Origin of the sequence: Campylobacter sp. MIT 12-8780, from assembly GCF_006864535.1 — a bacterium.
GTDB lineage: Bacteria > Campylobacterota > Campylobacteria > Campylobacterales > Campylobacteraceae > Campylobacter_D.
Genome location: NZ_QHLL01000001.1, coordinates 112856 through 170526 on the forward strand (window position 1 = coordinate 112856; position 57671 = coordinate 170526).

Below are 57671 nucleotides of genomic sequence, written 5' to 3' on the forward strand. Positions count from 1 at the left end.
ATTTTAAAGTATTTTTGGTATCATAACGCAAAAAATTAAGGAAAAAATGATGAATGTCAGGGCTGAGTATTTGAAATTTTTTGAGAGTAAGGGGCATAAGATAATCCCTTCAGCGCCCTTAGTGCCAGATGATGCAAGCTTGCTTTTTACTAATGCTGGTATGGTGCCTTTTAAGAGCATTTTTACAGGCGAAGTGCCTCGCCCTACTCCACCAAGAAATACAAGTTGTCAAACCTGCATAAGAGCTGGAGGCAAGCACAATGACTTAGACAATGTCGGCTACACAGCGCGTCATCATACTTTTTTTGAAATGCTTGGGAATTTTAGCTTTGGGGATTATTTTAAAAAAGAAGCCATTGCTTATGCTTGGGAGTTTGTAACTGAAGTGTTAAAACTTCCTAAAGATAGGCTTTATGTAACCGTGCATGAAAGCGATGATGAAGCCTATGAGCTTTGGCAAGAACATATTCAAAAAGAGCGAATTTATAAATTTGGCGATAAGGATAATTTCTGGCAAATGGGCGATACTGGACCTTGCGGACCTTGCAGTGAAATCTTTTATGATCAAGGGCAGGAGCATTTTAACTCAAGTGAAGATTATATGGGAGGCGATGGGGATCGCTTCCTTGAAATTTGGAACTTAGTTTTTATGCAGTATGAAAGAAGCAAGGACGGCAAGCTCTCGCCTTTACCAAAGCCTAGCATTGATACAGGCATGGGACTTGAAAGAGTTACAGCTATCAAAGAAGGTAAATTTAGCAATTTTGATAGCTCCTTGTTTATGCCTATCATAGAAGAAATCGCTAAACTTTGCGGAAAAGCTTATGTCTATGAAAGTGGGGCTAGCTATAGAGTTATAGCCGATCATATACGCTCAAGTGTGTTTTTACTTGCTCAAGGCACAAGCTTTGATAAAGAAGGCAGGGGTTATGTTTTAAGAAGGATAATGAGAAGGGCTTTAAGGCATGGATATTTGCTTGGGCTTAAAGAACCTTTTATGCATAAACTTGTTGATGTAGTTGTAAAACTCATGGGGGATCATTATACCTATCTTCAAGAAAAACAAGAGCTTGTTAAAGAACAAATCAAGCTTGAAGAAGAGCGTTTTTTAAGCACCATAGAAAATGGTATAGAAATGTTTAATGAAGAGCTTGCAAAAACTCAAGAAATCTTTAGCGGAGAAGTTGCCTTTAAGCTTTATGATACCTATGGTTTTCCACTTGATCTAACTGCTGATATGCTAAGAGAAAAAAATCTCAAGCTTGATGAGGCTGAGTTTGAAAGACTCATGAATGAGCAAAAGCAAAGAGCAAAGGCAAGCTGGAAAGGAAGCGGAGATAAGGCTGTAAATGGGGATTTCAAAGAGCTTTTAGAACAATTCAAAGAAAATGAATTTATAGGCTATACTGAAAGTGAAAGTAAGAGTAAGGTTTTAGCTTTGCTTGATGAGGATTTTAAACAAATTTCAGGGCTTAAAACAGGTATGGCTGGCTGGGTTATGCTTGATCGCACTCCATTTTATGCCACAAGTGGGGGACAGGTTGGAGATAGTGGCTTTTTGGGGGCTAGTAAGGTGCTTGATACTCAAAAATTCTTTGGCTTAAATTTAAGTAAAATTGAGGCTAAAGAAGAACTTGAAGTTGGCTTAAATATCAATGCAAAGATCGATAAAGAAAGAAGAGAACAGATCGCAAGACACCATTCAGCTACGCATTTACTTCATTATGCCTTGCGTAAAATTCTAGGCTCTCACATCGCTCAAGCTGGCTCACTTGTAGAGGCAAACAAACTCCGTTTTGATTTCACGCATGCTAAGGCTGTAAGCAAAGAAGAACTTGAAAAAATAGAAGAGCTTGTTAATGCGATGATTAATGAAGCAGATACGCAAAAAACAGAACTGATGAGCCTAGAAAAAGCCAAACAAAGTGGAGCTATAGCTTTATTTAACGAAAAATACCAAGATGAAGTAAGAGTTGTAAGTCTTGGTGCAAGCAAAGAGCTTTGCGGTGGCACTCATGTAAAAAGCACAGCTGAAATAGGAAGCTTTTATATCACTAAAGAAAGCGGAGTAAGTGCTGGAGTAAGGCGCATTGAAGCTGTGGTAAGCAAAGCAGCTTATGCTTGGGTAAAAAAGCAAACAAATGAGCTTGAAAATGCAAAAGAAGAGCTTAAAAACAATGATATACAAGCTGGTATCAAAAGGCTTAAAAACGAACTTTCAACCCTTAAAAATGAGCTTAAAAATGCAAGTAAAAATGAGCTTAGCTCACAAGATATCAAAGGTATAAAAATTTGCGTGCAAGCGGTGCAAAATGGCGACATAAAAGCTATGATTGATGATTTTAAAAACGCTCATGAAAAAGCTGTGATTTTACTCGCTCAAATCAAAGATGAAAAGCTTATCTTTGCTGCTGGAGTAAAAAACACAAATTTAAAAGCTGGCGAGCTTGTTAAATGTGCAGCTGTCGTAGCTGGGGGCAATGGAGGTGGCAGGGCTGATTTTGCTACTGCTGGAGGTAAAGACTTAAGCAAGCTTGATGAGGCTTTACAAGCTGGGCTTGAGCTCATCAAAAAAGAGCTTTAATGCTTTATCTTGCTTCAAGCTCAAGTTCAAGAGCAAGGCTTTTAAAGCAAAATGGCTTTGAGTTTTCACAGCTTCAAGTAAGCTTTGATGAAAGCAGTGTTGATAAAAACTTAAAGCCAGAAATTTATGTGCAAAAAGTGCTTGAGCTTAAAGAAAAGCTTTTCTTTAAAAGCAAAGAATTTAAGGCTTTAAAAGCTAACTTTGATGAAAAAAATGATAGCATAGTCTTTGCAGATAGTATAGTTAGCGTTGATGATATTATACTGACTAAGGCTCATAATGATGAAGAAGCCTTAGAAATGCTGAGCTTGCAAAATGCTAAAAAACTAAGTATTATCAGTGCTTTAAGCATTAGCTCACACAAAAAAATCACTGCTTTAAGCCTAGCAAAACTCACACTCGCTCCTTTTGAAGAAAAAGAACTTAGGGCTTTTATCGCTTCAAAAGCCTATCTTGGTAAGGCAGGTTGCGTGGAATGCGAGGGCTTTCATAAAAAATACATTCTTAAGCTTCAAGGCGAGCTAAGCACAGCCTTAGGGCTTGATATATCCATTTTAAAGGCGTATCTATGACGAAAATATTTAAATTTTTATTTTCTTTGGTTTTGCTTCTGGTTTTAGCAGGAGGCATTTATGTGTTTGTTTTGTTTTCAAATGCTGGAGTTGAAAACTACATTTTTAAAGACTTTAAGCCAAATTTAACCACGCAAATCTTTGATCGAAATGGCAAACTTATAGCCAATATCTTTGATAAAGAGCATCGCTTTTATGCAAATTATGATGAGCTTCCACCAAGACTGATTGAAGCCTTAGTAGCTATAGAAGATACGGCTTTTTTTGAGCATGATGGGGTAAATATAGACGCTATTGCTAGGGCTGTGATTAAGATGATACAAGCTGGACGAGCAGTTGAGGGAGCTTCAACGCTTACGCAACAGCTTATCAAAAATACCGAGCTTACTCCAGAAAAAACCATTACACGAAAGATTAAAGAAGCCTTGCTTGCATACAAGCTAGAAAATGAACTCAGCAAAGAACAAATCATCGAACGTTATTTAAATCATATCTTTTTTGGACATGGATATTATGGGGTTAAAACTGCTGCTAGAGGGTATTTTAGAAAAGAACTTGATAGCTTAAGCTTAAAAGAAATCGCTATACTTGTAGGCTTGCCAAAAGCCCCAAGCTCCTATGATCCAACAAGGAATTTAAATCTTTCTCTTTCAAGGGCAAATGCTGTAGTGCAAAGGATGTTTAACCTTGGCTGGATCAGCGAAGCTGAATACAAACAAGCCTTAGCCGAAGTGCCGACAATTTATGATGATACGCTCACTCAAAACGCAGCTCCTTATGTGGTTGATGAAGTGATTAAAAGGCTCAGCCCTACCCTGCCTGATCTTAAAAGTGCTGGTTATAACATAGAACTTAACATAGACTTAAACGTGCAAGAACTTGCTCAAAATGCTTTAAAATTTGGCTATGATGAGATAGTAAAACGCGATAAGGATGCAAATTTAAGCGTGTTAAATGGGGCTATGGTGGTGATGGATCATCAAAATGGCGATGTTTTAGCCCTTGTTGGTGGGGTTGATTACAATAAAAGTAATTTTAACAGAGCCACTCAAAGCTTAAGACAGCCCGGAAGCACCTTTAAACCTTTTGTATATCAAATCGCCATTGATCTAGGTTATAATCCTATGAGCGAGGTTGCTGACATCTCTCGTGTATTTGAAGGAGCAGATGGAGAAAAAGACTGGAAACCAAGCAATCTTGGCGGAAGCTTGCAAGGACTTGTTACGCTTAAAGATGCTCTAACGCGTTCAAGAAATCTTGCGACTATAAATTTAGCCCTTGATATAGGACTTGATGTGCTTTATCAAAGAATGCTTGCCTTTGGCTTTTCTGATAAAATTCCAGCTGATTTAAGCATAGTGCTTGGAAGTTTTGGAATTTCACCTTTAGATTTTGCTAAGTTTTATTCTATGTTTGGAAATTACGGCGTTATTGAAGAGCCTCTTATCATTAAAAATGTTAAAAACGCCAATGATGAGATCATTTTAAGCTTTGAAAGCAATGCTACAAAAGTCGCTGAGCCTGAACAAGTCTTTTTAACGCTTGATATGATGAAAAATGTTGTCAATCGCGGCACTGGTAGCAATGCTAGAGTAGCTGGCATAGAAGTAGCTGGAAAAACTGGCACGAGCAATGAAAGTATAGATACTTGGTTTGTAGGCATTACTCCAGAGATTGAAGCACTCATTTGGTACGGCAATGACAATAACAAACCACTTAAAAGGATAGAAGGTGGTGCAAGAACAGCTGCTCCTGTGTTTAAAGCTTTTCTAAGTGAGTATATCAAACTTTATCCACAAACAAAACGCGTATTTAGCGTGCCAGATAAGGTAAAAAAAGGTATGTATAACGGACAAAGTGAATACTACACACCCAAATCACCATTCCCGCAAAAAAGCATACATTCGCTTGGCGAAGATGAGATGCTCTTTTAAAGAGGATATTTTCTTATTGTAAAAGGCAAAAAGTAAGAAAAAAGCTGTAAGGTAGAAAAATGAAAAGGCAAGGAAGTTTAATCCTGCCTTATTACATGGGTTATTTACCCTTTACGATAGTTGTGTAAGTGCCATAAATTCCAAGTATGTTATTAACTTCATAATCCACACTTTGAATTTGAGTGATACCGCCATTTTTCGCTGCTGTCGCAACTGAGCAATCATCAATAGCCACCAAAGCCAAAATACTCTTGCAAGTTGCTCTTCCTTCCTTAGAAGCACCTACGCTTGAAGTCGCTTCAACTGGAAGCTTTGCGTTTGTAAAAGCCATACCAACAGGGTGAGTTGTCGCACAAGCTGTAAAGAAAGTCGCAGCTGTAGCTGCCACAAGTAAAGTCTTTTTCATAAGAAACCTTTCATAATTGATTTTTAAGTAGCTCTTTAAAAGCAACTTAAAGTGGTAAATATTACCTAAAAATAATTAATAAAGCAAAATATTTATGCTTTGTTCAAAAATTCAAAATCTATGTTGACAAAACACCATCCAAACCCGCCGAGAAAAAATTTACCTTTTTCAGCATTGCGAACAAGGCGAGTATTTCTTTAATCAAAAAATATCTTTGTTTTGTTTATTTTAAATTTATTTTCAAAACACTAAAAATAGATCAAATTTTTTAGTGTTTATATTTTCTAACTTAATTATTTTATCGCAAAAATACAGCACCTTCATCAAATTTATCAAAGACTTACTCCCAAGAGAGCTTACAAACCCATCTGTATTGATACGGCTTCCAAAATTCTTACCTCTTAAGAGTTCATCATATTGTATTTCTATCTTTGGCATTATAGTAAATTTATTGCATCACAAGGCATTTTTGAAATTTCAAGAAGTTTTTACTTGAGTGTTTTAAGGCACAAGCAAAAAGCCTATGCCTTAAGATTTTAAACCTTTTTAATCACTATACCCTTCTCATCAGCATCGATTAAAATTTTATCATCAAGACTAAGCTCATCACTCAGTATCATATCGCTTAATTTATCCTCTATAAGATCATAAATGGCTCTTTTTAAAGGACGTGCCCCAAAGTCAGGATCAAAGCCAGCTTGGGCTATGAAAAGGGCGGCATTTTCACTCAAGCTTGCTTCTATGCCCTTGCTTGCTAAAGAACTTTGCAAGTCTTTAAAGAGTAGTTTTACGATCTCAAAGGCTTCATCATTACCTAAAGCGTTAAAAGTGATGATATCATCAAGTCGGTTTAGAAATTCTGGCTTGAAAAACTTCCTTAATTCAGTTTTTACCGCACTTTCAAGCTCCTCGCCCTTTAAAGTCATAATGGCATTTGAGGCTATATTTGAAGTTAAAATGATAATGGTGTTTTTAAAATCCACGCTCACGCCCTTGCTATCAGTTGCCCTGCCATCATCAAGTATGCCCAAAAGCACATTGAAAACATCTTGATGAGCCTTTTCCACCTCATCAAATAAAAGCACGCTATAAGGCTTTCTACGCACGGCTTCAGTAAGCTCTCCGCCTTCTTCGTGTCCTACATAACCCGGAGGCGCGCCAAGTAGCCTTGAAACGCTGTGTTTTTCCATAAATTCACTCATATCAAAACGTATCATTGCCTTTTCATCATCAAACAAAAACTTAGCCAAAGCCTTAGCTGATTGAGTTTTGCCAACTCCTGTTGGACCTAAAAATAAAAAGCTTCCAATTGGCTTATTACTATCATTAAGCCCAGCTTTATTGCGTTTGATGGCTCTTGCTAGAGCTTTCATTGCCTTATCTTGTCCTATGACGCTTTGTTTTAAATGCTCTTCAACTTGTAGAAACTTTTGCTTTTCAGAAGTCAGCATTTTTTGCACGCTTATGCCTGTCCATTTACTTAAAATTCCAGCAACTAAATCTTCATCAACTTGATTTTTAAGCAAAACCCCAGCCTCGCTCATAGCGCGCCATTTTTCATCATAGTCTTTTACCTCTTTTTCAAGGGCTGGAATTTTGCCATATTCTAGCTCGGCTGCCTTTTGAAACTCGCCTTTAGCTTTAGCTAAACTTGCTTCATTTTTAAGAGTATCGATTTCCTTTTTCTTTTCACTGATGGCATTAAACACAGCCTTTTCATTTTCAAAACGTGAATTAAGCTCTTTTTGCTTTTCTTTGAGATTGGCTAGCTCTTTTTCTATCTCAGCAAGCCTTTTTTCATTTTTATCCTGCCCTTCCATTTTCAAGGCTTCATTTTCCACCTCTAAAGTTTCTATTTCTTTTCGCACTTTTCTTAAAGAGCTTGGCTCGCTTTCTATTTGCATTTTAAGTTCAGCTGCAGCCTCATCTATAAGATCAATAGCCTTATCAGGTAAAAAGCGATCTGCAATATAGCGCTTTGAAAGCTTTGCAGCCGCAACTAAAGCTGAATCGCTAATGCGGACATTATGATGAATTTCAAGCTTTTCTTTTATACCTCTAAGCATGGCTAAAGCTTCATTGACACTTGGCTCACTCACGCTAACTGGTTGAAATCTTCTTTGTAAGGCTGCGTCTTTTTCAAAATACTTGCGGTATTCTTTTAAAGTCGTTGCACCTATGGTGTGAAGCTCGCCTCTTGCAAGGGCTGGTTTTAAGATATTTGCAGCGTCCATACTGCCCTCACTTGCCCCAGCGCCTACTATGGTGTGAATTTCATCGATAAATAAAATGATATTTTCATTTTTAATCACCTCATTAACCACAGACTTCAGCCTATCTTCAAACTCGCCTCTATACTTTGCTCCAGCGATTAAAGCACTCATATCAAGGGCGATGAGCTTTTTATTTTGAAGGCTAGTTGGCACATCTTTTGAGATTATCCTTTGAGCTAAGGCTTCTACTATGGCAGTTTTGCCAACTCCGGGTTCTCCTAGTAAGATAGGATTATTTTTGGTTTTGCGTATGAGAATTTGCATGAGCCTTTCTATCTCTTCTTCACGTCCAATGACTGGGTCAAGCTTGCCCTCGCTTGCTTTTAAGGTAAGATCAATGCCAAATTTATTTAAGGCATCAAGGGTTTCATCGCTTGTTTTGCTCTCTATCTTTCGCCCTGCTCTTAAGCTTTCAAGCTCTTTTTTAAACTCGCTTAAAGCAAGAAATTTACTTAGAATTTCTTTAATAGGACTTGTCTCACTTGCATTAAAAAGCCAAGTATCAACAGCTAAATAACTATCCCCCCAAGCACTCATCAAGCCCTTAGCCTGCTCTAAAGAATTAATAAACTCACTTGAAAAACGCAAATTCTCACGATTTACATTAGAAGAAGTGGCTAAACTTGCTATCTTGCTTTTGATCTCAAGCTGCACGGCTTCTTTTGAGACATTCATTTTATTAAACACTTGATTTAAAAGACTGGTGCTATCAACACTCAAAGCCCAAAAAAGATGCAAAGGCACAACTTCAGTATTTTTAGCATGGATAGCCAAAGAAGCTGCACTTTCAACATTTGCCAACATAGAATCAGTTAAAAAATCTTGTAAATTTGCCATTTTTTACTCCTTTATATCATGAATTTCAAGCCAGATAAAAGACTTTGCAAATCCAGCCAAAAATTCAAACTTTATATAAAGTGCATTATATAACTTTAGTCTAGTTTTGTCAAGTTTTTTGAGTAAAAATTTTAAATTTTATGAAAAAATAAAAAATTAAATTTGAACTTTCATTTTTTTTGATATAATATTTTTTAAAAAAGCCTCTAATCAAAGCTAAGATAATAAGGAAAATCAATGTTTCACATAGTCTTTAATGCTGATGAAAATTATATAAAATATTGCGCTGTTTTAATGACAAGTATAATCAAAAACACTGATACTTCCAAGAAATTTAAAGATTTTTTTGATGAAGAAGCTTTAAATTCAGCTATGGGGGGGGGCACTGCACCGATAAAGAAAATTCAAATATAACTTATAAGCTCTTAAATTATGAAAATTTAAGTGAAGAGGAAAAAACTGAGGGCTATATTTTTCACATCTTAACAGACTTTATTTCAAATTCCACTAGAAAAAAACTTAATGAACTCCAAGACGAATTGAGTAAAATTTACCCATGCAAAATATGCATATACTTCATGAATAATGAAAAATTTAAAGATTGTGCTAGAGTTCATGCTGCAAAACATACTTCTGCAACTTATTATAAAATGGCAATATCTTCAACATTATCAAATGACATAAAAACTTGTCTTTATCTTGATATAGATATGCTTGTTATTGCAGATTTAAGAGAATTTTTTCATATTGACCTAAAAGATAACGCTATAGCTAGTGTTTTGGACTATAAAGGTTCAAATCATAATGTACTTACTGCAAAAAATCAAAATTTAGCAGACATGCCCCTAAACACAAATGAAAGTTATTTTAATACAGGAATGATGCTTCTTAATTTAGCATTTTGGAGAACAAATCAACTTGAAAAAAAATGCTTTTATTTATGCAAAAACTATATCCCAAGGTGGGCAGAACAATGTATCATTAACAAAGCTGCACAGGACAAAAACATAAAACTACCTCTAAAATTTAACTTTTTTGACTCAAATTTTCTTGAACTTGAAACTTTGGATGATAATAAATACAACAATAGAATTTTATATACAAAAAGCGAATATGAAAACTCTATGAAAAGTATTAAAGTTGTCCATTTTATATCCTATAAACCATGGAATACAATTTTTGATTCTCAATGGGATTTGAATTTAATGCAAGAAATCATATCTTTAGAACAATCATGGTGGAACACTGCCTTGACAACACCTATCTTCAAAGATGAGCTTCTTGGACTAAAATTTACACTTAAAGACAAAGAATTTCAAAATTATGTAAATCGCATCACACAACTTTTTATACAAAAACAAGGTGAAATTAAAGAGCTCCAAATTCAAATCTCAAATTTAAATCAAACCATTACTAAACTTGAAAATGAAAACAAAACCTTGCAAAATGAGATTATAAGTCTAAAACAAACAAAAGGAGCAGCTTTAAGAGTGCAAAATCAACTTGCCTATAAATTAGGAACTACTCTTATGTCATACTCAAAATCAAAATTTTTCTATCTTAATCCTAAATTTTATCTTACTTTGCTCAGTATCAAATCAAAGCATAAAAAGTCTAAAAAGGCTTATGAAAATTTAATCTTTTCAAATCCTAGTTTTAAACTACCCTTGCTTGAAACTTATGCTGATTATGATGAGGCTTTAAAGGTGCAGAACTTTTTTTCTTATAGACTTGGACTTGAATTTATAAAAGCGAGTAAAACTTGGTATAAGGGTGGATTGGTAAAATTTTATTTTAAAGCAAAGAAATTAAAAAAGGAGTTTAAAAAGAAAAAAGTGTAAAATACTAATGTATCTATTGCCTTATTTCTCGTAATAACTCGCAAACTTACTTCACAAAACTATCAATGGCTTTTTCAAGTTCTTCAACTCGCTTCATATCGCCTTCTTCTATGGCGTGGATTATGCAGTGGCTTAAGTGTTCTTTTAAGATAGCTTTGCCGGTATTATTGATCTCGCCTCTTACTGCGGCAAGTTGTATAAGCACTTCAGAGCAATCCTTGCCATTTTCTATCATCTTTTTAATACTTTCTAAATGCCCTATACTCTTGCTTAAGCGGTTAATCATCGCCCTATCATGCCCTTTAGAATGAGTATGCATTATGCTTGTCCTTAAAATTTAAAAGTTTTTAAAGTATTTTAGCTTAAAATCGCATTCTTTTTAAAGATATTTACGATTTTTTAAAGAAATTTGATTAAAATAAAGCTTTTGAATTTAAGAAAAAATGGGAGTTTATTTTGAAAATTAAAGCAGTTTTGATGAATATATTAGGCTTTGCAAGCACCTTGTTGATTTGTTTTTTTCTTGTAAGTCAAGCTGGTGCAAAGCCAAACGAGCCTTATAGCAAGGATCAAGTGCAAAAACGCCTTGATGCTTTAGAAAAATACACAAAAACCCTTGCCATAGTCGAGCAATACTATGTTGATGATGAAAATATCAGCGATTTGATCGACAAGTCCCTTTCTGGCTTGCTTTCTAATCTTGATGCGCACTCTTCTTTTCTCAACGAAAAGGACTTTCAAGACTTAAAAATCCAAACAAGTGGTGAATTTGGCGGACTTGGCATAAGCGTGGGTATGAAAGATGGGGTTTTAAGCGTTATCGCTCCGATTGAGGGCACACCAGCTGATAAGGCTGGTATAAAAGCTGGCGATGTGATTTTAAGGATAGATGGCGAAGCGACTTTGGGAATGAACCTTAATGACGCCGTTGATAAGATGCGAGGTAAGCCAAAAAGCACGATTAACATTACTATTTACCGAAAAGGTGGCGAAAAGCCTTTTGATATAAAGCTTACAAGAGAGATTATTAAGATAGAAAGCGTGTATTCAAAGCTTATTGAAAACGAGGACATACTCTATCTTAGAGTAACAAACTTTGATAAAAAAGTCAGCGAAGAAGCCAAAAAGCAAATCCAAAAAAATCCAAAAATCAAAGGTATAGTTCTTGATCTTAGAAACAACCCGGGCGGGCTTTTAGATCAAGCTGTTGGACTTACAAATTTATTTGTCGATAAAGGCGTGATTGTCTCACAAAAAGGCAAAAATGAAGCTGACAATAGAGAATACCCAGCCGATCCAAGACAAAAGCTTACTGATGTGCCTTTAGTTGTGCTTGTCAATGAAGGTAGTGCAAGTGCAAGCGAGATCGTAAGTGGAGCCTTGCAAGACTTAAAGCGAGCCATCATCATCGGCACAAACACTTTTGGCAAAGGTAGCGTGCAAAGCATTATCCCGCTAAGCAACACCCAAGCTTTGAGGCTAACGGTGGCAAGGTATTATCTTTCAAGTGGGCGCACTATACAAGCAGTGGGCGTTAAACCAGATATTGAGGTTCTAGCTGGTAAAGTCAATGTCGTTGATAATAATTTTAGCATTAAAGAAAGTGATTTAAAACTTCATCTTGAAAGTGAGCTTGAAAAAATTCAGCCAAATGAGAAAAAAACAAATTCAAAAACTGATAAAAATATCATCACTCAAGCTCAAATTTATGATGATGCACAGCTTAAATCAGCCGTTGATGCGATTAAAATCTTAAGTATTAAAGGATAAAATCATGCAAAAAAGAACCCTACTTTATGAAGGAAAAGGCAAAAAGCTTTACACAACAGATGATGAAAATGCTTTAATTAGCGAATTTAAAGATGATCTTACTGCTTTTAATGCTGAAAAAAAAGGTTCTGAACAAGGAAAAGGGGCATTAAATTGTCAAATTTCAACACAAATTTTTAAGCTTTTAGAAAGCAAAGGCATAAAAACTCATCTTATTAAAACCCTAAATGAAAGCGAACAACTCGTGCAAAAATGCCAAATCGTGCCTATAGAAGTCATAGTGCGTAATGTCGCTACTGGCTCACTTACAAAAAGACTTGGCATAAAAGACGGCACAAAACTGCCTTTTGCTTTGGTTGAGTTTTGTTTAAAAGATGATGCACTAGGCGATCCTTTTATCAATGATGAGCATTGCAAGCTTTTAAATTTAGTGCGTGATGAAAAAGATATAGAAAAGATCAAAGACATAGCAAGAAAAATCAATGCCATTTTGCTTGAGTTTTTTGATAGCAAAAACTTGCGTTTAATTGACTTTAAAATCGAGCTTGGTTATAATCCTGAGGGCGAACTTGTTTTAGCTGATGAAATCAGCCCTGATAGCTGTCGTTTTTGGGATAAAGCAACAAATGAAAAGCTTGATAAGGATCGTTTCCGTCAGGATTTAGGTAATGTCAAAATGGCGTATGAAGAAGTTTTAAAACGAATTTTAAGCTAGGAAATATCATGCAAATCATCATTAATATATCTTTAAAAAATGGAGTTTTAGACCCGCAAGGAAAGGCTGTTGAAAAGGCTTTGCACGCTTTGGGCTTTAATGGGGTTAGCGAGGTAAAAATCGCCAAGCAAATCAAACTTGAACTTGATCAAACAAACAAAGAAAAAGCCCTAGAAGAAGCCAAAAAAATGTGCGAGGAGCTTTTAGTCAATTGCGTTATTGAAGATTATGAGATCGTGTTATGAAAGTGGCTATACTTCAGTTTCCAGGGACTAATTGCGAGCATGATACAGCCTATGCTTTTGAGAAAATTGGTGCAAAAACGCAGATCATTTGGCATGAAAAAACTGACTTTGAGGCTGATTTAATCGTGCTTGCTGGGGGATTTTCTTATGGGGATTATCTAAGATCTGGAGCTATTGCGAAGTTTTCACCAGCCATTAAAACCTTGCAAGAGCATATTAAAAAAGGTGGTTTTGTTTTAGGAATTTGCAATGGTTTTCAAATTTTACTTGAACTTGGCGTTTTAAAAGGAGCGATGAAACATAATGAAAGCTTAAGCTTTGTTTCAAAAATGCAAAAACTCAAAATCATCTCAAATGATAATGCTTTTTTAAAAAACTTCCAAAAAGATGAGATTATCAGCCTGCCTATCGCACATGGAGAGGGAAATTTTTACGCTGATGATGATACCTTGCACTACCTTTATGACAAAGATATGGTGCTTTTAAAATATCTTGATAATCCAAACGGATCAAGAGATGATATAGCTGGAATTTGTGATGAGAAAAAACGCATATTTGCCCTTATGCCTCACCCTGAAAGAGCTTGTGAAGGCTTGCTTGGAAGTGAAGTTGGGCTGAAAATGTTTAAAGGCTTTATGTGATGAAAAAACTCCTTTTACTCTGTCTTGCTGTTTTTATAGCTTTTGCTGCTGGTCTTGATGATAAACAAAAACAAATTTATCAAAATATAGCCCCAAGCGATGAAATGGGTAATTACGAAGAAAATATCAAAGACACTTATATAGCGACAAGTTCTTTAGTCTTAAGTGCAAAAGAGTATAAAAAACAATATTTTGTAGGCGAGGTATTTAGCCTAGAACTCAGCGCTAAAACGACTGAAAATACTGAATTTGACTTTGAACTTTCTTTTAACAAAAACAAAGAACTTGTTTTTTTAAATCCAGAGGCAAAATGGCAAAAAAATGGCGATGAATACAACATAAAGCTTTATTTTGAAGCTCAAAACTCAAATGCAAAACTTGAAAGCATAGAAGTCGCGCTAAGTAGAAACAAAGAGGTTTTTCAGCGCTCAAGCCTACTTTTAGAGCCTTTAAATTTCAAACGCGTGAATGCTGATAAAAATTATTCGCAAATCGTAGCAAACGATCTTTCAGTAAAACGCACGCGAACAAGCTATTTTGATGATAAAAATCTAATGATGATTGTCGAGCTTCGGGGCGAAAATGCAAACTTAAACGATTTTCATCTTAAAGATGAAACGCTGATCGAGCAAAGGATAGACAATGTCAGGGGCGATTTTAACAGCTCGATTGCTTTTTACTCAGCCATTTTTGCACCAAATAAAAAAAGTCTTGATTTTTCATACTTTAACCTCAACACCCAAAAACTTGAGACGCTAAGCATAGCTGTTGAGTTAAGTGCTGATGAAAGCGTAAGCACGCAAAGTGATTTAAATCCCAAAAATAACGATCTTGTTTTTTACAAACAACTTGGGCTTTGGATCGTAGCTGGCTTATGTTTTGTGTTTTTTGTCTTTAAACGCTCATATATCGCTTTAGGCATTGCTATTTTAGTGCTTGCATTGAGTTTTTTTATCGGCACAGATACACAAACAGGTGTGGTAAAATCTGGTGCCAATGCTAAAATTCTACCAACTGCAAATTCAACTTATTTTCGAACAAGCAAACAAGATGAAAAAGTCGAAGTGCTTGCAAAAAGACAAAACTATATCAAAGTGCTTTTTGAAGATGGAGCTATAGGCTGGATAGATGAAAAAGATTTGCAAGAAAATTAAAGCCTTTTTGTATTTGTTTTTTTTCATCATAAGTGTTTTGGTGGTATTTATCTGCTTTTATACCACTTCTTCGCAAGATAAAATTTGGCGCATACGTAAAAATTGGGCAAAGTTGCAAGGTAAGGTTTTTGGCTTTGATTATGAGCTAGAGGGCAAATTTGATCCAAACGCTCAAATGATACTTATGAATCATCAATCAATGCTTGATATTATCGCTCTTGAGGCTTTATATCCAAGGAATTTGTGCTGGATCGCTAAAAAAGAACTTGGCGAGCTTCCTATCTTTAAAATTGCGATGAAAAAACCAAAACTTCTTTGCATAGATAGAAAAAATCCAAGAGATTTGGTGCGTATCTTAAAAGAAGCAAAAGAAAGACTGAGCGAAAATCGTGTTTTAGCCATCTTTCCAGAAGGCACTCGCTCAAAGACGCCAAAAATGCTTAAATTTCAAAGTGGAGCAAAGGTGCTAGCTGAAAAGCTAAGCCTAAAAGTCCAACCCATACTCATCGTTGATTCAGCCCTAATCCTTGATAGCAAAGCTTTTGCCCTAGGCAGTGGCACACTCAAACTCATCGCCCTACCCTGCGTAGATACAAGCGAGGCAAGCTGGCTTGAAAACACCAGAAAAAAAATGCAAACAAGGCTTGATGATGAAAGAGCTAAATGCTTTTAAGCCTTTTACTTCGTTATGAAGTTAGCTTGTTTTTTTCTTTTAAATTCTTTTTGCAAAGCCTTAGCCTTGAAAACAAAGGCTATAAATCCACCCTTATACCAATTTTTATAAGCTTTCATAAGCTCTGTGCCAAGCTGATAACTTAGACTCTGTTTTATACTCAAGGCTTGATTATAGTCTTTAAGCTCTTCTAATTTGATCTTAGCTGGGCTAAGCTCTGCTTTATGCTTTTCTTTGATATAGCTTAACACAAAGGGCAAACGCAAAATACCCAAAAAGCTTTTGTAGTTTAAGATAAAAGCTTGTCCAAGCTTAAAAGCAAGATGATTTTGCAATCTTTGCTTAGCACTTTGTTCTTCTTCTATATAAATAAACTCAAATGGTAAATCCTGCAAGCTAAGTCCTAGTTCTTTTGCCTCTTTTCTTGCTTTAGCGAGTTTTAAAGATAAATCAGCTTGCAAGTTTTTTATCTCTAAATTTTGTTTTTTGATATCTAAGTTTTGTTCTAATTCAGCTTTTGTTTTTTGAATCTCAGCTTGTAAGGCTGTAATTTTCTCGTTCAATGGGCGAGCCTTTAGGTTATCTGTACGTTCGCACCACTGTTCTATCAAAGTTTTATAAAATACCACATCAGGCACAAGATAAGAAAAATCATACTTTTCATCTTTTATAAGCTCTTCATCTGCCTTTAAAAGCTCAAATTCCCATTTTCCAGAATTATCAGCACATAAAAAGTCGATCAAATCCACATAATCAAGTACACTATAAGTATTATCACGCAAAGCTGTATGGCGACTTCGTTCACTCCATGCCTCATTTTTGGCATTAAATTCCACAAAACTTTGTTCATCGATAACAAACTTAAAATCTATGCTATTATTTTCATGGATAAGCCCAACAGCTTTAATAAGTCTTTGGGTTTTATTTTGCAAAATAAAACTTGAATAAGTTGTAAAAGCATTAGCATATCTTGTATGCTTATCTTGAGAAAAAGTCCGCACACAAATAGGCATAAAATTTTTAAATTCACTTGGAAAATAAAGCCTCACTCCAGCTTTTAATTTATACACCAGCTCATCTGCAAAAAAATCTTTCTTGTGTTCAGCTAAAAGCTTATCTTGACATATCATATCTTTTGCACTTAAAAGCTTAAAATTTGGATTTTCATGCAAATATTTATCTTGTTTTGGGAAGTGAAAATTGTCTATATTTTCAACGATATTTCGACCCAATTCTTGCATAATAGCATTAATTTCATGAAAAGGATCGATTTTATTCATATAAAAATCAAGCACATTTTTTTCTTTGTAAAAGCTATACATATCAATAAGATTAAAGCCATAATCAAAAGCAAGTTTGGCATAAGTTTTATTGGTAATTTTCACTCTATCATCATCTTTAAAAGGTAAGATTAAAATCAAAACCTTTCTCTGCAATTTATAAAGCTCTTGCATAAGCCAATATATGTTACGCACAGCATGATCTAGCGGGGTATGTGAGTTAGTATTGTCAATCAAATTGCTCTCTGCAATGATCAAATCAGCTTGCAACATAAGCTCTTTATGGCGGAATATATCAGAAATTTTAGCTATTGCATCCATTCCAGCTAAAGAAAAATTATAAAGCTCTAGCTCATCTTGTATAAAAGCAGATCGTATACCACCAACCCTTAAAAAATTACTTGATCCTAAAATCACAATTTTTTTCACTTAAAATCCTTTGTATATATCTTATCTTTTATAATGCACCTTCTAAGCTCTTGCTTTCTTGCCTCTATTTGTAAGCTCTAATTCATCTACAAATTCAAATTTGCTAGGGATTTTGTAATTTGCAAGCTTATCCTTACAAAAAGCTTTAATCCTAGCTCTAAGCTCACTTTTAGGAAGTTCTTTCAATCTTGAATGAAGCACAATTTTAGCCGTTACACTTTGTCCAGTAAGAGCATTACTTGCCCCATAAACAAGAACATCTTCTATACCTTCAAAGCTTAAAAGAATATCCTCAACCTCACTTGGCAAACATTTTTCTCCACCCACATTGATAAGTTCTTTGCTCCTGCCTATAATCTTGATAAATTCCTCCCCATCTTTATAAAAAAGCTCAACCAAATCCCCAGTAGCAAAATACCCATCTTCATCAAAAACAGAATTATCAGCATTTAAATAACCCAAACTTTGCGTTTGTGATTTTAAAAAAAGTTCACCATTAATGATTTTATAGTCCATATTTTCAAGCTTTATAGCATTTTCATAAGTTTTGCTTTGAGAAATTCCAACCTCACTTGTGCCAAAACTTTGGTGAAATTTTACCCCTTTAAATACCTTTTTAAGCCTTACAAGTAAAGAATCTGGCATTTTTTCAGTGCCATAACTTATCATTCTTAAAGAACTTAAATCAAACTCATCTTTAACCCCACTTAAAAGCATAAGATTGAGCAAACTTACTGAAGCAGGAAGTAGGGAAATCTTGTATTTTTCTATAGCTAAAGCTAGAGCTTTAATATCTTTTCTATTTTTAAGTGCTACTGCACAAGCTCCCATAGCTAAAGAATTTAAAAGGGTATTTAACCCACCTATATGATCAAACATCAAAAAAAGTAACACGCAAAGTTTTTTAGGTTTTTTATGCAAAAAACTAGCACAAAGCGTAGTTAAATTATGCACTATAACCTTTGGCTTGCCGGTTGTTCCACTTGAAAAGATGATTAAGCCAGCTTCATTTTTAAGTCTATCAAAAAGCTGATTTTTAGCTGAATTTTCTTCCTTAAAAGGCTTTAAAATGCCTTCTTTAAAGATATAATCACATTGAGCCTCACTTGCTTTAAGTATAAAGTCTTTATCTTCTTCATGTATTAAAGCAACAATTTTAGAACACTCTAAGCAAGCTAAAAGCATGGCTATACTTTGTTTATCAAAATTGCCTACTAAGGCTATATGCTTTACCTTAAGTGCTTGTAAGCTTTTAACAAAATCTTGTACCAAAGCCAAAAGCTCGTCATAACTTATAAACTCATCATCACATATTAAAGCGGTGTTTTCTTTAAAATCTAAAAGTTTTTGCAAAAAGGCATTTTTAAACTCAGCCATTTACGCCCCCTAAATAAAGCACCTGTCCTGTAATAAATTCGCTTTTTTCACTCATAAAAAACTCTATGACGTGAAGCACATCCTCATAAGTGCCAAATCTTTTAATAACTTGTTTTTCTAAAAGCTCATCAAGTTTATGATCTGGAACATTTTTAATTAAATCGGTTCGCACTGGTGTAGGTGCAAGGGCATTTACACTGATATGAAAAGGGGCTATTTCTTTAGCTAAAATTTGCGTAAATAAAGCTACGCTTGCCTTACTTGCTGCATACACAGCTTCACCTTCCAATCTTAAACCAACAGCAACCGTGCTAAAATTAATGATACGAAAAGCTAAAGGTGTAGCATTTTGCCTTAAATGATCTTTTTGAGCTAAACTCATCATCTTTGTAACCTCTCTACAAAGTAAAAAAGTGCCAAAGAAATTCGTATCAAAAACCCTTTTAGCTGTATCAAGCGGAGTGGTAAAAATATGATTCATAGCAGCTATACCAGCATTATTAATCAATATATCAATAGTTTTAAACTCGGTTTTAATAGCTCTTAACATTGCTTTTACAGCTTTTTCATCACTTATATCAAGCTCAAAATGCCTATAATTAGCATGTATAATGCTTGCCTTGCCTCTTGAACAACCACAAACTATAAAACCTTGTTCTAAAAAATACTCACTTAAAAATTTTCCTATGCCCTTTCGTGTCCCACTAATAAGAATAAGTTTTTTACTTGTTCTCATTAACACACTCCTCAATATAGCTTATAAGTGAGGCTATATCTTTAAAAGGAGAGTTTTTTGCACTCATTGCTCTATCATTTGCTAGGATAATATCCTTACCAAATTCCTCACTAATAAGCTCTTCTAATTCACTGATAAAGCCAACCAAGCCAAGTGAATCTAAATTACCTCCACTAGTATAAAGCAAAGTGTTTAAATTTGGCGCTTTTAAAGCTTCAATATCAAGCTCCACACCAAGATTGCTCACAGCATTAAAAACCAAATCTCTAATTTCTTGTGTTTGCATTGTTTTTCCTTTGTAGATTAAAATAATTAAAAGTTAAGAATGTAAAAAACGAGTAATAAAAAGAAATGAAGAAATGATAAAAATAAGGAAAAGTGCAAAAAAAATAAGATAAAGAAAAAACTAAATGCCCCCCCCCCTTAGACTAAAATTCATAAAAACTCCTAATTTATAGATATTTTAAAAAGCTGAATTTAAACATAAATTTTCTTATATAAAGCTTAAATCTCCTAAAACCCCACAAACCTAAACAATCATATCAACCTTTTTAAGCCCCATGATAGCATTGACATCATCAAGACTTGTTGAGTTTGTTTGTATCATCGTAGTGTTAAGTTCTTTGACTATGGTGCTTAGTTTTTCATAATCAAGCTTTGAAGCCTCGTTTGCTGAAAGTCCTAAAAATTTAGCAGATTTAAGCTTAAAACTTTGCACGAAATTTTCATAAAAAGACTTGAATTTACCCTCGTTAAACTCAAGATAAGTTGTGCCGTCCTCAGCCTTTCTCTCATCAAAAAGTTCTTGTGCTAAATTCATCTTCAAAAGGCTTTTCTCGGCTTCTTCTAATTCATCATATTTCACGCCTTTATCAAGCTTATCAAGCACATCTTTTATCTTTAAATCCAAAGTCTCAGTTCCGCCTGAAAAAAGCTTGATGATCTGCCTTAAGCTCACGAAAAGCTCATCTTCACTCTCGATCGTTTCATCGCCAAATTCAGCCTCAATCGCCCCACTTTCCTCATAAGTGATCTTGCCATCAAAATTTTTATCATTTTTTAAACTTCTATCAAGCTCAAGTCCTATAGTTTTAGAGCCGTATTCGCCGGTGTGAGTTGTGTTTTTAAAAGATTGCACATCCTCAAGAGCTAGGCTCATATAAGATTTGACTTCAAAGCTATTTAAAAACTCTTCTCCAAAGGCGTTTTTAAAGCCATTTAAAGTAAAACCACCCCTTGTATTTTCAAGCTCTGCTGTGCTAAAATAGCCATCTTTGTCCTTATCAGCAGCTAAATAACCCCTTGCATAAGCGATATCCGCATACCAACCAGCGATGAAATTTTCAGCCTTTCCGCTTAAGATATAAGAGCCATCATTTCTTCTTGTGAGTTCTTTTTGATCAAATTCTTGCCCCAGCCTTGAAAGACTTTCAGTGCTTAAAGCACTTCTTGTCAGCTTTTGAGTAATGGGATCGCGAAAATATATCGTTGTCATACCTCGCTCAGCGTCAAGAACTTTTTTATCAACTTTTTGCGTAAAAACCTTTTCATAGGCTTTTTTCTCTTCTATGCTTGCTTCATTTGTGGCATTTTTTGGTGTGCTTGAGTTTGCTTTGAAGCTGTCATTGAGTATATTTGGCTTTAAATTTAAGCTAAAATCAAAACTCTTATACACCAAAGAATTTCTTAAACTTGCATTAAGCCTTGAAAAATCCATATCCTTTGCCTTGTCTTAAATTTCCTAGCAAATAAATCGGCAAAAAACATTTTTCTTTTAGCTTTTTAGGAAAAAGAGCAAAAAACTGCGTTAGCAAAATATTTAAATTTTTATTATACAATCAGCCTTTAAATTCAGCAAAACAAGGAGAAAAAATGCAGTTTCAAACTGAAGTCAATCAGCTTTTACAGCTTATGATTCACTCTTTATATTCAAACAAAGAAATTTTTTTAAGAGAACTTGTATCAAATGCAAGCGATGCCCTTGATAAACTTACTTATCTCAGTGTGAGTGATGACAAATACAAAAGCTTAAAATTCACACCCCGCATAGACATCAAATTTAACAGCGAGGCAAAAACCCTAAGCATAAGCGACAATGGCATAGGTATGGATAAGGACGATCTTATCAATCATCTTGGCACCATAGCAAAAAGCGGCACCAAAAGCTTTTTAGCGAATTTAAGCGGGGACGCTAAAAAAGACAGCCAACTCATAGGACAATTTGGCGTTGGCTTTTATTCAGCCTTTATGGTGGCAAGCAAAATCGAAGTTTTAAGCAAAAAAGCCCTTGATGATAAAGCTTATCTTTGGACAGGCACAGCTGAGGGCTATGAGATAGAAGAAGCAAAAAAAGAAGAACAAGGCACAGCCATCACGCTTTTTTTAAATGATGATGAGTTTTTAAACCCTTACCGCATAGAAACTATCATCGCAAAATACTCAAACCACATTCAATTTCCAATTTTTATGGAAAAAGAAGAATTTATCCCACTTACCGAAGAAGAACAAAAGCAAGATCCACGCCCAGAGCCTAAAAAAGAGCTAAAAATAGTGCAAATTAACACCGCAAATGCTCTTTGGAGACAAAATAAAGCAAATTTAAAAGCTGAAGATTATGAGAAATTTTACGAACAAACCTTTCATGATAGTCAAAAACCACTGCTTTATATCCACACCAAAAGCGAAGGTAAATTTGAATATAATACCCTTTTTTACATACCAAGCACAGCTCCTTTTGATCTTTACAGAGTAGATTATCAAAGTGGGCTTAAGCTTTATGTTAAACGCGTGTTTATCAGTGATGATGATAAAGAACTAATGCCTAGTTACTTGCGTTTTGTGCGTGGGATTATTGATGTTGAGGACTTACCGCTTAATGTAAGTAGGGAAATTTTACAAGAAAATGTCATCTTAAAAGCCGTGCAAGAAGCAAGCGTAAAGAAAATTTTAAGCGAGCTAGCCAAGCTTAAAACAAAAGATGAAGCAAAATACAAAGAATTTTTTACTACCTTTGGTAAAGTGCTTAAAGAAGGGCTTTACGGCTTTGGTAATGATAAAGAAAATTTAATCAAACTTATGCTCTTTAAAAGCACAAAAGCTGAGGGGCTAACTAGTCTTGAAGCTTACAAAAGTCGCTTAAAAGAGGATCAAAAAGAAATTTTTTATATTTGTGGGACAAATGAAAGTTTGCTTAAAAGCTCGCCTTTGCTTGAAAGCTATAAAAGCAAAGATATAGAAGTGCTTTTACTTGATGATGAGATCGATACTATCATCGCACCAAGCTTGCCTGAGTTTGAGGGGCTTAAATTTGTAGCGATTAACCAGCAAGCTGATGAAACCCCACTTGATGAAAAAACTCAAGAAGAGTTTGCACCTATCTTAGCGCAATTTAAAGAACTTTTAAAAGATGAAGTTGATGATGTGCGCGCTACTTCAAGGCTAAGTGAAAGCCCAAGTTGTATAGTGTATGATAAAAACAAGCCAGATTTTGCTATGCAACAACTCTTAAAACAAATGGGACAAGAACAGCACATCAAGCCTATCTTAGAACTTAACCCAAAACACCCTATCTTTGAAAAGCTTAAAAATAACCCAACTTATGCTCCTGACATAGCTGAAATTCTTCTAACTATGGCAAAACTAAGCGAGGGTATGGGGATAGAAAACCCAGCCCAGTTTAACCAAAGCTTAAGTAAAATCGTTTTGAAAGCCTTGCAATGATTCAAAGCGTAATGATTAGCGAGGAAATTTTAAAGGATTATCAGATCTTTGATATACGCAATAAAAGCGAATGGAGAGAAAGCGGAGTGATAGAAGGAGCCGTGCTTTTAAGCTTTAACCTAAGCAATGGCTCGCCAAATCCAGATTTTATCAAAGAATTTCAAAGACTAAGAGATGAAAGTAAAACTCAAGCCCTTGTGTGTGCAAGTGGCTTTCGCTCCGCTGCTGCAGCAAATTTAATCAAAGCAAAACTTGGTATAGACACAATCAATCTTAAAGGCGGAATGCACGCCTTGCTTGATGAGGGCTATAAAAGTGTGCCTTATAGAGGGCAGGATTTAGTATGAGCGTGGGTATTTATATACTTATCGCTGCTGTGGCGTTTTTGATGCTTTATTTTGCTATCAAAAAGCTTACTTTGCAAATCGATGAAAAAACCCTTTTAGAGCCTATAAAAACGAGCTTATATCCTGAATTTTGCGATTTTATCGATGAGAAAATAGGCGAGCTTAAAAGCCAAATAGAAGCTGATTTAAGCTTGCTTAAAGATGAAAACTTAAGAGCTGAATTTTTAGAAAAACTTGGTGATTTAAGCAGAAAACTCACCTTTATACAAACGATGAATTTAAGCAAAAAAAATGATGAAGTGTGGCAAAATGAGCTTTTTGAGTTTTTAAAAACACTTGAAAGTGTGATAGAAACATATCTTAAAGAGGGCGAAGCAAAGGCTGATGAGCTAAGAATAACGCTTATGGATAAATTTAAAAGTCTGCAAGAAAAGCAAGCTTAAATTCATCTTTTTTTTAATCTTTATCAATTCATTTTACTCAAAACTTAGCTTTGATTTTGCGCCTTAATTTTTCATTTTATCAAAAAATGTTCCTTTATGAAAAGATATTTTATCTTTATTGATAAATTTTATTTCTTTTTAAACTTTATCAACCTATAATATATTTACTTTTTATTTAAAAGGAGTTTAAAATGAAAAAGAGTATTTCTCTCTTGTCTGCATTGATACTCAGCTCAAGCTTGAGTGCAGCATCTTTAGTTGAGGAAGCCAAAAGCTTCAATCTCTTACCCCTACCGCAAAATCAAGCCGAAGTTGATCTTGTGCTTAAAGAAAACGGCTTAGAAGCAAGTAAATTTAGCGTAGAAAAAGCCGATCTTGGCAAAAAGTTGTATTTTGAGCCTAGACTTTCAAAAAGCGGTATCATTTCTTGCAATACCTGTCATAACTTAGGCTTAGGTGGAACAGACGGCGTTTCAGCAGCTGTTGGGCATAAATGGGCGAGCAACCCTCATCACCTTAACTCTCCAACGGTGTATAATTCAGTGCTTAACACAACACAATTTTGGGACGGAAGAGCTAAAACTCTAGCCGATCAAGCCAAAGGACCTATCGAGGCTGAACCTGAAATGGCAACTCCAGCTAAACTTGCTGTAGAAAAAATTTCATCTTTGCCTGAATATGTAAGCGAATTTAAAAAGATTTACGGCAGAAGTGGCGTTAATTTTGATAATATCGCTGATGCGATAGCTAATTTTGAGCGAACCCTCATCACTCCATCTCGTTATGATAAGTTCTTAAGAGGCGATGAAAAGGCTTTGACTAAGGAAGAGCAAGCTGGACTTAAACTTTTTATCGATAAAGGCTGCGTAAGCTGTCATAATGGTATAAATTTGGGCGGCTCTATGCAAGCATTTGAAGTAGCTAGTCAGTATAAATTCGCAAATCTTGGGGATTTTAAAGGCGATGAAAACGGACTTGTAAAAACTCCAACTTTAAGAAATATCGCCCAGACAGCTCCGTATTTTCACAATGGAGCCATTTGGTCTTTGCAAGAAGCGATCAAAGAAATGGGTAGCGTGCAACTTGGCATAGCCATTAGCAACAAAGAAGCTAAAAGTATAGAAAAATTCCTCCATGCTTTAAGCGGAGAAAAACCACAAATTTCTTATCCTCAGCTTCCAGCATCAACTGATAAAACACCAAAACCTCAGCTTTAAAAAGCAAAAAACTTTTGTCATTTAACCAAATGACAAAAGTTTGTAAATATTTATAAAACAAGTTAAAAATTTGTTATAATTCGCAAGCAAAAATATAAATTTTTCTACAATTACATAAAATATTTTACTTTTAAATTTGATTGAAAAATAAAATATATTTTGATTTAAATTCATCTTCTATAAGGAGTTTGCATTGCTTAAAAAGCTTGATTTAAATGAGTATAAAAAGATCATTACTTTAATTTTTATGGTGATTTTAGCCTATATTTTGGTGGTATTTTCTCAACTTGCAACGATTTTGGCTGGGGTGGCGATCTTACTCATCGGTATGATGAATTTAAGCACTGGTTTTAAGGCTTTTGGTGGTGGTTTTCTTGAAAAAATTCTTGCTAAATTTACAGATACTAAGCTTAAAAGCACTTCTTTTGGGGCTATTAGCACGCTTATTATGCAGTCTTCTTCTTTGGTTTCTGTCATTACTATCTCTTTTCTTTCAGCTGGACTTATCACACTTGTGCAAGGCATTGGCATTATATTTGGTGCAAATTTAGGCAACACAGCAAGTTCATGGATCATCGTGGGCTTAACTAGCACTAAAATTTCTACACTTGCTGTGCCTTTGATCGTGATTGGGGTTTTGCTGTATTTTCAACAAGATAGCTTGTTTAAGGGCTTGGGTTCGATTTTTATTGGTATTGGTTTTTTCTTTTTGGGTGTGGATTATATCAAAAATGGCTTTGAAAATGTGAAAGAAATTTTAAATTTAGCTCGTTTTAATTTTGAAGGCTTTAAAGGCATTCTCATTTTTGCAGCACTTGGAGCCTTGCTTACTGGCGTGATACAATCAAGCACAGCAACAATAGCTCTTATCATCTCAGCCCTACTTTCAGAGCAAATCAGCTACGAAAACGCCCTAGCAGCCACACTTGGCACAAGTGTAGGTGGCGTCGTTACCGCACTCTTAGCCTCGCTTGGCACAAATATAGAAGGCAAAAAACTTGCTTTTGCAAACTGCATTTTTAACTTTGCTATCGCTATCATCGTGCTGGCGGTTTTTCCGTATTTTGTGCGTTTGGTTGATCTTATCGCTAGCTTACTTCATATCTCACAAGACAATCTTACGCTTAAAACAGCTTTATTTCATACCTTGTTTAACCTCATCGCGATCATCATCTTTACGCCTTATAGTGAAAAAATCGTCCGCTATCTTAACAAAAAAATCAAAGCACCAAAAGACAAAAACAAAGACAAGCCACTTTATCTTGATGAAAATTTGATTAAGTATAGCGACACAGCCATTGCTGCCCTTGAAAAAGAAAGTATGCATTTGTATGAAAACACCTCAACAATCATCATCTATACCATAGGCTTAAGTCGTGGCGATATAGGAGGCACAAAGAGTTTTGATGAGATTATCAAGGCTAAAAAATGGGTGAATAAAAATGTGGATTTGGATTATTTATACAAAAGCAAGATTAAGGTGCTTTTTGAAGCCATTATCGACTTTTCAACAAAAGTGCAACTTTATGTTGATGATGAAGCCAAAAATAATAGAATTTTCCAGCTCAAACTCGCCGCTAAACACCTCAGTGAAGCAAGTAAAAATCTTAAAATCATTCAAGGCAATATGAAAAAATACGCTAATTCAAACAACCCTGATCTAGCTTCGCAGTATCATTTTATGAGGATTAACCTAGGCGAGCTTTTAAGAAGTATTGAAGAGTTAAGAAAAGTCGATGAAGAAAAGGCGTATTTGATCGTTAAAAACTTTGAAAAAGCCAAAATTATGCTTAAAGAAGTGGATAATGAGTCTTTAAAACAGATCGAAAATCTCATCTCAAAAGGCAAAATTAGCACCGCAGAAGGCATTTCTATACTCAATGATACAGCCTTTAGCGCACAAATAGCCCAAGAGATCATCGAAGCTATAGAAATCATCTTTACCAAAGATGAGTGGGAGAAAAAATAAAAAAATGACAAAGCTTAAGCACAAAAGCGATAAAAATTTAAAAAATTTGAAAGCAAGCTTATAAAAACTTGCTTTCATTCAAAATTTATGAAAGAGATGAAGTTATGCAGGGCTTAGAATTTGTATTTAAACTCTACATAATAATTTCTGCCATCAGCTGGCAAGACTGAAGTTGTAGTAACACCTTGCATGGTGCTTGTACTTTGTGAAAGATAGTATTTATAATCAAAGAGATTTTTCACACCTGCAAAAACGCTAAGCTTCTCATAAGTATAAGTTGCTCCTATATCAGTAACAAAATGTTCTTTGATCCAGTATTGATTATTTTGATCCTCTCTTGCTTTTGAAGCATAGATCAAGTCAGCAAACACTCTTAAATCACTAATGATCTCATAATCAGCTCCAACACTTACCTTATAAGCTGAAACAAAAGGAATTCTTTTCTTGTCTAAATCCCCTCCTGAAATACGCGCATCAACATAAGAGAAATTCTCATAAAAACTAAAGCCGTCAAAGTCTTGTCTAGCGTTGATATCTACACCATAGCGGATTGTTTTGTCAAGATTGTAAAAACCAAAGCCATTTTGAGATAAGTGGAAATTTGAACCGCTTGATCTTGAGGTGATCTCATCTTTGCTTTGAGTATAATAAAGTGCGATATCAAGCCCATAAAAACCAAAAAGATAATCGCTCATTCCAAGTTCATAAGTATCATAAGTTTCTGATTTTAAATTATCATTCATTGAATATTGCGTTGTTGCAGTACCCCCTACCATTACCCTTCTACTTTGTCTAAACTGATAAGGTGTTGGTGAGATATAGCCTCGTTCATATTTAGCATAAAAACGTCCAGTGTCAGAGTAAGCAAAACTTGGAGTAAGCTCTAAAGCAAAGTTGTTGCTATTTGTATCAAAAACACTTCTATAAGTTTGCACGCCTGTAGTTGAGCTTGCACCTCTACTTGATTGATCGTATTTTGCATACTCATATCTTGCCCCACCACTTAATACAAAAAAATCATTAAACTGATGTGAGTCAAGAGCAAAGATAGAATGTGTATCCTTTCTATCATCAGCCCAAATATTTGAAAAGCTATTACTAAAGGTAACTGATTTGTGTCGCTCAAAGTTATATCCAAAGACAAAATATGAATTTTGCATATAATCAATCTTTGATTTAAGGCTTATGCCTTGCACGCTATCTTCAAAATTTCCACTACTAAAAAGACCGGTATCACCTTCTGCGATATCAACTTGTTGTTTTTGCCAAAACGCTTGTGCGTTAATATCCCATATATCACTTAGACTAACTTTATATTCAGTATTAAACTCTGGGCGAGTAATGTTATAAGAGTTGTTTGTGCTTCCTCTTTGCTTAGGATTGTCTTCAGCTTGAGCCTTTGTGATTGCGGATGTATTTTTTGTGCTATCCTTAAAATACCCAAAACCAAAATTCAAGCTTTGTCTATCATCTATATCAACATAAAGCTTTGTTTTTGCATAAAAGCCATTATCTTTATCGCCATCTCTATAACCTTCTCCGCCAAAGCCACTGATATTGGCTGAAAAAGCTAAATTTTGACTGATTTGATTTGAAAAGTTTAGATTAAGATGAGAAGAAGCATTACCGCTATCAAAAATTTGTTCTTTAAAACTTATAGAAGCTTGAGGGGTTTTGTTTTTCTTAGTAATGATGTTAATTGCCCCCCCCCCTCGTGCCATTTCCGTAAAGCACAGCTCCACCACCGGGGATAATCTCAATACGTTCTATATCTTCAATCGCTACGCTATCAAGCGGACTTATCGCTACGCCAGCTGCATGTAGCTTTTCTTGATCAAGCACATTCAGTGTTACACCATCTATCATCACCTTAACAGCAGCATTAGCTCTATTACCTTGCCCCCTCATATCCACATTGGTGCTTTTATTGGTAAAATTTCCAGTTCTATTAAACTGCACGCCAGCTTGACGACTCAAAGCCTCTTCAACAGAGGTATAGCCTTTATCCTCAAGATCTTTACCTGAAATAACGATAACATTTCTTAAATTACTATCAGCATCTTGTTCAAAACCAGTCGCAGAAATGACAACATTATCTGTCTTTAAAGCCGTTTCTGCTAAAGCTAAATGAGCTAAAAGTATAGAAGAATACGCTAAGGTTTTTGATATTTTCATATTTTTCCTTAAAAAATAAAATCTCAAAATTATGTTATAGCTGATAATAACTAATATCATAATATTGACGAAAAATTATAAAAATAAAAGGATTAAAAGTAACTTAAACTTGAAAAGAAAATTTAATTTTAATATAAAAATTTAACAAGCTAAAACAAAACGCATTTTCACAAATCCTAAAAAAGTGTTTATTTTAAAGCAAGATTAAGAAAGCTTTAAATGTAGCTTGCTAGAATTTAGCACAAAATATAAAAAATCAAGCAAAAATATCTTAAGATATGATAATCTTATCAAACTAGCCAAAGAAAAAGGAGTGTTTGTATGCAAACAGCGGTTTTAAATACGCAAGATGATTTTCTTGACATTAAAGCTGTGCTTAATTTTTTACAAAAATGCACGATAGAGCTAATAACAAAACTCAAAGAGCAACTCAAAACAAAACAATACAATACACTTTGCATTAAACTTGACTATGAAATGCAAAATCTTGCTGATGTGCTTTGTGAGATTGATACTCCAATCATTGAAAAGGAGCTTAGGGATTGTCTTGTTTTTTTCAAAAAAGAACTTGAAAAATTCAATCTTTCTATGTTAAAACAAATAAAAAAGACAGACAATAAAAGCAAAAAATACGATGAAAAGCTATTTTACAGCTCTTTGGCTTTACTTGAAATTCTTAATTTTTCGCTTAATGATGAGCTTATGCGTTTTAGTGGTGGCTATCAAAAACAAAAAGATTTAAGTAAATTTGGAAAACAAATCCACAATGCAAAATACTAACACCATTCTTAAGCTTTTTGAAAATATACGAAAACATTGTCTTAGCAAAAAGCCATAGGAGCTTTTATGCCAGGGGGTTTTGTATCAATGGGACTATATCGAAGAAAGCCTTAAAAAGCTAAAAAAGCCTTGCAGTATCTATGAATTTTTAGAGTTGTGTTTTCTTCCGTGCAAGATAAGCAAAGCAGAAATCAAAAAGATATGCGATCATCTAAGTGAATACAAAAATATCAAAAATGCGTTAAATCTTTGTTGCAATCATATCATATAAAACAAATTTAAGCCTTTTAATTATCCGCCTTAAAAAGCACTTTGCCTTTGATGATATGGGCTTTAAGTTCGCCAAATAGCTTATCATTTGCATATAAGCTTGTTTTTACAGGATAAAAGCTCGTTTTTTCATCAAAAAGCACGAGATTAGCAAGCTTTCCAACGGCTATTTTACCGCTGTTTAAGCCTAAAAACTGGGCTTGGTTAAAGCTTGTATAATCACAAAGTTCTTCCCAGCTCATAAAGCCTTCTTTGACTAAAAAAGTATAGCAAAGGCTTATGTATTCGCAGATTGAATGAATTCCAAAGTCAGCTTCATTAAAGGCTAAGTCTTTAAAAGTGATTGATTTTGGGCTATGATCTGCACTTAAAAAGCTGATTTTACCAGCTTTTAAGGCTTGTTTTAACGCGCAAGCATTTTCTTTGCTTCTTAAAGGTGGCATAAGTTTAGCAAAACTGTTAAAGCCCTTGCACGCTTCATCGCTTTTAAGCAGATGATGAATGCTAACTTGTGTCTTATCTTTTGCGTCTAATAAACGCAAAGATGAAGCAAGGCTAAGCTTATCATACACAAGCTCAACGCCATAAAACTCAGCAATTTGCTTCATTTTTGCTACCTCGCTAAGCTCTCCTACTTCACTAATGCCAACAAGTCCTAATTCAAAGCTTGTAGGGCTATCATTCATCACGCCATTATCATCAAAATGTGCTTCAAAACAAAAGCTAAAGATAGGAATTTTTTTCATCAAAGCATATTGCATACTCATTCTTAAAGAATTCGCATCAAGCGAGCTTTGAAGCTCCAAAGCCTTTGCTCCTTTGTTGATTAAAGTGGCTAAATTTTTAATCTTTTTTTCATCATCAAGCACATTTATGCTTGGGAAAATTTCTATAAGATTGTGCTTTAAGGCTTGTAAAAACAAAGCAAAGCTTTGGGTATCAAAGTTCATCTTATCTCGAAGCATGATAGATGATATGCCAGATTTTAAGCATTCGTTTTGCAAAAGCTCTAAATTTTCAAGACTGAAGGTATCATTTTTAAGATTGACATCAAGATCGATAAAAGAAGGAAGCAAGCTTAAATCATTTGCATAAAGCACTTCTTCATCATTTTTGGGGCTTAGATTTGGTGCGATTTGTGCGATTGTCTCGCCTTCAATCCTTACATCAGCTTGCTCTTGTCCGTAAATTTTAGCATTTTTAATGAGCATGGCAGTCATTCCTTCGCAGTTTTGATTAAAAAATATTGTAGCATAAGTGCGTATCAATTTGTATTATTTTTAGCCCTAAGCTTTGGTATTTTTTATATCAAGTAAAAACTTTAAGGCATTTAAACTAATTTTTGCAAAAATGCCCTACTTTGGGATTCAATTTGCTTAATATCATCGATGATTGCGTCATGAGTTTGCTTATCAATCATCGTTTGTTCGCAAAGTTTAAGTGAGCTTTGCACTTTTTCTTCGATGAGTTTTTTGCTCTTTTCAAGCTCTTGTGCTGAGATAAATTTTGAGATGACAGCTTTAATCTGCTCATTATGTGCATATAAATTTGAGATTGGATCTTGATTGTTGATATGATCTTTAGCCTGATTTAAACTCAAATACACGCTTGATTTGTAAAGTATATGCTCGATCTTAACAGCACTTTGCACCAAATTTTGAGCAAAATGTTGAAATTCTTGATTAAGATTTAAACTATTGGTTTTTAGCTCTTCAAAAGCCGAGCTAAAGCGAGAAATTTTTTCTTCAGAATCACGAGCTATAGAAAACACCTTTTGCGTGCCTTGCTCGACATCATCAAAGTTTTGCTGCATAGCTGCGATAGCTGCGCTGATCTCAGTGGTTGATTTTTGCGTTCTTTCGGCTAAATTTCGCACCTCATCAGCCACTACCGCAAAGCCTCTACCATGCTCGCCAGCACGCGCTGCTTCAATGGCTGCGTTTAGCGCTAAAAGATTGGTTTGCTCGGCTATATCTTTAATCACCTCAACGATCATTGAAATGCTTTTAGAACTTTGGGCAAACTCTTGCACGCTTTCTTGGCTTGAACTTGCCACTTCGCTTAAAAGATGAATGAAGCTTTGCAAAGCATCAACTTCATCTGCGCTCGTTTTTGAGATATCTAAAATCGAGCTAATATTTTCGCTCACTACTCGCATAGAGTTTATATCATCATTAAGCGAAGATGAAATTTGAGCTAAATCTGTGTTTTGATTGCTTAAACTAAGATCAAGCAAGGTTTTAGAAAGGGCATTTTTAAAAAAGGTTTTAGCTGTTTTTTCTATATCGCTTAAGGCTTCATTTGTAAAGTCTATGTTTCGCACAAAAATACCTTTTAAGCCCTTTCTCAAAGCTTTTCGGTAGAACTCGTGTTTTGAAGAGCAAGTGATAGAAGTGTTAATCTCCCTTAAATATGCTTCTAAGCCGTCTATGGTATTGTTTAAATTATCGCAAAACTCGATCAGCTTTTTATTTGCAGAGTCTAAATATACTATTCTTCCGTCAAAATTGCCATTTTTAAGCTCTCTTGAAAGCTCTAAAAGCTTAGTGATAAGCTTTTCATCTTTTTGATATGAAAATAAAGCCAAAATACAAAGCAAAACTCCAATACAAAGCAAGCCAGCAAATACAAAATACTGCATAATCAAAGCAAGCACAAAGCAAGCAGCGAAAAAAATAAGTTGTGCGTATATAATCTTTTTCATCATCTTGCCTTAAATTTCATTTCTTTGTAGTCTAAAAATCAGCTCATTATAACTCATATTATAGCCTTTGATTATATCTTCAAGCTCTTTTACACCAGCTTCTAAGCCGTGTTTTTCTTCATAATCTTTTACTTTTTTATACACATCACTCATTAAACCAAGATATTTGCGATTTGGCGCACGTCTAACAGAATAATACCCGATAATCTCGCCTTTTTCATTATGAGAAGGTGTGATATTTGTAAAAACCCAATAAAATCCACCATTTTTACGCTTATTTTTTACAAAAGCAAAAAATTCCTTATCATCTTGTATATAATCCCAAAGCACCTTAAATGCTGCTTTTGGCATATCAGGATGACGGATAATGTTATGATTTTTATGGATAAGTTCTCTTATAGAATACCCAGAATAAAAAACAAAATCATCATTTGCGTAGGTTATATAGCCTTTTAAATCCGTTTTTGAAGTGATTAAGGTTGTGTCTTTAACTATGATTTCATCCATTATAAAACCCTATTTTTAAAATGTTTAATTAAATATTTTTTGCAAAAATGATATGTAGTATATAAAAATATATATAAAATTTATCTTTAAATACCTTCGTTTTAAAACTATTTTTCTTTAAAAGTGTTGATTTTAATCATTTTTTACAATAATACACAAAAGCTGGCGGGATATTTTGCCACACAATCTTAGAAATTTTTACTTCTTTAAACAAAGAAAAAAGTTGCTTTTTAAAACGTCTTGCTGCAAGAGTTGGAAGTACATATGCAAAAGTAGAAAAATGCCCTCCTTCACTCAAACTTTCATAAAGCACATTTAAAAGCCTTTCTTGCTCTTTTGGCTTCAGCAAAGCCCAAGGAATGCCTGAAACTATAGTATCAAGACTTTTTATGTTTCTTTTTTGTATAAATTCTTTTAAATGATATGCTGAATTCACTTCTATATCGAGATTTTCAAAACGTTCTTGAAGTTTTTGAGCCATTTTCTGATCGATTTCTATCGCAAAAAAATTCGCCTCGTTTTTTTTCTTTTTTAAAATTTGTTTGGTAAAAGCACCTGTTCCAGCGCCTATTTCAACGATATTATCCGCTTCTTTAAGTCCTATATTTTCAGTGATAATAAAAGCAAGCTTGCCTGAACTTGAACACAAAGCTCCAACTTGCTTAGGATGTCTAACATAACGATAAATAAACATTATCTACCTTTTTAAGCTTAAAATTAAAATGCGTCGCCATTATATATAATAAAAGTGAATTAAATGTGAAAATTTAATCTGCTTATTATAAAAAATTTGTTAAGATATGCGGATTTTTTATTGGTAAAGACAAAAAACTTTAAGGAAAAATATGCATGGGAAGATAATGGTATATATGGATTCTACTGGACGTGGAACGGTGATGAATTTAGCTAAAGTTTTTTTTGACTTTAACAGACAAAATTGGCATGATAAAAAATCAATGCCAAGTGCTGGCGTTTTTGTTGAATTTAACGCCGATGGAAAAAGAATTACAAGCTTAAAGCCTTCAAAATATCAAGAATTTAAAGAAGGCGATTTTATCACAGAGCAAGATTTTTGGCGAACTGATAGCGATGATGCGCTTGAAGATGTGCAAAATTCAAGACGTAGTGCTTATATCACACAGCTTTTTAGAACGACTGATTTTGATAGCATTGATCATATCCCTTTATCTATGACTATACCCCAAGCGATTCAAAAATACTTTGAAGGCGAAATTCTCTCCGTTGAAGCCTTAAAGGTAAATATGGAAAACAACGATAAAGAAGCCCCTTGCATACTTGATTTTTTCATCATCAAACGCTTTTTAAACAAGGCTTTTGATACGCTCATTTTCATGGATAATTCTATCAATCAAACCCAATTTGCCACACTCAAAAGCATTACAATGCACCTTGAAAACTCATTCAATGATATGAGAGACAAACAAAAACTCCTTAACACAACGCGAATTTTTAATGAAATTTTTCTTTCAGTGCAATGTCATTATCAAGCTCTAGTTGCTACAATAGATACAAGAAAAAATCGCCTCACATCAAATGAACACCAGCTTCGCACCGCACAAACTGAAATGCGCTTACTCACTTCTAAGCCAAAGCCTGATCCAGACAAAATCAAAGCCAAGCAAGACAGAATGGACGAGCTCATCAAAGAAATCACTTATTTTAAAGAAACTTTAACGCGTTTGGAGGGCTTAAGAAATGATTTTTATAAAAAAAATCTTAGTCTTTTTGAAAACGCCTTTAAACTTTCAAGAGAAAAGCTTTTTCAAAAAATCATCACAGGGCTGAATTTGTGCGCAACTATCATGGATACTAAAATTTGGAGCATTGCGCTCAAATCTTCTGGAGTGAAAAACTCATATTTTTCAAGAAACAACACAGAACATTCTTTTTGCGCTTTATCCTTTGCTGAACTTTATCTAAGCCGTCTTGATAAGGCTTCTTTAAATCCAAGCGATCAAAAGCTTTATGCGTATTTGCAAAAGATCAACAAAGAGCATGGTAAAAAATTTCTTGTTGTTACAAGCGATCTTGAACTGCTTACAAAGGTCAAAATTCAAGTCTTCACGCTCAATCCTTACTTTATCGTCAAATATGCTCCAAAAAAGGTAAATTACCAATCCTTAATGCGTGATAACACCTTTGATATGGTATATATCGATGAAAAAACAGCATGGGAAAATGCAGCTGATATTATCCTTGAAGGTAAGCATTTTGATAAATACGGCAAGACTAAATTTAAGCTTATTTAATCAAGCATAAAGAAAAATTTGTTATAATTTCTTAGCCTGAATGGCTCGTATTAATGTTAAAGAGGATCCAACACATTTTTTTTACTGCGATCGTGCGAATGCTCTGTGTTCTGTGACTTCGTTTGAGTGTCTTAAAAAACGCGAGAAGCTGCAGCCTTAAGTGTTTGCCTAGTGGTTTTCTTGACTTTTTGGGGTCAGATCTTAGCAAACGACCATTTGGGTTTTATTTGGAGCGATATTTATGAAAATTTTAATCTTAGGCAGCGGGGCTAGAGAGTATTCTATCGCTTTAGCTTTAAAGCAAAGTCCCAAAAAAACTGAACTTTTTTTTGCGCCCGGTAATGCAGCGATGCAAAAACTTGGCACAAACTTAAATTTAAAAGATATAAACGTTATCGCAAGCTATGCGAAGGCAAAAGAATTTGATCTTTGTATAGTCGGTGGTGAGAGTTTTTTAGCACAAGGCGTGGTTGATCTTTTTAGACAAAATAATATCCCTATTTTTGGACCAACAAAAGCTGCGGCTATGCTTGAAATTTCAAAGTCTTTTATGAAAAGTTTTTTAAAAAAACATAAGATTAAAACAGCAAAATTTCTCAATACCAGCGATTTACAAAAAGCAAAAGCTTTTATTAAAACACTTACGCCGCCAATTGTTATCAAAGCTGATGGTTTATGTGCTGGAAAAGGCGTTATCATCGCGCAAAGCTATGAAGAAGCTTTTAAAGCAAGTGAAGATATGCTTAGTGGTAAAAGTTTTGGTGATGCGGGCAAGCTTATCGTTATCGAAGAGTTTTTAGATGGCTTTGAGCTGAGCGTATTTGCGGTGTGCGATGGCACGGATTTTGTGCTTTTGCCAGTTGCTCAAGATCACAAAAAACTCAAAGATAATGATCAAGGACCAAACACAGGAGGTATGGGAGCTTACGCACCAAGCACCTTAGCTGATGAAAATCTCTTAAGACGCATTCAAAGAGATATCATCATACCAACACTAAATGGTATGAAAGCTGATGATAATGAATTTAACGGCGTGCTTTTTGCTGGCATTATGGTTGTTAATAACAAGCCTTTTGTTTTAGAATACAATGTGCGTTTTGGTGATCCAGAATGCGAAGTGCTTATGCCTTTGCTTGATGATCCTTTAGAACTTATCTTAGCGTGCGTTGAAAAAAGGCTTAAACACACGCAGATTAAGATTAAAGATGAATTTGCTGTAGGTGTGGTGTGTGCGAGCAAAAACTATCCTTATTCAAGCTCTGAAAAAACACCTATTCATATCAAAGAAATTCCAGAAAATACCCATATTTCTTATGCTGGAGTGAGTTTAGAAAACGGACAGCTTTTTGCTGATGGAGGCAGAGTGCTTGTGTGTGTTGGGCTTGGCAAAAGCATACAAGAAGCTCGAAATAAAGCTTATGAACTTTGCGAAAATGTGGAATTTGAAGGAAAACAATACAGAAAAGACATAGCTTTTCAGGTTTTAAAATGAATAATGATATACTTGACAAGCTTGATAGGGAAGGCTTAAAAATAGCTAGCATTGGCAAAAGGGTGCTTGCCTTTTTGGTTGATGATTTTATTTTAAGCTTAATCGTTTTCTTTGTCTTTTACGAGCAACTTAGCAATGCTAAAGATAGTCTTGAGATGATGAATATGCTTGCAAATTATAGCTTTGCACTTGTATTTTTGCAATTTTGCTACCACACTCTTTTCATCTCTTTTTATGGCGCTACGCTTGGAAAAATGCTGTGTAAAATCGCTGTGGTTGATCAAGCTTTATTTGATAAGCCAAATTTAGCCCAAAGTGCTTTAAGAGCAGTAGTTAGGCAAATCAGCAGCTCAGCTTTTTTTCTTGGCTTTGCATGGGCTTTGGGAAATGATCTGAAAAAAACATGGCAAGATTATGTTGCTAAAACTTTGGTGATCGAGCTTGCGTAAAATTAGCTTTGTGCTTTTGCCTTTATGCTTTTTTTTAGAAGCAGCGCAAGTTGATTTTTATGCCAAATCCGTGCAAAAAGAAGGCGAGCTTATCAAGGCTAACGATGAAGTTTTAATCTTTTCTGATTTGTATTTTATCAAGGCTGATAAAGCTATATACAACGAAACAAGCAAAGAAGTCGAGCTTTTTGGTGACATTAGTGTTTTAAGAGGCGAAGAAGAGCGATCTACAGCGTGTTATGCAAAGCTTAATCTTGAAAACAACGAAGCTAATTTTGAAAACTTTTTTTTTGCAAATAACGATCTTGAAGTATGGTTTCAAAGCCAAAAAAGCGAACTCAATGATAAAAATTTCATAGGACAAAACTCCATCGTATCAAGCTGTAATGTCGAAAATCCGGATTGGCAGCTTAAATTTAGTGAAGGCGAGCTTAACAGAGAAAATAACTTTTTACATATTTATAATGCTAAGCTCTATGTGAAAAATGTGCCGATTTTTTATCTGCCTTATTTTGGTTTTAGCGTTGATACCTCAAGAAAAAGCGGACTTTTAATCCCAAAGATAGAGTTTAACAGAAATGATGGCTTGTTTTATGAACAGCCCATTTATCTTGTTTTTGATGAGCATTATGATATAGAATTTGATCCACAAATTAGGGCTCAAAGAGGCATTGGGGTGTATTCTACCTTGCGTTTTATGGACTCAGCTTACTCAAGTGGTGAGCTTAATGCTGGGTATTTTAGAGAAAGAAAGGATTATTTTGAAAAAGAAGGCTTAAAAAATCAAAGTCATGATGGCGTGGAGCTTAAATACCTTAGGCAAGATTTTTTAAAAAATTACTTTGCTCTTAAAGACAATTTTCAAGAAGGCTTATGGCTTGATGCGATTTATCTTAATGATGTGGATTACTTGAATTTGGGGCGTAGGGACTATAGAGATTTAACCTCGCTTGCAACTTCAAAGATGAATTATTTTTTAGCTGATGAAAATAATTATTATGCTGCTTATGCAAGGTATTATATCGATACCTCAGCCATTAGCAATGCTGCAACCTTGCAAGAATATCCTTCTTTTCAATACCACCGCTTTTTAGACGGAATTTTTGATAATATATTTCAGTATTCTTATGATGGCACTTTTAACCGCTATTATAGAAGCGAGGGCGTGTATGCAAATTTTATGAATGCAAATTTGCCACTGACTTACCACCAAGCACTTTTTGATGATTTTTTGCAGTTTAATTTCACTGAAACTTTTATCGCTTCTTTTGCAGACTATACAAGAAGAACAAGGGGCAAGGATAGAGAATACTTAATTCAAAATTATCACAACCTTGCTTTATATACTGATCTTGCAAAAGCATACAACAACTTTTACCATACTTTAAATTTAGAACTTGATTATGTTTTAAGAGGGGCAAGCACCGGAGAAATCACTCAAGATTTTTTGCGTCCCACAGACTTTGATGATGGCTTAAATCTTAAGATTAGTCAATACTTTTACAACAAAGAAGCTGAAAAAAAACTCAAACATCGCTTGAATTTCAACTATGATACCAAAACTCAAAAATTTACAGATTTTCAAAATTTAATGCAGTATTTTTTTGCTGAGAATTTTTCTGTGAGTAATGAAGCTGAATATTCTTACTCGCAAACTCGTTTTACAAAAGTTATTAGTCAAATTGATATGAATTTGCAAAAATTTAATTTTAATTTTACCCATGCTTACAAAAATGATGCGAGCGAAAACTTAACCAGCACAAAGCACAGCTTCATAGGAGCGAGGGTGGATTATTCGCCAAATATCAACTATAAACTTTTTTCAGGAGTGTGGTTTGATACACAAAGAGCACATTTAAATGCTTGGGAAGTAGGCTATACTTTTCAGCGAAAGTGCTGGAATTATTCTATAGTCTATAAAGAACGAATTGATCCACAACTTACAAGTGCTGGTATTAATGCAAAATCTAAAAATGGCGTATATTTTGTGTTTAATTTCTACCCAATAGGTGGCGTGCAGTATGACTTTTCTTTACAAGAAAATGAAAGTCAAGTCGGTAGTTTGTAGCGCGTGTTTAGACAAAGTTATCTTTTTTTGGGTATAAATTATAACGAGCGATGAAAGAAAAGCTTGTTAAGCTTTTGATGAAAAATTTAACAAGCTTTGTTCTCATTCATCGTTAAATTTTAAAGGAGAAACGATGACATATAGCATAGAGCTGAATAATCATCTTGAAATTTTTGATATTGACAAGGTAGCAAAACAAGCCAGTGGAGCTGTTTTGATGCGTCAAGGCAAAAGCGTGGTTTTAGCCACAGTTGCAAGGGAAAACACACCAGTTGAGGAAGATTTTTTGCCCTTAACTGTGCAGTATATCGAAAAAGCATATGCGGCTGGAAAAATTCCGGGCGGATATATCAAGCGAGAAACCAAACCAAGCGATGCTGAAACACTTACAGCGCGTATTATCGACAGAAGCTTAAGACCACTTTTTCCAAAAGGTTATGCTTATCCTACACAAATCGTTGTTATGGTGCTCTCAGCTGATAGCGAAGTTGATCTTCAAGTAATGAGCTTAAATGCAGCAAGCGTGGCTTTATATTTAAGTGATATAGAGATAAAAGCTCCTGTTTGCGGAGTAAGAATAGCGCAAATTGAAGGTGAGTTTATCCTAAATCCAACTTGCTCTGAACTTAAAAAAAGCAATCTAGATCTCTATCTAGCTGGCGTTAAAGATGAACTTTTGATGATAGAAATGAGAACTTTACCAAGCTATGATACTGAAAATTTAGCTCTTGAGAGTAATTTTGCTGAGAATTTAACAAGCGGTATGCAAAATATGAATGAATTAAGCGAAGATGCGATGATTAGGGCTTTGGATTTTGGTATGCAAGCTATAGAAAATGGCTCAAATGCTTATGAAGAAGCCTTTAACAAACACAAAAAACAAGGTGAAATCGAACTTAAAATCATAGAAGAGCACAGCGAGCTTGCTGAATATATCGAAAAAAATTATTCTAACGAAATCAAAGCCGCTCTTTATCAAATGGCAAAAAGCGAAAGAGCTGTCGAGCTTGAAAAAATCGCCCAAATCATACTTAAAAGCAAGGCAAGCGAAGATAAAGAAGCGATAATGAGTGCTTTAAACAAAGTTAAAAGAAAATTTGTAAGATCAGGTATCATCAATGAAGGCAAAAGAGCTGATGGCAGAAGCTTAGATGAAGTGCGACCTATCAGCATAGAAACAAATTTATTGCCTAACGCACATGGTTCTTGTCTTTTTACAAGAGGACAAACTCAAGCCCTTGTGGTAGCGACTTTAGGCACAGATGCGGACGCTCAAATGATTGATTTGCTTACCGAAAAAACAAGTATAAGCGAAAGATTTATGGTAAATTACAATTTTCCGGGCTTTTCAGTAGGCGAAGCAAGCCCTATGAAAGCACCGGGTAGAAGAGAGCTAGGGCATGGAAATCTAGCAAAAAGAGCTTTATATCCTAGTGTTGATGAAAATTATCCTTATGTGATCCGTCTTGTATCTGAAATTTTAGAAAGCAATGGCTCAAGCTCTATGGCAAGCGTGTGTGGCGGGGCTTTGGCATTAAGAGCAGCTGGGGTAAAAACAGCTAAGCTTGTAGCTGGAGTAGCGATGGGGCTTGTGTTTGAAGAAGGAAAAACAGCTGTTTTAACCGATATTATGGGCTTAGAAGATCATGATGGGGATATGGATTTTAAAGTCGCTGGAAGCAAAGATGGCATTACAGCCTTGCAAATGGATATCAAACTTGGTGGTATAGACAAAAACACATTACAAAGAGCTTTATTACAAGCTAAAGACGCAAGATTACACATACTAAACATCATGGAAGAAGCTGAAAAAGACATCGTTATCAACGAAGAAATTTTACCAAAACTTGAGCTTTTCAGCGTTGATCCTTCAAAAATCGTTGAGATTATCGGACAAGCAGGCAAAACTATCAAAGAAATCATTGAAAAATTCGAAGTAGCAATCGATCTTGACAGAGATAAAGGCGAGGTAAAAATCGCTGGAGCTAGAAACGAACAGGTTAAAGCTGCAAAAGATTATATCATCAATATCGTTTCAAAAGAAAGCAAATTTGATAAAAAACGAGGCTTCAAAAAAGATCATTTGCCTTTTGAGATAGGCGAAGTTTTTGAAGGTAGGGTTAAAAATATCGCTCCTTTTGGGGCTTTTATCGAGCTTAGAGACGGCGTTGATGGGCTTTTACATAGCTCTAAAATCAAAGGCGATTTAAGAGAAAATGATCTCGTTCGCGTCAGGGTAAATGAACTCAAAAACGGCAAAGTATCTCTTGATCTTGCTTAAGCAAAAATGCTCTTTCTTTGCAAGATAGCAAAGTAAAGAGCAAAAACCAAAAACATCACGCTAATCATCTTGAAAACAAATTCTATGCTATAAAGCCCAGCCAAAAAGCCTCCGCTTACAGAACCGATGAAATTTCCAAGCGCAAAAGCACTTTGATTGAAGCCAAAAACCAAGCCAAGCTTTTTTTGAGGCACAATCTTTTTAAACAAAGCATTCACACAAGGCACAAGCCCACCAAGTCCCACACCCAAAAGCAAACGCAAGAAAATTAAAGCGATGATATTTTCTACCAAAGAATGCAAATAAAAAATCACCGCACAAAAAGCCAGTGCTATAAGCAAAACCTTTCCAGCTCCTATCTTATCAGCTATTTTACCAAGCTTTGGAGCAAAGATGATATTGCTTACCCCACTTGCAGCCACAACAAGCCCAGCCCAAAGAGCGATAAAATGTGCTGAGTGATGAATTTGTTCAACAAACAAAGACATAATAGGCATAACCGCATTAAAGCCTACTTGTATGATAAAAGTAAGGGCAAAAAGTGTAAGCAAGAGGCTTAAATTCTGCTTCAAAGCTCCTGTTTGGCTAAATTCCAAATCCACACCCTCATCTACCCTGCCCTTGTCTTTGATGAAAAAATAAGTCGTTAAAAAAGAGCAAAATAAAAGTGCGGCAATCACGACAAATAAAGCTCGAATGCCTACAAGCTCGGCAAACAAACCCCCAAACAAAGGACCTATCAAATTTCCACTCACCGAAGCCGTAGAAAGCGTGGCTAGGGCATAGGTTGCTTTTTCTTTTGGCGAGATTAAAGCGATATAAACAATAGCAGCTGAAGTAAAACCTGAAACCAAACCTGTTAAAGCCCTTATGATGATGATTTGCTCCACATTTTGCACAAAAGCAAGGAAAAGGGTTAAAAAAGCCATACCAAAACTTGCTCTTAAAAGCATCAATCTTGAGCCAAAGCGGTTGGTTAAATGTCCCCAAAAAGGCGAGCAAAAAGCCATCATCAAAGCCGTTATACCAAAGCAAAGCCCAGAATAAAAAGTGATTTGCTCATACTCACTTACCCCCAAAGAGCGTATATAAAAGGGTAAAATAGGAGCAAGTTGTGATAAACCCATACTTGTAGTAAAGACGCCAAACCAGCAAATAAGAAGATTTTTCTTGAAATTTCTCATAAAAATATTGTATTATATGAATTTGAAATTTTTACTGAATTAAGGATAAGGCTTTGAAGAAAATTTGTTTTGTTTGTCTTGGAAATATCTGCAGATCGCCTATGGCTGAATTTGTAATGAAAAACTTAGCACAAAAATACGGCTTAAATGATAAGCTAAGCATCACAAGTGCAGGCACAGCAGGCTATCATGATGGAGAAGATATGGATAAAAGAACAAAGAAAAAGCTCAGTGAAAAAAGCATAAATGCAACACATTTTATCAGCAAAAAACTCACCCAAAAGCTTTGCGATGAAAGCGAACTTATACTTGTTATGGATAAGATGAATTACAAAGCCGTGCAAAGCAACTTTAAAGGGCTTGAAAACAAGCTTTTTTATCTTTTAGACTTTTGTGAAAATACTGACAAAGAAATACCTGATCCTTACTATACAAACACCTTTGAAGAATGCCACGAACTTATCTTAAAAGCCTGCGAAGGACTTTGCAAACACTTGCAACAAGAGCTATAAGCACTCTTTAGTAAAAATTCAGCCTTAAAGCTTAGTAAGCTAATCTTATATCACCACGATACAAAAAAGCTACGGCGCACTTTAGCTTAACAAGTCTTTTAAACTCTGCTTTACGCTTTTTCCTCTTAAAATTTGAGCTACTTCGCTAACTATTGGGGTGTAAATTTCATGTTTATTTGCCATTTGTTCTATAGCAAAGGCTGTTGGTATGCCCTCTACTACCTCTTTAAGCTCACTTATAATCTCATCTTTATTTTTGCCCTCAGCTAGTAAAAGTCCAGCTCTATAATTTCTTGAAAGCACGCTAGAAGCGGTTAAAAACAAATCCCCAGCCCCAGAAAGTCCCAAAAATGTCCGCTTGCTTGCTCCAAAAAAGCTGCCAAATCTTTGCATTTCAACAAGTCCTCTTGCGATCAAACTTGCCCTTGCGTTATTGCCAAGTTTTAAGCCATCACTTATCCCACTAGCTATAGCCAAAACATTTTTATACGCCCCACAAATTTCAGCCCCACGCACATCATCATCAACATAGGCTTTGATATAAGAGGGAAAAAAGCTTGCAAATTCCTTGCAAAGTTTTTCATTTTCCCCACTTACTACCAAAGCACAAGGTAGTTTTTGCATAATTTCAGCTGCAAAGCTTGGACCACTTAAAACGCAAATTCTATCCCTTGAAACATACTCAGCCATAAGCTCATCTAAAAATTTACAAGACTTTGTATCTATGCCCTTTGAAGCAAGCAAAATTTTTTGCCCCTTGTCCTTGAAATTTTCTTTAAGCCAAGCTTCAAGTCCTTGAGCCCATAAAGCAAGCACAAGATATTCACATTTTAAAGCCTCAGCCATACTTACAAAATGAGGCAAAGTCCTTGTGTGAGGCGAGCTAATGAGACAAGGCTGATTTTGCAAAAAAGCATCTTGTAAGGCACTGCCCCACTTGCCAGCTCCTATAATAGCGATCATTTAGCCAAGCTTTGCTTTAAGAAGTTCATTAACTTTTGCTGGATTAAACGCGCCCTTACCCTCTTTCATCACTTGTCCGACAAAAAAGCCAAAGAGTTTATCCTTGCCACTTTTATATTCAGCGACTTTATCGGTATTTTTTTCTAAAACTTCAGTGATGATTTTTTCAATAGCACCATCATCACTAACTTGCTTTAAACCAAGCTTATCTATAGCTTCATCTATGCTAAAATTTACATTTTCAAACACAAAGGCAAGCACTTCTTTTGCTGCTTTTGCTGAGATAGTGCCATCTTCTATGCGAGCTATTAAATCCCCAAGCTTATTTGCATCAATAGGTGAATTTTCTATGGTAAGCTCGCCCTTTAAAAGCCCCATAAGTTCAGTTGTAAGCCAAGTTACGCAAAGTTTTGGGCTTAATTTTCTAGCGATTAAGCTTTCAAAAAAGCGGCTTAATTCAAGGCTTGTTATCAGCACTTCAGCATCGCTTTCTTTTATACCAAGCTCACTCATATAACGAGCTTTTTTCTCATCTGGAAGCTCCGGTAAGCTGGCATTAAGCATGGAAGGCTTTAAAAATACAGGCAATAAATCAGGATCAGGAAAATACCTATACTCAGCCGCCTCTTCCTTACCTCTCATTGAACGAGTAGTTAAAGTCGTGGTATTAAAAAGCCTTGTTTCTTGCACCACTTCTTTTTCATAAGTGCCATCTTCCCAAGCCGCACTTTGCCTTGCTAACTCATATTCTATAGCTTTTTGCACAAAGCGGAAAGAATTTAAGTTTTTTATCTCAACCCTTGTATAAAAGTTCTCATCGCCCTTTGGACGAATGCTTACATTGACATCGCACCTAAAGCTTCCTTCTTGCATATTTGCATCTGAAATATCTAAAAAACGTATGATAGAATGCAGTTTTTTAAGATACGCCACCGCTTCATCAGCACTTCTTAAATCAGGTTCACTCACTATCTCTAAAAGCGGAGTGCCACAACGATTAAGATCAACCTTAGAAAAACTTGCTTCATGGATATTTTTGCCTGCATCTTCTTCTAAGTGAGCTCTTGTAATACCTATGCGTTTGTTTTGCTCGCCAAGCTTGATAAAAAGCTCGCCATTTTCAACTATAGGAATGTCAAATTGTGAAATTTGATACGCCTTTGGAGAATCTGGATAAAAATAATTTTTGCGATTAAATATACTCTTTTCATTGATTTTTGCCTTTATAGCCCTACCAAAAGATACAGCCTTTTTCACAGCTTCTTCATTTAAAACAGGCAGAGCTCCGGGTAAGGCTAGACAAACAGGGCAGACATTGGTATTTGGCTCTTCTCCAAAAGAAGTCGCACAAGAGCAAAAAATTTTAGTTTTGGTATTTAGCTGGGTATGAACCTCAAGTCCTATGACAAGCTCAAACATTTATATTTCCTTTATTTTTAAGAACTTTTTGCTTTATTATATCTTTTTTTGTGTTTAAAAGAGTTTAAAAATGCTTTAAAAAGCTTGATTTTCATCATCTTAAATACGCATCAAGTTCTTTGATAAGTGCTTGTAATTCATGCTGTTTGCTTTTTTCTTTATTTTTAAGCTCAAGCATTTTAAAGCATAATTTTGCGGCTAAATTTTTTTGCTCATTAAGCTGAGTTAAAAGCATATTACCTTTATACCTAAGCTCTTCTTGAAGCTTTGTTTCAAGATCGTTAAATCCTTGCGTAAAATTATCTATAAGTTCATTTAAAGCTTGTTCAAGTTGAGCCCTATTTTGAGTGAGCTTATTATATATTGTATTGATTTTTGAAAAAGTAAGTTCGCGTTTATCTAAAACTCCATTTAAAATTTGTTTGATCTGCTTTAAAAAATGCTCGCTTTGATTTTGCAAAAACTGCATTTGCTCTTTGCATTCAAAAAAGTCAAATTCATACTCTTTATTTTCTTGAGCTTCAAAGCTTGAAGATGAAGCAATAAAGATATTTTTATGTTTAAAACTTATACCAAGTTTTTGCATCAATTCCTTTGCCTGAGGGCTGATTTTAAGATGATTTAAATGATGATAATAGGCACTAAAAAGCAAATCTTTTTCGTAAAATGAAAGCTCTAAATTATCAATTTTTTCTAAATTTTCATTGAATTTATCGACAAAATGAGCCAAATCAAGCCTTGTTAAAACTCATCATTTTTGCAAGATAATCATCAAATATTTTGATATTTTCTCTCATTTTTGGTAAGGCATTGAGCTTGTATTCTTGAGTGCTTTTTAAAGCCTCTAAAACATCATCAAAAGCGACTTTGAGCTTATCCATATCAAGCACTGCCTCGCTTGCTCCTTCTTGTATAGCTTTAGCTTGCTCTTTAAGCTCCTTTGCATTGTGCGCGATTAGATCACTTGTTTGTTCATTTATACCTTGCACAGCCTCTAAAACGCGTTTTTGTTGCTCTAAACCTTGAGAAGTGATGATGGCTACGCTTAAGGCATTAAGTGTTACAGCCTTTGTTCTTTCAACAGCATTGATAAGTTCTTTATTATTATTTATCAGCGTTTTTATCGCAAGCTCGCCTTGAGTATGCACAGCAATTTGCTGGCTTAAATCTATGATTTTTTGTTTCAAAATAAACAAAATTTGTTTTTCAAATTCTGTTTTTAATTCATTTTCAAGCTCTAAAAGCTTGTTTTGGGCATACACATCAGCTTCTTTTACAAGGGCAAGTTTTTCTTGCAAAAGCTTGCTTAAATCTGCATTTTTTTGTGCTTCAAGTTCAAGAGCGATATTATCTCTTAAAAGAATTTGTTTTCCTTCTTCAAGCTTGTTTAAAAGCTGATCTAAAAAGCTTTTATTTGAGTTAAATTTTTCAAAATACCTTTTAAATTTTTGACTTTGTTTGCCAAAAATTTTATCAAAAAAAGAAAGCTTAAAATTATGTGGATTGATAGCATCGATATTTTCTTTAATCTTACTTAGTGCATCAAAGATAAAGCTATCGCTTTGCTCAAAATGCGCTACATTGCCCTTGATATTTTCACAAAGTGCGTTTGAAAGCCTTTTTTCTTCTTGATCAAACTCATCGATAATATCTCGAGTAAGCTTTTTTTCATTAAGTGCTGTATCAAGGCTTTGTATAAGGGCATTTGACATTTTTTTCCTTTTTTTGACTTGAATTGTAACATAAATTTGATTTTAAAAAAATAAATGTTATAATTTTGCAATTTTTTAAATTTTAAGGATATAAAATGCTTACCTTGATCTCATCTATACTTGGCTTTTTTGTTATTTTACTTGCTTTAATCGTCTTTATAGCTATGCTTTTTAGACGCGTAGTAGCGACAAATGAAGTGCATATTATCCAATCAGCCAAAAGTACAACTTCTTATGGTAAGGATACTGGAAATGGCAATACTTACTATGAATGGCCTTCTTGGATGCCTATTTTTGGGGTCACTAAGATCGTTTTACCTGTTTCTGTTTTTGATATTAATCTAAATGGTTATGAGGCATATGACAAGGGCAGAGTGCCTTTTATCGTGGATATTACTGCTTTCTTTCGCATTAAGGATTCAAATGTTGCTGCTCAAAGAGTAAGTAGCTTTGATGAGCTTATAGAACAACTTCGTGCCATCATTCAAGGTTCAGTTAGAACCATACTTTCTTCTCATGAAATTGAAGATATTATGCACTCAAGAAGCACTTTTGGAGATAGTTTTACTAAAGAAGTAAGAGAGCAGCTTGCAAGCTGGGGTGTTGAAACGGTTAAGAATCTTGAACTTATGGATATAAGAGATAGTCAAGATTCTAGTGTGATCCGCAATATAATGGAAAAGAAAAAGTCTTTGATAGAAATGCAAAGCCGTGTAGAAGTAGCAGAAAATATCAAAAATGCAGAGATAGCTGAGATCAATGCTGAACAAGCTACCCAAATTCAAGAACAAATCGCAAAGCAAGTTGTAGGGCTAAAAACCGTTGAATCTCAAAGAGAAGTTGATATATCCGCTCAAAAAGCGGCCCAACTTGTCAAAGAGCAAGAAAAGGTTACCAAAGAAAAAGAAATGGAAGTTGTAAAAGTCGCTGATGTTAAGAGAGCTGAGATTACTAAGGATGTTAATGTCGTAAAGGCTGAAGAGATTAAACAAACAGCGATTATCAACGCAGAGGGTGATAAGCAAAAAGATATTTTAAAAGCTGAAGCTTTACTTGAGTCTAAAAAAAGAGAAGCCGAGGCTTTACTTGAAATGAAAAGCAAGGAGTCAAAGGGTATAGAGCTTGAAGGTGCTGCAAAGGCTCAAAGTGAAAAGCTTATGCAAATGGCGCCGATTGAAGCACAAATTTCTCTTGCTCAAGAAATAGGAGAAAATCAAGGCTATCAAAACTACCTCATCTCAATCCGCCAAATTGAAGCTTCTCAAGCCATAGGGATTGAACAGGCAAAAGCCCTTGATAAAGCTGATATTAAAATCATTGCAAATGCAAATAATGGCAATGTCAATGAAGGGCTAAAAAGTGTAAGCGAGTTTTTCTCTGCTAAAGGTGGCACACAACTTGGCGCTATGCTTGAAGGGCTTGCACAAAGTGAATTAGGCAAAAATTTACTTGATAAACTCAGTTCAAAAAATAAAAATGAAAAAGCTTGAATATAAGCTTTTTCAAGGCTAAAGATGAATGAGTTTTTGCAAAATGCCCAGCAAAGAAGGGAACAAAGGCGATCTAGAAGAATAGAAAAAGCACGAGATTTTGGCAAAAGACTTGAAGATTACACCCAAAATTTAGAAAAAAATCTCCAAACTATCCTCGATGAAAAAGAAGTTCAAAAGAAAGCACAAAGCTTTACTAATGACACAAACATTCAAGAAACAAATTTTAAACACTCTTTACAAGAAAGAAAAAAGCAACATAAGATAAAAGCTCAAGAGGACTTTATATCTGTGCAAGATCAGCCAGATTTAAGTAAAAACGACAGCTCTAATGCCTTAAAACAAGAAAAAAATAAGCAAAACACTACAAATTCTCATTTTCCCAATGAACAAAAGCAAGAAAAAAAAGAGTTTATCCCGCAACCAGAAAAGCAAGATTTCACTCAGCATAATAAAAATGATTTAAACTCACGCAAAGAACAATTTTTCAGCTCTACTCAAAACAATACACAAAAAGAGCCAGCAAAACCAAACACTACGCACACACTCTATGAGTATTTTAAGGGTGATAGTGAGTTTGATGAGCTTATCCGCAAAATAGAAAATTCACAAGAAATAGATTCTTTTCTTTCAGATCAATACAAGCAATTTGAACAAGAACAAAAACAAATTCAAAATCTAATAAATTTAAACAAAAGAAAAAAGATAAAGAAAACATGGCTTTCTTCGAAAAAAGCAAGTATTCTTGTTTTTATCATGTATTTATTACTTTTGATAGTTTATATTATGATAAATTAGCTTTTTTCTAATTTCTTTCTTAAATTTAAATTTTCTATACACAAGCAAACAAGTACAAACAAAACAAAACCCGGAAGAGCACCCAAAGCAAGATAGATAAAAGAATGATGAAAAAGCATAAAAAGATAAAAGGCACCAAAGAGCATTAAAGCTAGACTAGCACCTTTTAAAAATTCATAAATATAGATCAATGACCTTCCTCAACCACGGTTGCACCAGCTAGATATACATAAGTTAAGATCATAAAAATAAAGGCTTGCAAAAACGCCATAAAAGTAAGCAAAACATACGCTGGAAGTGGTGCAATATAAGGTACAAGAGCAAGTATAACCATCAAAAACAAATCATCACCTTTGATATTACCAAAAAGACGAAAAGATAACGAAATAATACGAGAAAAATGCGATACTATCTCTATAGGAAACATTAAAGGAGCGATTGCTGGCACAGGACCCATAAAGTGTGCAAAATACTTCAAAAAGCCTTGAGTGCGAATACCTTCAAAATGATAATACACAAAAACAACTATAGCCAAAGTCGCTGTAAGGTTAAGACTGGCTGATGGTGCGTGAAAGCCTGGTATTATGCCGATGATATTGCTAAAAAATACGATAAAACCGATAGTGGCTACAAGTGGAAGGTATTTGCGGGCTGCCTTTTCGCTTCCCATAGTATCACGTCCCATGCTTAAAATGCCCTCTAGATATGCTTCAGCTAGGTTTTGCGTCCCACGAGGCACAAGTTGCATAGAACGAGTTGCAAATCTTGCCAAAAGCACTGAAATCACGGCTACTAAGGCAAGGTGAAAGAAATACGAAAAGGTGTGACTTGGATCAAGCAAAGCGCTAAACAAAAACAAATCTTTCATTGATTTTCCTTGATGAAATTTAAACTTTATTGTAACATATTTTTCTTAATTTGTGCGTGCAAAAAGTCATTTTCGTTAATAAAATGTTAAGTCTTTACTTTCAATTCAAAAAAAACTAGAAAAATTTGCAACAACAAGACTTTTATTTTCATCACATAGCAAATTTGATTTATCAAAAATTTAAACATTTTGTAACCAAAATGTAAATTTTATGCCCTATTTTGATATTAAGCCTATGTTTGTGTGTTAGAATGTTTATAATTTTACTTTTTGAAAGGGAGAAAAATGAGTAAAAAAATTATGTTAAGCCTTGTAGGCTGTATGGCGTTAAGTTCTTTTACGAGCTTGGGTGCGATCTCTTTAGAAGATGCGATTAAAAATGTGGATTTTACAGGTCAGTTAAGATACCGCTATGACACAGGTGCTTGGGATGGGGCTAATAGAGGCGCTCAAAGTGCTGTGCAAGGTCAAAATGCAAAACAAACCCATAGATTTCGTGCAAGAATAGGTGCAAAAGCTGATATTGGCGATGGCTTCAAAGTATTTGGACAAACTGAATACGGCAACGACGCAAATGGCGGTTATGGGGCAGGCAACAAAGCCCAAACAGACAGCCCTTTTAAACTTCGTCAAGCATATTTGCAATATGACTTAGCTGATTATGGCACTAGCTTCATCTGGGGTAGGCAAGAACTTGGCACCATTTGGACTACAGATATGGTAGGAATGGCTGCAAAAGCTCTTTATACTGGTATTGATGGCTTAACTTTAGCTGCTTTTGCTGTAGATAGCTTTGATAGGGATCCTGATAGAGCGTTTAAAGACTTAGATGATTATACAAGTGATGCTACTACAGCTGATTCTCCTGGCGACTTTGTTTTTAGACAAAACCTCTATGGTGTGGCAGCTATTGGTGCGTATGATTTGGGCGGTGCAAGCCTTGATACTCAACTTTGGTTAGCCTATCTTAACAAAAGAGCGACTTTTTATGCCCTTGATATAAAATACGGCTTACCTATCGATCAAGACTTAAGCTGGACTCTGCAAGTAAATTACTTAGGAAACTCTGTTGATTCTGCTTTAAAAGATAGAGTTGAGAGAATGCAACATAAAGTCGCAAATGGAAATTTTGTCCAACTTAACGGAATGATTAAAGGTTATGGCTTTGATGGCACACTTGGTGGCTTGATGTATGGTAAAAAAGGCGAGTTTAGTGTAAATTTCATCGAAGATTACAGCAGTGCTATTTTACCAGCTGGTAAAGAAATTTTCTATATGAAAGGCTCTAATATCACAAATAGCTTTGGACAAAGCACTTTTGGGTATGCAAAGGTTGGTTATACTCTTCCATCTGATCTTAGACTTGGCGTTCAATTTATCTATGGTGCAACTGCTGCTGATACTGGCAATGCCACAACTTCTGCTAGTCTAGGTGGGGGCGATAAAATGGAAGCTGTCGCGGAAGTAAATTATAATTACAACAAAAACCTTAACTTCTTGCTTTGGTATTCATATCTTGATACAAAGGCTGATTTGCCAGCTAATGCACAAGCTGATTATGATTCTAAAAAGAACACTGTGCGTTTCCAAGCACTTTATAAATTCTAATCATGCTTTACAAAGAGGCTTTGTGCCTCTTTGTGTTATTTCAAAAAATAGCTTTATCATCAATATGCAAAGCCAAAGCACAAGCCTTAAAACCCACCTACGCTTTATACGCGATAGCTTCGATCTCTACCTTTGCTCCTTTTGGCAAATCCTTTACCGCAAAGGCTGATCGAGCCGGAAATGGAGCTTGAAACTCTTTTTCATACACCTCATTCATTATCGCAAAATCACTTATATCACTTAAAAGCACCATAGTTTTTACAACTTGACTTATTTCTAAGCCATTTTCTTTTAAAATCGCTTTTATATTATTTAAAGCTTGCTTTGTTTGCTCGCCAACACCGCCTTTGACAAGCTCATTTGTTTGTGGATCAAGCCCAAGTTGTCCTGATATAAAGATCAAATCCCCCACTTTTCTAAACGCAGAATAAGCACCTACTGCTTTTGGATAAGTTTGCATGACTGCTCCTTTTTTATAAATTCAAAGTCTTATTTTAACATATCTAAGCTTTAAATTTCTTATCAAAAATAAGCCAAAATCACAAAAAAACTCAAATCAAAAGCCTAATTTAAAGCATTTTTTGCTATAATCTCGCCAAAATTTATATAAAATTAAGGTTTTAATAATGACTTGGACAAAAAATTCATGGAAAAATTATCCCATTAAACAACAGCCCACTTATAGCGATGAAAAGGAGCTCAACGAGGTTTTAGCACGTCTTGAAAAACTACCTCCACTTATCTTTGCTGGCGAAGTTCGCAACTTAAAAGCTAAGCTTGAAAAAGTCGCTTTAAAAGAAGCTTTTTTGCTTCAAGGTGGCGATTGTGCAGAAAGCTTTGCAAACTTTGGAGCTGTAAATATCCGCGATATGTTTAAACTTCTCTTGCAAATGGCGATCGTGCTTACCTTTGCTGGAGGCTGTCCTATAGTGAAAATCGCGCGTCTTGCTGGGCAGTTTGCAAAGCCTAGAAGTGCGGACTTTGAAGAGCTTGATGGTGTAAAATTACCAAGCTATAGAGGCGATATTATCAATGGTTTTGACTTTAGCAAAGAAGCAAGAGAGCCTGATCCTAAACGTATGATAGAAGCGTATTATCAAAGTGCGACGACTTTAAATTTACTTCGTGCATTTGCTAAAGGTGGTTTGGCTGATTTGCATGAAGTGCATCGCTGGAATTTAGGCTTTTTGAAAAAGGCTGAACTTGGAAGCAAGTATGATGAGTTGAGTGAAAAGATCACCCAAGCGCTTGAATTTATGCAAGCTTGTGGGATTACTGCTGCAAATTCGCCAAGCCTAAGAGAAACTTCAGTTTATACTTCTCACGAAGCCTTGCTTTTGCCTTATGAAGAAGCTTTGACAAGGGTTGATAGCTTAAGTGGTGAAATTTACGATTGTTCAGCTCATATGCTTTGGATAGGAGAGCGAACGCGTGGGCTTGATGAGGCGCATATTCATTTTTTAAGCGGAGTGAAAAATCCTTTAGGTGTAAAGATAGGACCAAGTGCAAAAGCCGATGATATCAAGGCTATAGCACAGGCATTAAATCCTAAAAATGAAGCTGGAAGGCTTAATATCATCATTAGAATGGGCGCAGATAAAATCGCCTCAAATTTACCTCATATCTTTAAAGAACTGAGCAAAGAAGGCTTAAATATCGTTTATAGCATAGATCCAATGCACGGCAACACCACAAAAGCTGGGAATTTCAAAACACGAGAATTTGATAAGATTATGCAAGAAGTAAAAATGTTTTTTGAAATTTCAATGAGCGAGGGTATCTACCCAGGCGGCGTTCATCTTGAGATGACTGGACAAGATGTAACCGAATGCACCGGTGGGGCAAGCAATGTAACCGCAGAAAGCCTGCAAAATCGCTACGAAACACAATGCGATCCGCGTTTAAATGCCGATCAAGCCCTTGAGCTTGCCTTTTTAATCGCTGATTTGGTTAAAAAAGCAAGAAAAGCCTAAGGAAATATATGAAAGTATATGGGATCAAAAACTGCAATAGCGTTAAAAAGGGCTTAAATTTTTTAAACGAAAAAAACTTTGAGTATGCGTTTTTAGATATCAAAAAGCTTGATGAAAAGACTTTAAAATCGTGGCTTGAAAAGAAAAGTTTTAGCGAGCTTATCAACACAGCTGGCACCACTGCAAAAAAGCTAGGACTAAATAAAGAAAAGCTTGCAAGTAGTGATGAAAAAACGCTTTTTAAACTCATTCTTGAAAATCCTAGCCTCATCAAACGCCCAGTGATTGAAAAAGACAATCAACTTTTTATCGGCAAAGAATACGAGCTTATAAGCAAATAGCTCGTTATTTTTTGCTGGTAATGGCTTATAAAAGTATTGTTTATCAAGTAAATTAGGCTTTTTACAAAAGCTTTTAGCGATACAAATGAGCTTTTGGATTTGTTATTCTATGCTAAGATTTAGGGTTGCTTTAGAGCCTTTTTGATCCCTTAGCAAGCTTTTATCACTTGCATTTTGCTTTTCATAACGCAAACGCAATTCACCTGAAACCTTTACTTCTTTATCTTTAAAAAGCTCATCAAGACTTTGGGCTGATAAATTTGCAAATACTCCTAGCAATGCCAAAGCAAAAATACTCTTTTTCAAAACTTTTTCCTTGTTTATTTATCTTTATCAATGATAACATTTTTCGCTAAATAAGATAAAATATAAGTGAATGAAAATGAAACAAATCGCTTTGTATCTTATAATAATGATGATTTAAAAATTTAACTTGAGCTATTTTGTGATGAAAATTTAAAAGCTCTTGCTCCAAAAAGGAGCAAGAAAAGCTATCAAGCAAGCTTAGAATTTATACTCGGCTTGAAAGCGGATATTGTTTTGTTTTGGATCATCATACCCTCTATTAGAAAGATAATCAGACTTTTGGGTTATATAAGAGTAAAAACCTGAAAAAACAAGTTTTTCGCTGTAGTTATAATCCACTCTACCTACGATTTCTTGTTTCTTACCTGCTGCGCTTCTATCTTGTATGTTTTCCCAAATTTTTGTGCTACCATAAACATAATCAGCGCCTATACGCACGATATCATTAAAGGTATAACCAGCGCTTGCAAAAACAAATTGATTTTTACCTAAAGAGCCGTGCAAGCTTGAGCCATCGGTATTTTGAATTTCCTCTCCAGCTGTGATAATATCACCCATATCTTCAAGCACATTGAAAGTGATAGAATCATCTCTACCATACGCAGTATAGCCTAAAGTGCCATCAAAACCATAGCCTTCAAGTGTGCCTGCTATAGTATAAAGTGAGCCAGACTCAACGCCGTGATTTTTAAGATAATCATCTGAGATATTGCCAAGATATTGAGCTTGCAAGCCCCAATTTAACTGATCGGTAATCGCTAAAGTATATCCAGCATCAACAGCAACAAGCGTAGTTCTATTTGGCACATAACCTACCCAAAGTTGTCCTGTAACACCAGCTTGTTCGCTATAGTCGATAATAGCAGCCGCACCATAAATATTATTTGAGAATATAGCGTCTTTAAGATCGTCATACTTTCCGGTAATGATTTCGCCGGTTGGATCATCATTTTGATCTACTACAGTAGTTGTTATGCCCGGACGAGTAGGACGAGTTCCATCGCCTTGAGACCATTCAGGACGAGAACCAGCACCTACAAAATCCCCATCATTATTAACACTATCCACAGCAAATGCAGCAAGTGTAACGCCTTCTAAGCTTTGGTTGATGATTTTACCGACCATACCTACTGAGCCATCTATATCATTGTCTGTCCAAATCGTATTTAAAGACTGACGACCGAGCATTATGCTTGTGCCATAATCAGCAGCGTCATACTGCAAATATGCTTCTCTTAGATAAAAAGGCTGATTTGTCTTTGTGCTTGAGCCAGCACCATAGCCACCATCATCTGCAGCACCATCGTAATTATAATCAAGCATACCAACGACTTTTAAGCCATCGCCTATATTTGCAGCTGCACCAAGCTGTGCTCTCATTTTATGAAGTTGGCTATCAGTTTGCTCTGCTGCACCTTTTTCTCTAAAAGTATCATAACGATATCTTAAAGTTCCTGTAAAATCAACATTTTTAATCGCATCTTCCAAAGAGACAGCATTTAAACTTGCAAAAGAGCTTAATGCTACAAATCCTGCAAGTGAGAGTGTGATCTTTTTACTCATTTTCTTTCCTTTCTAAAAATAAATTGCATTCATTATAACATAAAAATTTTGAAATTAAAATAAGAATGAGTATAAATTTGTATTTTAATTATCTCTTAGAAATTCACAGCTTGCAAAACCTTTTTTAAGTGCCTTGCAGATAAATTGTATCTTACAAGGCATTTTATATCTTTTTTGTTTTATTTGGTATTAAAAAGCTGATTTTTCAGCTCTTTATCATAATCTTTTTGAGCGCTTTTACCTACTCTTCTTGCCCTATTTTCTAAAAAACTAGGATCATCGGCAAAAAGACTTCGCTTTGCTTCAAAGCCGTCTATATTAAAGCCAGCTATATCAATGATAGCATGGACAAGATCATCAAGCATAAAAGGGCGATTTTGAGCCTTAACTATCTTTTCATAAGCTTTTGGGTGTTTTGCTTGAAAAGTATCGCTTGCATAGATGATAAAAGGCACTTCCACCATAAAGCGATTTATCTTTACATCGTTGTGAAGCTGGTATTCTTCACCGCTATCATACACATCTTCACCATGATCGCTGATATAGATGATAAGGCTATCTGTATCTTGAAATTTCTTAATCACTTCGCTTAATACAAAATCTGTATAAAGCACAGCATTTGCATACTCTGCCCTTGTTTTCTTGCCAAATTTACTTTGTATATCTTTTTCGCTAAAAATGGCAAATTCTTTTGGATAGCGGTTATAGTATATGGCGTGATTTCCCATGATATGCACGCTTAAAAACAAGGGTTTGTATTGTTTGGCTAAGACTT

General features: G+C 35.1%; 52 protein-coding genes and 1 pseudogene (1 of these 53 cut by a window edge). 28 read left to right on the top strand and 25 right to left on the bottom strand.

Features of this window, described 5'->3' with window-relative positions:
* Positions 1–49 precede the first annotated feature (49 nt).
* The 3 genes from alaS to DMB95_RS00590 are packed head-to-tail and all read left to right on the top strand — an operon-like array spanning position 50 to position 5090.
* A complete protein-coding gene (alaS, locus tag DMB95_RS00580; protein ID WP_142930601.1) occupies positions 50–2584 on the top strand; it encodes an alanine--tRNA ligase in 2535 nt (844 codons plus the stop codon).
* Positions 2584–3156, top strand: coding sequence for a septum formation inhibitor Maf (gene maf / locus DMB95_RS00585; protein ID WP_142930466.1), 573 nt, complete (start codon positions 2584–2586; stop codon positions 3154–3156). Before alaS ends, maf begins: the two co-directional genes overlap by 1 nt.
* Positions 3153–5090, top strand: a complete 1938-nt coding sequence (locus tag DMB95_RS00590) for a PBP1A family penicillin-binding protein (RefSeq protein WP_142930467.1) — start codon at positions 3153–3155, stop codon at positions 5088–5090. The genes maf and DMB95_RS00590 overlap by 4 nt, the downstream gene beginning before the upstream one ends.
* Before the next feature lie 100 nt (positions 5091–5190).
* Here the strand turns inward: DMB95_RS00590 and DMB95_RS00595 are convergent, their stop codons facing one another.
* Positions 5191–5496, bottom strand: coding sequence for a TRL-like family protein (locus tag DMB95_RS00595; protein WP_142930468.1), 306 nt, complete (start codon positions 5494–5496; stop codon positions 5191–5193).
* 536 nt (positions 5497–6032) lie between these two features.
* Positions 6033–8606, bottom strand: a complete 2574-nt coding sequence (locus DMB95_RS00600) for an ATP-dependent Clp protease ATP-binding subunit (protein WP_142930469.1) — start codon at positions 8604–8606, stop codon at positions 6033–6035.
* A 237-nt stretch (positions 8607–8843) separates the two neighbouring features.
* Here DMB95_RS00600 and DMB95_RS09510 point away from each other — a divergent pair, with 237 nt between their 5' ends.
* The gene (locus DMB95_RS09510) at positions 8844–9020 is read left to right on the top strand and encodes a hypothetical protein (RefSeq protein ID WP_185906672.1); all 177 of its coding nucleotides are present in this window, start codon (positions 8844–8846) and stop codon (positions 9018–9020) included.
* Between the two features lie 65 nt (positions 9021–9085).
* The gene (locus DMB95_RS00605) at positions 9086–10447 is read left to right on the top strand and encodes a glycosyltransferase family 8 protein (RefSeq protein ID WP_335890274.1); all 1362 of its coding nucleotides are present in this window, start codon (positions 9086–9088) and stop codon (positions 10445–10447) included.
* A 46-nt stretch (positions 10448–10493) separates the two neighbouring features.
* Here DMB95_RS00605 and DMB95_RS00610 read toward each other — a convergent pair whose 3' ends face one another.
* Entirely contained in the window at positions 10494–10766 is a 273-nt protein-coding gene (locus DMB95_RS00610) for a metal-sensing transcriptional repressor (RefSeq protein ID WP_142930471.1), read from the bottom strand.
* Positions 10767–10924: 158 nt separating this feature from the next.
* Here DMB95_RS00610 and DMB95_RS00615 point away from each other — a divergent pair, with 158 nt between their 5' ends.
* From DMB95_RS00615 to DMB95_RS00640, 6 genes are read left to right on the top strand one after another with little or no spacing between them, the layout of a single operon-like run.
* Entirely contained in the window at positions 10925–12217 is a 1293-nt protein-coding gene (locus tag DMB95_RS00615) for a S41 family peptidase (protein WP_142930472.1), read from the top strand.
* Between the two features lie 4 nt (positions 12218–12221).
* Positions 12222–12932, top strand: coding sequence for a phosphoribosylaminoimidazolesuccinocarboxamide synthase (gene purC / locus DMB95_RS00620; protein ID WP_142930473.1), 711 nt, complete (start codon positions 12222–12224; stop codon positions 12930–12932).
* A gap of 8 nt (positions 12933–12940) precedes the next feature.
* Complete coding sequence (purS, locus tag DMB95_RS00625) at positions 12941–13177, top strand: phosphoribosylformylglycinamidine synthase subunit PurS (protein WP_142930474.1); 237 nt, start codon at positions 12941–12943, stop codon at positions 13175–13177.
* Positions 13174–13818, top strand: coding sequence for a phosphoribosylformylglycinamidine synthase subunit PurQ (gene purQ, locus DMB95_RS00630; RefSeq protein ID WP_142930475.1), 645 nt, complete (start codon positions 13174–13176; stop codon positions 13816–13818). Before purS ends, purQ begins: the two co-directional genes overlap by 4 nt.
* The gene (locus DMB95_RS00635; RefSeq protein ID WP_202921995.1) at positions 13818–14972 is read left to right on the top strand and encodes a hypothetical protein; all 1155 of its coding nucleotides are present in this window, start codon (positions 13818–13820) and stop codon (positions 14970–14972) included. The genes purQ and DMB95_RS00635 overlap by 1 nt, the downstream gene beginning before the upstream one ends.
* Positions 14947–15645: a lysophospholipid acyltransferase family protein gene (locus DMB95_RS00640; protein WP_142930476.1), complete on the top strand. Its 699-nt coding sequence runs from the start codon at positions 14947–14949 to the stop codon at positions 15643–15645. Before DMB95_RS00635 ends, DMB95_RS00640 begins: the two co-directional genes overlap by 26 nt.
* Before the next feature lie 5 nt (positions 15646–15650).
* Here DMB95_RS00640 and DMB95_RS00645 read toward each other — a convergent pair whose 3' ends face one another.
* The 5 genes from DMB95_RS00645 to DMB95_RS00665 form a co-directional block, all read right to left on the bottom strand.
* Positions 15651–17354, bottom strand: a complete 1704-nt coding sequence (locus DMB95_RS00645; protein ID WP_142930477.1) for a hypothetical protein — start codon at positions 17352–17354, stop codon at positions 15651–15653.
* Positions 17355–17396: 42 nt separating this feature from the next.
* Positions 17397–18731, bottom strand: coding sequence for an ANL family adenylate-forming protein (locus tag DMB95_RS00650; protein WP_142930478.1), 1335 nt, complete (start codon positions 18729–18731; stop codon positions 17397–17399).
* Positions 18724–19467 (bottom strand): SDR family NAD(P)-dependent oxidoreductase, encoded by a 744-nt coding sequence (locus DMB95_RS00655; protein ID WP_142930479.1) that lies wholly within the window; start codon positions 19465–19467, stop codon positions 18724–18726. Before DMB95_RS00655 ends, DMB95_RS00650 begins: the two co-directional genes overlap by 8 nt.
* The gene (locus DMB95_RS00660) at positions 19454–19753 is read right to left on the bottom strand and encodes a hypothetical protein (protein ID WP_142930480.1); all 300 of its coding nucleotides are present in this window, start codon (positions 19751–19753) and stop codon (positions 19454–19456) included. The genes DMB95_RS00655 and DMB95_RS00660 overlap by 14 nt, the downstream gene beginning before the upstream one ends.
* Positions 19754–19996: 243 nt before the next feature.
* Positions 19997–21184, bottom strand: coding sequence for a hypothetical protein (locus DMB95_RS00665; protein WP_142930481.1), 1188 nt, complete (start codon positions 21182–21184; stop codon positions 19997–19999).
* 155 nt (positions 21185–21339) lie between these two features.
* Here DMB95_RS00665 and htpG point away from each other — a divergent pair, with 155 nt between their 5' ends.
* The 5 genes from htpG (at position 21340) to DMB95_RS00690 (ending at position 27163) form a co-directional block, all read left to right on the top strand.
* A complete protein-coding gene (htpG, locus tag DMB95_RS00670) occupies positions 21340–23187 on the top strand; it encodes a molecular chaperone HtpG (protein ID WP_142930482.1) in 1848 nt (615 codons plus the stop codon).
* Positions 23184–23534, top strand: coding sequence for a rhodanese-like domain-containing protein (locus tag DMB95_RS00675; RefSeq protein ID WP_137632782.1), 351 nt, complete (start codon positions 23184–23186; stop codon positions 23532–23534). Before htpG ends, DMB95_RS00675 begins: the two co-directional genes overlap by 4 nt.
* Positions 23531–23977, top strand: a complete 447-nt coding sequence (locus DMB95_RS00680) for a hypothetical protein (protein ID WP_142930483.1) — start codon at positions 23531–23533, stop codon at positions 23975–23977. Before DMB95_RS00675 ends, DMB95_RS00680 begins: the two co-directional genes overlap by 4 nt.
* Before the next feature lie 191 nt (positions 23978–24168).
* On the top strand, positions 24169–25194 hold the full coding sequence (locus DMB95_RS00685) for a cytochrome-c peroxidase (RefSeq protein ID WP_142930484.1): 1026 nt from the start codon (positions 24169–24171) through the stop codon (positions 25192–25194).
* 247 nt (positions 25195–25441) lie between these two features.
* Positions 25442–27163, top strand: a complete 1722-nt coding sequence (locus DMB95_RS00690; protein WP_142930603.1) for a Na/Pi cotransporter family protein — start codon at positions 25442–25444, stop codon at positions 27161–27163.
* 113 nt (positions 27164–27276) lie between these two features.
* On the opposite strand, the gene DMB95_RS00695 is transcribed toward DMB95_RS00690, so the two are convergent.
* Positions 27277–28884: a TonB-dependent receptor domain-containing protein gene (locus DMB95_RS00695; protein WP_142930485.1), complete on the bottom strand. Its 1608-nt coding sequence runs from the start codon at positions 28882–28884 to the stop codon at positions 27277–27279.
* Positions 28859–29338 (bottom strand): TonB-dependent receptor, encoded by a 480-nt coding sequence (locus DMB95_RS00700; RefSeq protein ID WP_185906671.1) that lies wholly within the window; start codon positions 29336–29338, stop codon positions 28859–28861. The genes DMB95_RS00695 and DMB95_RS00700 overlap by 26 nt, the downstream gene beginning before the upstream one ends.
* A gap of 321 nt (positions 29339–29659) precedes the next feature.
* Here DMB95_RS00700 and DMB95_RS00705 point away from each other — a divergent pair, with 321 nt between their 5' ends.
* Positions 29660–30118 (top strand): hypothetical protein, encoded by a 459-nt coding sequence (locus tag DMB95_RS00705; protein ID WP_142930487.1) that lies wholly within the window; start codon positions 29660–29662, stop codon positions 30116–30118.
* Positions 30119–30405: 287 nt separating this feature from the next.
* Here DMB95_RS00705 and DMB95_RS00710 read toward each other — a convergent pair whose 3' ends face one another.
* The 4 genes and pseudogenes from DMB95_RS00710 to DMB95_RS00725 all read right to left on the bottom strand — a co-directional run bounded on the left by DMB95_RS00710 (position 30406) and on the right by DMB95_RS00725 (position 34293).
* Positions 30406–31599: an amidohydrolase family protein gene (locus DMB95_RS00710; RefSeq protein WP_142930488.1), complete on the bottom strand. Its 1194-nt coding sequence runs from the start codon at positions 31597–31599 to the stop codon at positions 30406–30408.
* A gap of 119 nt (positions 31600–31718) precedes the next feature.
* A pseudogene (locus tag DMB95_RS09840) lies at positions 31719–32372 on the bottom strand (methyl-accepting chemotaxis protein); the annotation flags it as partial.
* 729 nt (positions 32373–33101) lie between these two features.
* Positions 33102–33599 (bottom strand): PAS domain-containing protein, encoded by a 498-nt coding sequence (locus DMB95_RS00720; protein WP_137632776.1) that lies wholly within the window; start codon positions 33597–33599, stop codon positions 33102–33104.
* A gap of 136 nt (positions 33600–33735) precedes the next feature.
* Positions 33736–34293: a class I SAM-dependent methyltransferase gene (locus DMB95_RS00725; protein ID WP_142930490.1), complete on the bottom strand. Its 558-nt coding sequence runs from the start codon at positions 34291–34293 to the stop codon at positions 33736–33738.
* 151 nt (positions 34294–34444) lie between these two features.
* On the opposite strand from DMB95_RS00725, the gene DMB95_RS00730 reads away from it, so the two are divergent.
* From DMB95_RS00730 to DMB95_RS00750, 5 genes are all read left to right on the top strand, one after another.
* Positions 34445–35869, top strand: a complete 1425-nt coding sequence (locus DMB95_RS00730) for a hypothetical protein (protein WP_142930491.1) — start codon at positions 34445–34447, stop codon at positions 35867–35869.
* Between the two features lie 241 nt (positions 35870–36110).
* A complete protein-coding gene (purD, locus tag DMB95_RS00735) occupies positions 36111–37361 on the top strand; it encodes a phosphoribosylamine--glycine ligase (RefSeq protein WP_142930492.1) in 1251 nt (416 codons plus the stop codon).
* Entirely contained in the window at positions 37358–37810 is a 453-nt protein-coding gene (locus tag DMB95_RS00740) for an RDD family protein (protein WP_137632772.1), read from the top strand. The genes purD and DMB95_RS00740 overlap by 4 nt, the downstream gene beginning before the upstream one ends.
* Positions 37803–39878, top strand: coding sequence for an LPS-assembly protein LptD (locus DMB95_RS00745; RefSeq protein ID WP_142930493.1), 2076 nt, complete (start codon positions 37803–37805; stop codon positions 39876–39878). The genes DMB95_RS00740 and DMB95_RS00745 overlap by 8 nt, the downstream gene beginning before the upstream one ends.
* A gap of 133 nt (positions 39879–40011) precedes the next feature.
* The gene (locus tag DMB95_RS00750) at positions 40012–42159 is read left to right on the top strand and encodes a polyribonucleotide nucleotidyltransferase (RefSeq protein ID WP_142930494.1); all 2148 of its coding nucleotides are present in this window, start codon (positions 40012–40014) and stop codon (positions 42157–42159) included.
* Here DMB95_RS00750 and DMB95_RS00755 read toward each other — a convergent pair.
* Positions 42156–43343: an MFS transporter gene (locus DMB95_RS00755; protein WP_142930495.1), complete on the bottom strand. Its 1188-nt coding sequence runs from the start codon at positions 43341–43343 to the stop codon at positions 42156–42158. The two genes, DMB95_RS00750 and DMB95_RS00755, sit on opposite strands and share 4 nt — an antisense overlap.
* 53 nt (positions 43344–43396) lie before the next feature.
* Here DMB95_RS00755 and DMB95_RS00760 point away from each other — a divergent pair, with 53 nt between their 5' ends.
* Complete coding sequence (locus tag DMB95_RS00760) at positions 43397–43855, top strand: low molecular weight protein-tyrosine-phosphatase (RefSeq protein WP_142930496.1); 459 nt, start codon at positions 43397–43399, stop codon at positions 43853–43855.
* Between the two features lie 81 nt (positions 43856–43936).
* Here the strand turns inward: DMB95_RS00760 and DMB95_RS00765 are convergent, their stop codons facing one another.
* The 4 genes from DMB95_RS00765 to DMB95_RS00780 all read right to left on the bottom strand — a co-directional run bounded on the left by DMB95_RS00765 (position 43937) and on the right by DMB95_RS00780 (position 47949).
* Complete coding sequence (locus tag DMB95_RS00765; protein ID WP_142930497.1) at positions 43937–44818, bottom strand: NAD(P)H-dependent glycerol-3-phosphate dehydrogenase; 882 nt, start codon at positions 44816–44818, stop codon at positions 43937–43939.
* Positions 44819–46237, bottom strand: a complete 1419-nt coding sequence (gene gatB / locus DMB95_RS00770; RefSeq protein WP_142930498.1) for an Asp-tRNA(Asn)/Glu-tRNA(Gln) amidotransferase subunit GatB — start codon at positions 46235–46237, stop codon at positions 44819–44821.
* A 94-nt stretch (positions 46238–46331) separates the two neighbouring features.
* Positions 46332–46967 carry a hypothetical protein gene (locus DMB95_RS00775; protein WP_142930499.1) on the bottom strand — a complete coding sequence of 212 codons (636 nt, stop codon included), beginning with the start codon at positions 46965–46967 and terminating at the stop codon, positions 46332–46334.
* A gap of 1 nt (position 46968) precedes the next feature.
* On the bottom strand, positions 46969–47949 hold the full coding sequence (locus DMB95_RS00780; protein WP_142930500.1) for a toxic anion resistance protein: 981 nt from the start codon (positions 47947–47949) through the stop codon (positions 46969–46971).
* Positions 47950–48044: 95 nt separating this feature from the next.
* Here DMB95_RS00780 and DMB95_RS00785 point away from each other — a divergent pair, with 95 nt between their 5' ends.
* Complete coding sequence (locus tag DMB95_RS00785) at positions 48045–49439, top strand: SPFH domain-containing protein (RefSeq protein ID WP_137632763.1); 1395 nt, start codon at positions 48045–48047, stop codon at positions 49437–49439.
* Between the two features lie 24 nt (positions 49440–49463).
* Positions 49464–50237, top strand: a complete 774-nt coding sequence (locus DMB95_RS00790) for a hypothetical protein (RefSeq protein ID WP_142930501.1) — start codon at positions 49464–49466, stop codon at positions 50235–50237.
* On the opposite strand, the gene DMB95_RS00795 is transcribed toward DMB95_RS00790, so the two are convergent.
* A complete protein-coding gene (locus tag DMB95_RS00795) occupies positions 50234–50428 on the bottom strand; it encodes a hypothetical protein (protein WP_142930502.1) in 195 nt (64 codons plus the stop codon). The two genes, DMB95_RS00790 and DMB95_RS00795, sit on opposite strands and share 4 nt — an antisense overlap.
* Entirely contained in the window at positions 50425–51105 is a 681-nt protein-coding gene (locus DMB95_RS00800; protein WP_137632760.1) for a F0F1 ATP synthase subunit A, read from the bottom strand. The genes DMB95_RS00795 and DMB95_RS00800 overlap by 4 nt, the downstream gene beginning before the upstream one ends.
* Positions 51106–51390: 285 nt before the next feature.
* Here DMB95_RS00800 and DMB95_RS00805 point away from each other — a divergent pair, with 285 nt between their 5' ends.
* Positions 51391–52713, top strand: a complete 1323-nt coding sequence (locus tag DMB95_RS00805) for a major outer membrane protein (RefSeq protein ID WP_142930503.1) — start codon at positions 51391–51393, stop codon at positions 52711–52713.
* Positions 52714–52810: 97 nt separating this feature from the next.
* On the opposite strand, the gene DMB95_RS00810 is transcribed toward DMB95_RS00805, so the two are convergent.
* The gene (locus DMB95_RS00810) at positions 52811–53173 is read right to left on the bottom strand and encodes a Rid family detoxifying hydrolase (protein WP_142930504.1); all 363 of its coding nucleotides are present in this window, start codon (positions 53171–53173) and stop codon (positions 52811–52813) included.
* 166 nt (positions 53174–53339) lie between these two features.
* On the opposite strand from DMB95_RS00810, the gene DMB95_RS00815 reads away from it, so the two are divergent.
* Together DMB95_RS00815 and DMB95_RS00820 are read left to right on the top strand one after the other, a co-directional pair.
* Positions 53340–54686, top strand: coding sequence for a class II 3-deoxy-7-phosphoheptulonate synthase (locus DMB95_RS00815; protein WP_137632757.1), 1347 nt, complete (start codon positions 53340–53342; stop codon positions 54684–54686).
* A gap of 8 nt (positions 54687–54694) precedes the next feature.
* Complete coding sequence (locus tag DMB95_RS00820) at positions 54695–55027, top strand: ArsC/Spx/MgsR family protein (protein WP_142930505.1); 333 nt, start codon at positions 54695–54697, stop codon at positions 55025–55027.
* Between the two features lie 102 nt (positions 55028–55129).
* On the opposite strand, the gene DMB95_RS00825 is transcribed toward DMB95_RS00820, so the two are convergent.
* The 3 genes from DMB95_RS00825 to DMB95_RS00835 form a co-directional block, all read right to left on the bottom strand.
* Complete coding sequence (locus DMB95_RS00825; RefSeq protein ID WP_142930506.1) at positions 55130–55333, bottom strand: hypothetical protein; 204 nt, start codon at positions 55331–55333, stop codon at positions 55130–55132.
* 198 nt (positions 55334–55531) lie between these two features.
* Entirely contained in the window at positions 55532–56896 is a 1365-nt protein-coding gene (locus DMB95_RS00830) for a major outer membrane protein (RefSeq protein WP_142930507.1), read from the bottom strand.
* A 179-nt stretch (positions 56897–57075) separates the two neighbouring features.
* Positions 57076–57671, bottom strand: the 3' portion of a protein-coding gene (locus DMB95_RS00835; protein ID WP_142930508.1) for a phosphoethanolamine transferase. 1117 nt of this gene lie beyond the right edge of the window; 596 of the gene's 1713 nt are visible here — the last part of the coding sequence; the start codon falls outside the window, past its right edge; its stop codon occupies positions 57076–57078.

Excerpts from the sequence above, each read along its gene's own strand:
- DMB95_RS00635 (WP_202921995.1), top strand. The coding sequence starts at position 13,818 with ATGAAAAAACTCCTTTTACTCTGTCTTGCTGTTTTTATAGCTTTTGCT.
- maf (WP_142930466.1), top strand. The coding sequence starts at position 2,584 with ATGCTTTATCTTGCTTCAAGCTCAAGTTCAAGAGCAAGGCTTTTAAAG.
- DMB95_RS00730 (WP_142930491.1), top strand. The coding sequence starts at position 34,445 with ATGCATGGGAAGATAATGGTATATATGGATTCTACTGGACGTGGAACG.
- DMB95_RS00765 (WP_142930497.1), bottom strand. The coding sequence starts at position 44,818 with ATGATCGCTATTATAGGAGCTGGCAAGTGGGGCAGTGCCTTACAAGAT.
- DMB95_RS00785 (WP_137632763.1), top strand. The coding sequence starts at position 48,045 with ATGCTTACCTTGATCTCATCTATACTTGGCTTTTTTGTTATTTTACTT.
- DMB95_RS00595 (WP_142930468.1), bottom strand. The coding sequence starts at position 5,496 with ATGAAAAAGACTTTACTTGTGGCAGCTACAGCTGCGACTTTCTTTACA.
- htpG (WP_142930482.1), top strand. The coding sequence starts at position 21,340 with ATGCAGTTTCAAACTGAAGTCAATCAGCTTTTACAGCTTATGATTCAC.
- DMB95_RS00640 (WP_142930476.1), top strand. The coding sequence starts at position 14,947 with ATGAAAAAGATTTGCAAGAAAATTAAAGCCTTTTTGTATTTGTTTTTT.
- DMB95_RS00690 (WP_142930603.1), top strand. The coding sequence starts at position 25,442 with ATGGTGATTTTAGCCTATATTTTGGTGGTATTTTCTCAACTTGCAACG.
- DMB95_RS00725 (WP_142930490.1), bottom strand. The coding sequence starts at position 34,293 with ATGTTTATTTATCGTTATGTTAGACATCCTAAGCAAGTTGGAGCTTTG.
- DMB95_RS00810 (WP_142930504.1), bottom strand. The coding sequence starts at position 53,173 with ATGCAAACTTATCCAAAAGCAGTAGGTGCTTATTCTGCGTTTAGAAAA.
- purD (WP_142930492.1), top strand. The coding sequence starts at position 36,111 with ATGAAAATTTTAATCTTAGGCAGCGGGGCTAGAGAGTATTCTATCGCT.
- DMB95_RS00695 (WP_142930485.1), bottom strand. The coding sequence starts at position 28,884 with ATGGCACGAGGGGGGGGGGCAATTAACATCATTACTAAGAAAAACAAA.
- DMB95_RS00610 (WP_142930471.1), bottom strand. The coding sequence starts at position 10,766 with ATGCATACTCATTCTAAAGGGCATGATAGGGCGATGATTAACCGCTTA.
- DMB95_RS00790 (WP_142930501.1), top strand. The coding sequence starts at position 49,464 with ATGAATGAGTTTTTGCAAAATGCCCAGCAAAGAAGGGAACAAAGGCGA.
- DMB95_RS00780 (WP_142930500.1), bottom strand. The coding sequence starts at position 47,949 with ATGTCAAATGCCCTTATACAAAGCCTTGATACAGCACTTAATGAAAAA.
- purQ (WP_142930475.1), top strand. The coding sequence starts at position 13,174 with ATGAAAGTGGCTATACTTCAGTTTCCAGGGACTAATTGCGAGCATGAT.
- DMB95_RS00755 (WP_142930495.1), bottom strand. The coding sequence starts at position 43,343 with ATGAGAAATTTCAAGAAAAATCTTCTTATTTGCTGGTTTGGCGTCTTT.
- purC (WP_142930473.1), top strand. The coding sequence starts at position 12,222 with ATGCAAAAAAGAACCCTACTTTATGAAGGAAAAGGCAAAAAGCTTTAC.
- DMB95_RS00820 (WP_142930505.1), top strand. The coding sequence starts at position 54,695 with ATGAAAGTATATGGGATCAAAAACTGCAATAGCGTTAAAAAGGGCTTA.
- DMB95_RS00675 (WP_137632782.1), top strand. The coding sequence starts at position 23,184 with ATGATTCAAAGCGTAATGATTAGCGAGGAAATTTTAAAGGATTATCAG.
- DMB95_RS00830 (WP_142930507.1), bottom strand. The coding sequence starts at position 56,896 with ATGAGTAAAAAGATCACACTCTCACTTGCAGGATTTGTAGCATTAAGC.
- DMB95_RS00680 (WP_142930483.1), top strand. The coding sequence starts at position 23,531 with ATGAGCGTGGGTATTTATATACTTATCGCTGCTGTGGCGTTTTTGATG.
- DMB95_RS00740 (WP_137632772.1), top strand. The coding sequence starts at position 37,358 with ATGAATAATGATATACTTGACAAGCTTGATAGGGAAGGCTTAAAAATA.
- DMB95_RS00710 (WP_142930488.1), bottom strand. The coding sequence starts at position 31,599 with ATGCTCATTAAAAATGCTAAAATTTACGGACAAGAGCAAGCTGATGTA.
- DMB95_RS00615 (WP_142930472.1), top strand. The coding sequence starts at position 10,925 with ATGAATATATTAGGCTTTGCAAGCACCTTGTTGATTTGTTTTTTTCTT.
- DMB95_RS00660 (WP_142930480.1), bottom strand. The coding sequence starts at position 19,753 with ATGCAAACACAAGAAATTAGAGATTTGGTTTTTAATGCTGTGAGCAAT.
- DMB95_RS00650 (WP_142930478.1), bottom strand. The coding sequence starts at position 18,731 with ATGGCTGAGTTTAAAAATGCCTTTTTGCAAAAACTTTTAGATTTTAAA.
- DMB95_RS00800 (WP_137632760.1), bottom strand. The coding sequence starts at position 51,105 with ATGAAAGATTTGTTTTTGTTTAGCGCTTTGCTTGATCCAAGTCACACC.
- DMB95_RS00805 (WP_142930503.1), top strand. The coding sequence starts at position 51,391 with ATGAGTAAAAAAATTATGTTAAGCCTTGTAGGCTGTATGGCGTTAAGT.
- DMB95_RS00815 (WP_137632757.1), top strand. The coding sequence starts at position 53,340 with ATGACTTGGACAAAAAATTCATGGAAAAATTATCCCATTAAACAACAG.
- DMB95_RS00665 (WP_142930481.1), bottom strand. The coding sequence starts at position 21,184 with ATGGATTTTTCAAGGCTTAATGCAAGTTTAAGAAATTCTTTGGTGTAT.
- gatB (WP_142930498.1), bottom strand. The coding sequence starts at position 46,237 with ATGTTTGAGCTTGTCATAGGACTTGAGGTTCATACCCAGCTAAATACC.
- DMB95_RS00705 (WP_142930487.1), top strand. The coding sequence starts at position 29,660 with ATGCAAACAGCGGTTTTAAATACGCAAGATGATTTTCTTGACATTAAA.
- DMB95_RS00720 (WP_137632776.1), bottom strand. The coding sequence starts at position 33,599 with ATGGATGAAATCATAGTTAAAGACACAACCTTAATCACTTCAAAAACG.
- alaS (WP_142930601.1), top strand. The coding sequence starts at position 50 with ATGAATGTCAGGGCTGAGTATTTGAAATTTTTTGAGAGTAAGGGGCAT.
- DMB95_RS00655 (WP_142930479.1), bottom strand. The coding sequence starts at position 19,467 with ATGAGAACAAGTAAAAAACTTATTCTTATTAGTGGGACACGAAAGGGC.
- DMB95_RS09510 (WP_185906672.1), top strand. The coding sequence starts at position 8,844 with ATGTTTCACATAGTCTTTAATGCTGATGAAAATTATATAAAATATTGC.
- DMB95_RS00590 (WP_142930467.1), top strand. The coding sequence starts at position 3,153 with ATGACGAAAATATTTAAATTTTTATTTTCTTTGGTTTTGCTTCTGGTT.
- purS (WP_142930474.1), top strand. The coding sequence starts at position 12,941 with ATGCAAATCATCATTAATATATCTTTAAAAAATGGAGTTTTAGACCCG.
- DMB95_RS00700 (WP_185906671.1), bottom strand. The coding sequence starts at position 29,338 with ATGAAAATATCAAAAACCTTAGCGTATTCTTCTATACTTTTAGCTCAT.
- DMB95_RS00685 (WP_142930484.1), top strand. The coding sequence starts at position 24,169 with ATGAAAAAGAGTATTTCTCTCTTGTCTGCATTGATACTCAGCTCAAGC.
- DMB95_RS00600 (WP_142930469.1), bottom strand. The coding sequence starts at position 8,606 with ATGGCAAATTTACAAGATTTTTTAACTGATTCTATGTTGGCAAATGTT.
- DMB95_RS00750 (WP_142930494.1), top strand. The coding sequence starts at position 40,012 with ATGACATATAGCATAGAGCTGAATAATCATCTTGAAATTTTTGATATT.